This is a genomic window from Streptomyces sp. G-G2 (assembly GCF_030063135.1).
In the GTDB taxonomy this organism is placed as follows: Bacteria; Actinomycetota; Actinomycetes; order Streptomycetales; family Streptomycetaceae; genus Streptomyces.
Window position 1 is genome coordinate 1 of sequence record NZ_JASISO010000034.1, and the last position, 54289, is coordinate 54289.

57 protein-coding genes, 1 tRNA gene and 1 pseudogene (1 of these 59 cut by a window edge) are annotated in these 54289 nt (G+C 72.0%); 23 read left to right on the forward strand and 36 right to left on the reverse strand.

Annotated elements, in window-relative coordinates; all coding sequences use genetic code 11:
- Window positions 1-434 precede the first annotated feature (434 nt).
- The 4 genes from QMF80_RS24965 to QMF80_RS24980 all read left to right on the forward strand — a co-directional run bounded on the left by QMF80_RS24965 (window position 435) and on the right by QMF80_RS24980 (window position 4525).
- On the forward strand, window positions 435-1598 hold the full coding sequence (locus QMF80_RS24965) for a sensor histidine kinase (RefSeq protein WP_283457069.1): 1164 nt from the start codon (window positions 435-437) through the stop codon (window positions 1596-1598).
- Window positions 1595-2218, forward strand: a complete 624-nt coding sequence (locus QMF80_RS24970; protein WP_283456887.1) for a response regulator — start codon at window positions 1595-1597, stop codon at window positions 2216-2218. The genes QMF80_RS24965 and QMF80_RS24970 overlap by 4 nt, the downstream gene beginning before the upstream one ends.
- A gap of 230 nt (window positions 2219-2448) precedes the next feature.
- Window positions 2449-3939: a M4 family metallopeptidase gene (locus tag QMF80_RS24975; RefSeq protein WP_283456889.1), complete on the forward strand. Its 1491-nt coding sequence runs from the start codon at window positions 2449-2451 to the stop codon at window positions 3937-3939.
- Window positions 3940-4021: 82 nt separating this feature from the next.
- Complete coding sequence (locus QMF80_RS24980) at window positions 4022-4525, forward strand: hypothetical protein (RefSeq protein ID WP_283456891.1); 504 nt, start codon at window positions 4022-4024, stop codon at window positions 4523-4525.
- Window positions 4526-4552: 27 nt separating this feature from the next.
- Here QMF80_RS24980 and QMF80_RS24985 read toward each other — a convergent pair whose 3' ends face one another.
- Complete coding sequence (locus QMF80_RS24985) at window positions 4553-5212, reverse strand: pentapeptide repeat-containing protein (RefSeq protein ID WP_283456893.1); 660 nt, start codon at window positions 5210-5212, stop codon at window positions 4553-4555.
- 1014 nt (window positions 5213-6226) lie between these two features.
- Here QMF80_RS24985 and QMF80_RS24990 point away from each other — a divergent pair.
- Window positions 6227-6448, forward strand: a complete 222-nt coding sequence (locus QMF80_RS24990) for a hypothetical protein (RefSeq protein ID WP_283456894.1) — start codon at window positions 6227-6229, stop codon at window positions 6446-6448.
- A 58-nt stretch (window positions 6449-6506) separates the two neighbouring features.
- Here QMF80_RS24990 and QMF80_RS24995 read toward each other — a convergent pair whose 3' ends face one another.
- On the reverse strand, window positions 6507-6983 hold the full coding sequence (locus QMF80_RS24995) for a GNAT family N-acetyltransferase (protein WP_283456896.1): 477 nt from the start codon (window positions 6981-6983) through the stop codon (window positions 6507-6509).
- A gap of 82 nt (window positions 6984-7065) precedes the next feature.
- Between QMF80_RS24995 and QMF80_RS25000 the strand changes: the two genes are divergently transcribed.
- Window positions 7066-8463 carry an NAD(P)/FAD-dependent oxidoreductase gene (locus QMF80_RS25000; RefSeq protein WP_283456898.1) on the forward strand — a complete coding sequence of 466 codons (1398 nt, stop codon included), beginning with the start codon at window positions 7066-7068 and terminating at the stop codon, window positions 8461-8463.
- A 99-nt stretch (window positions 8464-8562) separates the two neighbouring features.
- Here QMF80_RS25000 and QMF80_RS25005 read toward each other — a convergent pair.
- Window positions 8563-8637 (reverse strand) — tRNA-Thr (locus QMF80_RS25005).
- Window positions 8638-8820: 183 nt separating this feature from the next.
- Here QMF80_RS25005 and QMF80_RS25010 point away from each other — a divergent pair.
- The 3 genes from QMF80_RS25010 (at window position 8821) to QMF80_RS25020 (ending at window position 11326) form a co-directional block, all read left to right on the forward strand.
- Window positions 8821-9909: an ABC transporter ATP-binding protein gene (locus QMF80_RS25010; protein WP_283456900.1), complete on the forward strand. Its 1089-nt coding sequence runs from the start codon at window positions 8821-8823 to the stop codon at window positions 9907-9909.
- A gap of 175 nt (window positions 9910-10084) precedes the next feature.
- Complete coding sequence (locus QMF80_RS25015) at window positions 10085-10498, forward strand: hypothetical protein (protein ID WP_283456902.1); 414 nt, start codon at window positions 10085-10087, stop codon at window positions 10496-10498.
- Between the two features lie 36 nt (window positions 10499-10534).
- Complete coding sequence (locus QMF80_RS25020; protein WP_283456904.1) at window positions 10535-11326, forward strand: nucleotidyltransferase family protein; 792 nt, start codon at window positions 10535-10537, stop codon at window positions 11324-11326.
- Window positions 11327-11382: 56 nt separating this feature from the next.
- Here the strand turns inward: QMF80_RS25020 and QMF80_RS25025 are convergent, their stop codons facing one another.
- From QMF80_RS25025 to QMF80_RS25050, 6 genes are all read right to left on the reverse strand, one after another.
- Window positions 11383-12903 (reverse strand): DoxX family protein, encoded by a 1521-nt coding sequence (locus QMF80_RS25025; protein WP_283456906.1) that lies wholly within the window; start codon window positions 12901-12903, stop codon window positions 11383-11385.
- 142 nt (window positions 12904-13045) lie between these two features.
- Window positions 13046-14002 (reverse strand): 23S rRNA (guanosine(2251)-2'-O)-methyltransferase RlmB, encoded by a 957-nt coding sequence (rlmB, locus tag QMF80_RS25030; protein ID WP_283456909.1) that lies wholly within the window; start codon window positions 14000-14002, stop codon window positions 13046-13048.
- A gap of 85 nt (window positions 14003-14087) precedes the next feature.
- Window positions 14088-15488 carry a cysteine--tRNA ligase gene (cysS, locus tag QMF80_RS25035; RefSeq protein WP_283456910.1) on the reverse strand — a complete coding sequence of 467 codons (1401 nt, stop codon included), beginning with the start codon at window positions 15486-15488 and terminating at the stop codon, window positions 14088-14090.
- Window positions 15489-15594: 106 nt separating this feature from the next.
- Window positions 15595-16107: a 2-C-methyl-D-erythritol 2,4-cyclodiphosphate synthase gene (gene ispF / locus QMF80_RS25040; RefSeq protein WP_283456912.1), complete on the reverse strand. Its 513-nt coding sequence runs from the start codon at window positions 16105-16107 to the stop codon at window positions 15595-15597.
- On the reverse strand, window positions 16097-16843 hold the full coding sequence (gene ispD / locus QMF80_RS25045) for a 2-C-methyl-D-erythritol 4-phosphate cytidylyltransferase (RefSeq protein ID WP_283456914.1): 747 nt from the start codon (window positions 16841-16843) through the stop codon (window positions 16097-16099). The genes ispF and ispD overlap by 11 nt, the downstream gene beginning before the upstream one ends.
- 345 nt (window positions 16844-17188) lie before the next feature.
- Window positions 17189-17671 carry a CarD family transcriptional regulator gene (locus tag QMF80_RS25050; RefSeq protein WP_206960214.1) on the reverse strand — a complete coding sequence of 161 codons (483 nt, stop codon included), beginning with the start codon at window positions 17669-17671 and terminating at the stop codon, window positions 17189-17191.
- A 628-nt stretch (window positions 17672-18299) separates the two neighbouring features.
- Here QMF80_RS25050 and QMF80_RS25055 point away from each other — a divergent pair.
- Window positions 18300-18983 carry a copper chaperone PCu(A)C domain-containing protein gene (locus tag QMF80_RS25055; protein ID WP_283456919.1) on the forward strand — a complete coding sequence of 228 codons (684 nt, stop codon included), beginning with the start codon at window positions 18300-18302 and terminating at the stop codon, window positions 18981-18983.
- A gap of 152 nt (window positions 18984-19135) precedes the next feature.
- Here the strand turns inward: QMF80_RS25055 and phoP are convergent, their stop codons facing one another.
- Both phoP and phoR read right to left on the reverse strand, forming a co-directional pair.
- The gene (phoP, locus tag QMF80_RS25060) at window positions 19136-19807 is read right to left on the reverse strand and encodes a two-component system response regulator PhoP (RefSeq protein ID WP_502962912.1); all 672 of its coding nucleotides are present in this window, start codon (window positions 19805-19807) and stop codon (window positions 19136-19138) included.
- Window positions 19808-19812: 5 nt separating this feature from the next.
- Window positions 19813-21051, reverse strand: coding sequence for a two-component system sensor histidine kinase PhoR (gene phoR / locus QMF80_RS25065; RefSeq protein ID WP_283456922.1), 1239 nt, complete (start codon window positions 21049-21051; stop codon window positions 19813-19815).
- 267 nt (window positions 21052-21318) lie between these two features.
- Here phoR and phoU point away from each other — a divergent pair, with 267 nt between their 5' ends.
- Complete coding sequence (gene phoU, locus QMF80_RS25070) at window positions 21319-21996, forward strand: phosphate signaling complex protein PhoU (protein ID WP_283456924.1); 678 nt, start codon at window positions 21319-21321, stop codon at window positions 21994-21996.
- A gap of 192 nt (window positions 21997-22188) precedes the next feature.
- The gene (locus QMF80_RS25075; protein WP_283456926.1) at window positions 22189-22335 is read left to right on the forward strand and encodes a hypothetical protein; all 147 of its coding nucleotides are present in this window, start codon (window positions 22189-22191) and stop codon (window positions 22333-22335) included.
- Between the two features lie 75 nt (window positions 22336-22410).
- Here the strand turns inward: QMF80_RS25075 and QMF80_RS25080 are convergent, their stop codons facing one another.
- Window positions 22411-23172 (reverse strand): phosphoglyceromutase, encoded by a 762-nt coding sequence (locus tag QMF80_RS25080; protein WP_283456928.1) that lies wholly within the window; start codon window positions 23170-23172, stop codon window positions 22411-22413.
- A gap of 162 nt (window positions 23173-23334) precedes the next feature.
- On the opposite strand from QMF80_RS25080, the gene QMF80_RS25085 reads away from it, so the two are divergent.
- Complete coding sequence (locus QMF80_RS25085; RefSeq protein WP_283456930.1) at window positions 23335-24615, forward strand: MDR family MFS transporter; 1281 nt, start codon at window positions 23335-23337, stop codon at window positions 24613-24615.
- Between the two features lie 100 nt (window positions 24616-24715).
- Here the strand turns inward: QMF80_RS25085 and QMF80_RS25090 are convergent, their stop codons facing one another.
- Entirely contained in the window at window positions 24716-25228 is a 513-nt protein-coding gene (locus tag QMF80_RS25090; RefSeq protein WP_283456932.1) for a type III secretion system chaperone family protein, read from the reverse strand.
- Window positions 25221-26591: a D-inositol-3-phosphate glycosyltransferase gene (gene mshA, locus QMF80_RS25095; RefSeq protein WP_283456934.1), complete on the reverse strand. Its 1371-nt coding sequence runs from the start codon at window positions 26589-26591 to the stop codon at window positions 25221-25223. Before mshA ends, QMF80_RS25090 begins: the two co-directional genes overlap by 8 nt.
- Window positions 26592-26830: 239 nt before the next feature.
- On the opposite strand from mshA, the gene QMF80_RS25100 reads away from it, so the two are divergent.
- From QMF80_RS25100 to QMF80_RS25110, 3 genes are all read left to right on the forward strand, one after another.
- Window positions 26831-27640, forward strand: a complete 810-nt coding sequence (locus tag QMF80_RS25100) for a class I SAM-dependent methyltransferase (RefSeq protein WP_283456936.1) — start codon at window positions 26831-26833, stop codon at window positions 27638-27640.
- Window positions 27641-27903: 263 nt separating this feature from the next.
- Window positions 27904-29007 carry a C40 family peptidase gene (locus QMF80_RS25105; protein WP_283456939.1) on the forward strand — a complete coding sequence of 368 codons (1104 nt, stop codon included), beginning with the start codon at window positions 27904-27906 and terminating at the stop codon, window positions 29005-29007.
- Window positions 29008-29532: 525 nt separating this feature from the next.
- Complete coding sequence (locus QMF80_RS25110; protein WP_283456941.1) at window positions 29533-30846, forward strand: PP2C family protein-serine/threonine phosphatase; 1314 nt, start codon at window positions 29533-29535, stop codon at window positions 30844-30846.
- Between the two features lie 129 nt (window positions 30847-30975).
- Here the strand turns inward: QMF80_RS25110 and QMF80_RS25115 are convergent, their stop codons facing one another.
- The 3 genes from QMF80_RS25115 to QMF80_RS25125 form a co-directional block, all read right to left on the reverse strand.
- A complete protein-coding gene (locus QMF80_RS25115; RefSeq protein ID WP_283456943.1) occupies window positions 30976-31314 on the reverse strand; it encodes a DUF2516 family protein in 339 nt (112 codons plus the stop codon).
- A gap of 161 nt (window positions 31315-31475) precedes the next feature.
- Window positions 31476-32057 (reverse strand): hypothetical protein, encoded by a 582-nt coding sequence (locus QMF80_RS25120; RefSeq protein WP_283456946.1) that lies wholly within the window; start codon window positions 32055-32057, stop codon window positions 31476-31478.
- Between the two features lie 60 nt (window positions 32058-32117).
- Window positions 32118-32570: a helix-turn-helix domain-containing protein gene (locus QMF80_RS25125; RefSeq protein ID WP_283456948.1), complete on the reverse strand. Its 453-nt coding sequence runs from the start codon at window positions 32568-32570 to the stop codon at window positions 32118-32120.
- A 216-nt stretch (window positions 32571-32786) separates the two neighbouring features.
- On the opposite strand from QMF80_RS25125, the gene QMF80_RS25130 reads away from it, so the two are divergent.
- Both QMF80_RS25130 and QMF80_RS25135 read left to right on the forward strand, forming a co-directional pair.
- Window positions 32787-33284, forward strand: coding sequence for a GNAT family N-acetyltransferase (locus QMF80_RS25130; RefSeq protein ID WP_283456950.1), 498 nt, complete (start codon window positions 32787-32789; stop codon window positions 33282-33284).
- 372 nt (window positions 33285-33656) lie between these two features.
- Window positions 33657-34238 (forward strand): DUF6368 family protein, encoded by a 582-nt coding sequence (locus QMF80_RS25135; RefSeq protein WP_283456953.1) that lies wholly within the window; start codon window positions 33657-33659, stop codon window positions 34236-34238.
- Window positions 34239-34267: 29 nt separating this feature from the next.
- On the opposite strand, the gene QMF80_RS25140 is transcribed toward QMF80_RS25135, so the two are convergent.
- From QMF80_RS25140 to QMF80_RS25160, 5 genes are read right to left on the reverse strand one after another with little or no spacing between them, the layout of a single operon-like run.
- Window positions 34268-35503 (reverse strand): TniQ family protein, encoded by a 1236-nt coding sequence (locus QMF80_RS25140; protein ID WP_283456955.1) that lies wholly within the window; start codon window positions 35501-35503, stop codon window positions 34268-34270.
- Window positions 35504-35513: 10 nt separating this feature from the next.
- Complete coding sequence (locus QMF80_RS25145; protein WP_283456957.1) at window positions 35514-36431, reverse strand: AAA family ATPase; 918 nt, start codon at window positions 36429-36431, stop codon at window positions 35514-35516.
- Window positions 36432-36473: 42 nt separating this feature from the next.
- Window positions 36474-36758, reverse strand: coding sequence for a hypothetical protein (locus tag QMF80_RS25150; protein WP_283456958.1), 285 nt, complete (start codon window positions 36756-36758; stop codon window positions 36474-36476).
- Between the two features lie 3 nt (window positions 36759-36761).
- Window positions 36762-38933: a transposase gene (locus tag QMF80_RS25155; protein ID WP_283456960.1), complete on the reverse strand. Its 2172-nt coding sequence runs from the start codon at window positions 38931-38933 to the stop codon at window positions 36762-36764.
- A 53-nt stretch (window positions 38934-38986) separates the two neighbouring features.
- Window positions 38987-39835, reverse strand: coding sequence for a TnsA-like heteromeric transposase endonuclease subunit (locus QMF80_RS25160; RefSeq protein WP_283456962.1), 849 nt, complete (start codon window positions 39833-39835; stop codon window positions 38987-38989).
- Between the two features lie 334 nt (window positions 39836-40169).
- Here QMF80_RS25160 and QMF80_RS25165 point away from each other — a divergent pair, with 334 nt between their 5' ends.
- A complete protein-coding gene (locus QMF80_RS25165; protein ID WP_283456964.1) occupies window positions 40170-40706 on the forward strand; it encodes a hypothetical protein in 537 nt (178 codons plus the stop codon).
- A 5-nt stretch (window positions 40707-40711) separates the two neighbouring features.
- On the opposite strand, the gene QMF80_RS25170 is transcribed toward QMF80_RS25165, so the two are convergent.
- The 3 genes and pseudogenes from QMF80_RS25170 to QMF80_RS25180 all read right to left on the reverse strand — a co-directional run bounded on the left by QMF80_RS25170 (window position 40712) and on the right by QMF80_RS25180 (window position 42715).
- A complete protein-coding gene (locus QMF80_RS25170) occupies window positions 40712-41284 on the reverse strand; it encodes a hypothetical protein (protein ID WP_283456966.1) in 573 nt (190 codons plus the stop codon).
- A gap of 49 nt (window positions 41285-41333) precedes the next feature.
- Window positions 41334-41738, reverse strand: a pseudogene (locus QMF80_RS25175) (helix-turn-helix transcriptional regulator); the annotation flags it as partial.
- 44 nt (window positions 41739-41782) lie between these two features.
- A complete protein-coding gene (locus tag QMF80_RS25180) occupies window positions 41783-42715 on the reverse strand; it encodes a sensor histidine kinase (protein ID WP_283456968.1) in 933 nt (310 codons plus the stop codon).
- A gap of 226 nt (window positions 42716-42941) precedes the next feature.
- On the opposite strand from QMF80_RS25180, the gene QMF80_RS25185 reads away from it, so the two are divergent.
- Both QMF80_RS25185 and QMF80_RS25190 read left to right on the forward strand, forming a co-directional pair.
- On the forward strand, window positions 42942-43118 hold the full coding sequence (locus QMF80_RS25185) for a hypothetical protein (RefSeq protein ID WP_283456970.1): 177 nt from the start codon (window positions 42942-42944) through the stop codon (window positions 43116-43118).
- On the forward strand, window positions 43118-43264 hold the full coding sequence (locus QMF80_RS25190) for a hypothetical protein (RefSeq protein ID WP_502962911.1): 147 nt from the start codon (window positions 43118-43120) through the stop codon (window positions 43262-43264). Before QMF80_RS25185 ends, QMF80_RS25190 begins: the two co-directional genes overlap by 1 nt.
- A 12-nt stretch (window positions 43265-43276) precedes the next feature.
- Here QMF80_RS25190 and QMF80_RS25195 read toward each other — a convergent pair whose 3' ends face one another.
- Window positions 43277-43882 carry a helix-turn-helix domain-containing protein gene (locus tag QMF80_RS25195; protein WP_283456972.1) on the reverse strand — a complete coding sequence of 202 codons (606 nt, stop codon included), beginning with the start codon at window positions 43880-43882 and terminating at the stop codon, window positions 43277-43279.
- Window positions 43883-43998: 116 nt separating this feature from the next.
- Here QMF80_RS25195 and QMF80_RS25200 point away from each other — a divergent pair, with 116 nt between their 5' ends.
- On the forward strand, window positions 43999-45483 hold the full coding sequence (locus QMF80_RS25200; RefSeq protein ID WP_283456974.1) for an MFS transporter: 1485 nt from the start codon (window positions 43999-44001) through the stop codon (window positions 45481-45483).
- 22 nt (window positions 45484-45505) lie between these two features.
- Here the strand turns inward: QMF80_RS25200 and QMF80_RS25205 are convergent, their stop codons facing one another.
- The 3 genes from QMF80_RS25205 to QMF80_RS25215 form a co-directional block, all read right to left on the reverse strand.
- Window positions 45506-46306, reverse strand: a complete 801-nt coding sequence (locus QMF80_RS25205) for a putative protein N(5)-glutamine methyltransferase (protein WP_283456976.1) — start codon at window positions 46304-46306, stop codon at window positions 45506-45508.
- A 119-nt stretch (window positions 46307-46425) separates the two neighbouring features.
- Entirely contained in the window at window positions 46426-47670 is a 1245-nt protein-coding gene (locus tag QMF80_RS25210) for a GNAT family N-acetyltransferase (RefSeq protein ID WP_283456977.1), read from the reverse strand.
- A gap of 66 nt (window positions 47671-47736) precedes the next feature.
- Window positions 47737-48354: an RsiG family protein gene (locus QMF80_RS25215; RefSeq protein WP_283456980.1), complete on the reverse strand. Its 618-nt coding sequence runs from the start codon at window positions 48352-48354 to the stop codon at window positions 47737-47739.
- Between the two features lie 133 nt (window positions 48355-48487).
- On the opposite strand from QMF80_RS25215, the gene dtd reads away from it, so the two are divergent.
- A complete protein-coding gene (dtd, locus tag QMF80_RS25220; RefSeq protein ID WP_283456982.1) occupies window positions 48488-48913 on the forward strand; it encodes a D-aminoacyl-tRNA deacylase in 426 nt (141 codons plus the stop codon).
- Between the two features lie 65 nt (window positions 48914-48978).
- Here the strand turns inward: dtd and ygfZ are convergent, their stop codons facing one another.
- The 7 genes from ygfZ to QMF80_RS25255 all read right to left on the reverse strand — a co-directional run.
- On the reverse strand, window positions 48979-49944 hold the full coding sequence (gene ygfZ / locus QMF80_RS25225) for a CAF17-like 4Fe-4S cluster assembly/insertion protein YgfZ (protein ID WP_283456984.1): 966 nt from the start codon (window positions 49942-49944) through the stop codon (window positions 48979-48981).
- Window positions 49945-49954: 10 nt separating this feature from the next.
- Window positions 49955-50392, reverse strand: coding sequence for a Fur family transcriptional regulator (locus QMF80_RS25230; protein WP_283456986.1), 438 nt, complete (start codon window positions 50390-50392; stop codon window positions 49955-49957).
- A gap of 81 nt (window positions 50393-50473) precedes the next feature.
- Complete coding sequence (locus QMF80_RS25235; RefSeq protein WP_283456987.1) at window positions 50474-51046, reverse strand: heme-binding beta-barrel domain-containing protein; 573 nt, start codon at window positions 51044-51046, stop codon at window positions 50474-50476.
- Window positions 51047-51343: 297 nt separating this feature from the next.
- Window positions 51344-52333 carry a hypothetical protein gene (locus QMF80_RS25240; RefSeq protein ID WP_283456989.1) on the reverse strand — a complete coding sequence of 330 codons (990 nt, stop codon included), beginning with the start codon at window positions 52331-52333 and terminating at the stop codon, window positions 51344-51346.
- The gene (locus QMF80_RS25245) at window positions 52330-53211 is read right to left on the reverse strand and encodes a hypothetical protein (RefSeq protein WP_283456991.1); all 882 of its coding nucleotides are present in this window, start codon (window positions 53209-53211) and stop codon (window positions 52330-52332) included. The genes QMF80_RS25240 and QMF80_RS25245 overlap by 4 nt, the downstream gene beginning before the upstream one ends.
- Window positions 53208-54050 (reverse strand): hypothetical protein, encoded by an 843-nt coding sequence (locus tag QMF80_RS25250; RefSeq protein WP_283456993.1) that lies wholly within the window; start codon window positions 54048-54050, stop codon window positions 53208-53210. Before QMF80_RS25250 ends, QMF80_RS25245 begins: the two co-directional genes overlap by 4 nt.
- 130 nt (window positions 54051-54180) lie before the next feature.
- Window positions 54181-54289 carry the 3' portion of a DUF3099 domain-containing protein gene (locus tag QMF80_RS25255; protein ID WP_283456995.1) on the reverse strand. 182 nt of this gene lie beyond the right edge of the window, so the window shows 109 of its 291 coding nt (coding positions 183-291); its start codon lies beyond the right edge, outside the window; its stop codon occupies window positions 54181-54183.

Genomic DNA, 54289 nt, shown 5'->3' on the forward strand with positions numbered 1-54289 from the left:
CCCCGCACCGGCTCCCCCCACCATCAACCAATCGGCCGATGCGAAGCCCGCCCGGGGGGGCCACGCTGATCCCCCAACCCCTCTTCCGTCCCCCCGGGCCCTCCTCCGGCCCCACCCGACCGATCCGGCCCGGGGGCCGGTATCAGCCCCGCCCCACCGGTCCGACCCAGGGGCCCCACCCAGCCCCGCCGGCGTTTGAGGCGCGGGTCCGGGGCGGAGCCCGGCAGCCTCCGGCAGGCCCTCAAACGCCGGGCAGGCTGAATCGCCCGGGCCCGGGGGCGGGCCGCCCCGCCCCGGGGGCCATCGGCCGGGCCGACCGAAATCGCCCCGCCCTCCCAGGCAGGATGGGTGGCGGACACCCCCAGGAGGAGACCCCCGTGCCCCCACCCCGGCGCCCCGCCACCGGCACCGCCACCGCCACCCTCACCACCGTCATGCACACCGCCTTCTTCCTCCTCCTCGGCTCCTCCGTGGCCCGCTTCCTGCTGCGCCACCCCGGCGAACCCCGCACCCCGTGGATCATCGCCCTGAGCATCACCCTGGCCCTGCTCTACGTCCTCGGCCCCACGACGGCCACGGCCCCCGCCCCCGCACGGACCCCCCGCCACTTCACCTGGCTCACCCTCGTCGTCGGCACCTGGGTGGTCCTCGTCGTCCTCGCCCCCAGCTTCGCCTGGTGCGCCGTCCCGCTCTTCTACACCGCCCTGCGCACCCTCCCGCCCCGCGCCGCCGTCCTCCTCGTCGCCCTCCTCACCGCCTTCGTCGTCGCCGCCCAGCTCAAGCTCAGCCCCGAGTTCGACCCGAACCTGCTCCTGGCCCCGCCCGCCGTCGCCGCCCTCGCGACCGCCGTGTTCATCCACATGGAGCGCCAGACCCAGGCCCAGCGCACCCTCGTCGACGACCTCATCCGCACCCGCCGCGAACTCGCCGCCACCGAACGCCGCGAAGGCACCCTCGCCGAACGCCAGCGCCTGTCGATGGAGATCCACGACACCCTCGCCCAGAACCTCTCCAGCCAGCAGATGCTGCTCCAGGCCGCCGAGCGGACCTGGGACACGGACCCGGGGACCGCCCGCGCGCACGTCCGTACCGCCACCGGCATCGCCGCCCGCGGTCTCGCCGAGGCCCGCCGCCTGGTCCACGACCTGGCCCCCGTCGAACTCGCCGACGGCGTCCCCCTCGCCGAGGCGCTCCGCGGCCTGGACGCCGGCCCGGAGGTCACCGTCCGCTTCCACCTCGAGGGCGCCCCCGTCCCGCTCCCGGACCGCACCCAGTCCGCGCTGCTGCGCATCGCGCAGGGCGCCCTCGCCAACGTCCGCGAGCACTCCGGCGCCCGTACCGCCGCCCTGACCCTGAGCTTCCTCGGCGACCAGGTGGTGCTGGACGTCGCGGACGACGGCCGCGGGTTCGCCACGGACCGCGCGCCCGCCGAGGACCATCCGGCCGACCGGGGTCACGGGCTGCCCGCGATGCGCGCCCGGGTGCGTCAGCTCGGCGGCACACTGACCGTCGAGTCCACCCCGGCCGAAGGCACGGTCCTGTCCGCCGCCCTCCCCCTCGCCCCCACCGCCACCACCGCACCGGAGCCGCCCCGATGACGACGATCCTTCTCTGCGACGACCACCTGGTCGTCCGGGCGGGCCTGCTCGCCCTCCTCGGCAGCGAGCCCGACATCGAGGTCGTCGGCGAGGCGGGCAGCGGCGAGGAAGCGGTGGCCCTGGCGGCCGCCCTGCGGCCCGACGTCGTCCTGATGGACCTCCAGCTCGGCGACGGCATCGACGGCATCGAGGCCACCCGCCGCATCGCCGCGCTCCCGCGCCCCCCGCACGTCCTGGTCCTGACGACGTACGACACCGACGCCGACATCACCCGTGCCATCGGCGCGGGCGCCACCGGCTACCTGCTGAAAGCCGAGCGTCCCGAGGAACTCTTCGCGGCCATCCACTCCGCCGCCCAGGGCCGCACCACCCTCTCCCCGCCGGTCGCCAGCCGGGTCATGGCCCAGATGCGCGGTACGAAACCCACCCTGACCGACCGCGAACTCGACATCCTGGGCCAGCTCGCCCGCGGCCTGGGCAACCGGGACATCGCCCGCGCCCTGTTCATCAGCGAAGCCACCGTCAAGACCCACCTGGGCCGGATCTACGACAAACTCGGCGTCGACACCCGCAGCGGAGCCGTCGCGGTGGCCAAGGAACAACGCCTCCTCCCCTCCTGACGGAAGGCCCGCCGACGCCCGACGGGAAAGCCCGCCGACGCCTGGCGGAAAGCCCCCCGGCGCCCGACGGGGAGGCCCGCCTACCGCCGGATTCAGGACAGCGGCACCCCCTCTTCGGACAACCACACCGCCACCCCCGCCACAGCCCTGTCCCACCCGCCTCCCACGCTGGCACGCTCCGCTCACGCGCGGCCCACACCCCGGCCGCCGCCGTCAGCGAAGGAGCCCGAGTGACCCATCCCGTGTCCTCCCCCCGCACCCTCGTACGCCTCGCCACCGCCACCACCGCGGTGCTCGCCGCCACCCTCGCGACCCTCACCGCACCCGCGAGCGCCACCCCGGCCCCGCTGTCCACCGCGGCGGGCGAGCGGCTCACCGTCCGCTCCAGCGTCACCGACCCCGACGGCACCACCCACACGCACTACGACCGCGCCTTCGCCGGGATCCCCGTACTGGGCGGCGACCTGATCGTCCACCAGCGCCCCGACGGCACCCGCACCACCACCGACACCACCACCGCGGCCGCCCTCGCGAACGCCGCGGCCTCCCCCACCGCGAGCAGCGCCCTCACGAACACCCCCGCCGCCCTCAGACCCGGCGCCCGCCAGATCCTCTGGGCCGCCACCGCCACCCCCGCACTCGCCTGGGACACCGTCACCCGTACTCCGCGCCCCGACGGCACCCCCAGCGAACTGCACACCGTCACCGACGCCCGTACCGGCGCCGTCCTCGGCACGTACGACACCGTCCACGCGGGCGTCGGCAACAGCCAGTACGCCGGAAGCGTCCCCCTCGGCACCACCCTCAGCGGCTCCCTCCACCAGCTCCGCGACACCGGCCGCGGCGACCAGCGCACCCTCGACGCCCTGAACCAGACCACCGGCGGAGTCCTCTTCACCGACGCCGACGACGTCTGGGGCAACGGCGGCCCCACCAGCCGCCAGACCGCCGCCGTCGACGCCCACTACGGCACCGCCGTCACCTGGGACTTCTACCGCGCCGTCTTCAACCGCAACGGCATCCGCGGCGACGGCCGCGGCGTCGTCTCCCGCGTCCACTACGGAACCAACTACGCCAACGCCTTCTGGGACGACTCCTGCGGCTGTGTGAGCTACGGCGACGGCGCACCCGGCACCGGCGCCCCGTTCACCTCGCTCGACATCGTCGGCCACGAACTCGCCCACGGCCTCACCGCCACCACCGCCGGACTGCTGTCCACCGGCGAACCCGGCGCACTCAACGAAGGCACCTCCGACATCCTCGGCACCGCCGGAGAGTTCTTCGCGGACAACGCCACCGACACTCCCGACTACTACATCGGCGAACGCGTCACCAAGACCCCGCTGCGCACGATGGACCGCCCCAGCAGCGACGGCACCTCGCGCGACTACTGGTCCCGCGACGTCGGCAGCCTCCCCGCCGACGCCGCCTCCGGCCCCGCCCGGCACTTCTTCTACCTCCTCTCCGAAGGCAGCGGCCGCAAGGTCGTCAACGGAATCACCTACGACTCCCCCACCTACGACGGCTCGAAGCTCCTCGGCATCACCCAGGACAAGGCCGTCCGCATCTGGTACCGGGCCCTGACCGTGTACATGACCTCCACCGCGAACTACTCCCGCGCCCGCGCCGCCACCCTCCAGGCCGCCACCGACCTCTACGGCGTCGCCAGCGCCGAACGCGCGGCCGTCGCCGCCACCTGGAACGCCGTCAACGTCCGCTGACCCCCACCGCGCGGCCGGAGCGGCACCCGAGCACGCCCCCCTCCGGCCGCGCACGCCCCCCACCCGTGACACCATCGGCTACGTGCTCGACATCGGCTACTCCCTCTCCCGGCGCTTCCCGGACCCCCCGCAGACCGACTACCGCTCCGCGGACGTCCACTCCCTGCGCCACGACCTGTTCTGCGGGGACGTCTACCTCGCCGACACCAACGCGGACCGGGAAGTATCCACAGCCTGGGGATGGGTGCCCGTCCTCGACTTCGCCTGGGCCCTGTGCGACATCGTCGAGCAGCTCGACCAGGACCCCCGCGGCAGCCGATCGGCCCACCGCCAGTACGCCGAACTCGACTTCACCGAATCCTCCGACCGCATGCTCTTCGAGCGCCGCTTCGGCTGGGTCGACGTCGAAGCCGACTGGATGGACCCCGAGGAAGCCCCCCTCACCTTCACCCACCGCCTGCTGCGCCGCGAAGCCCGTGACTTCCTGCACGACGTGATCGCGGACCTCACCGACATGCACGACGGGCTGGGCGACAACCCCACCATCTGGACCCTCCAGACCCGCTTCCCCCGCGTCCCCGCATAAGCCGGGCAGCGGCAGGCAGGGCGCCCCTCAGACCTCCACCCGCAGCCCCACCTGCGCGGCCAGCGCCGGAGCGAGGTCCAGCAACTGCGGCGGGCTGATCACCGCACCTCCCAGGGACTCCACCCCCCGCGCGATACCCAGCTCCGCCGCACCCCGCAGATCCACGTCCGTCATCCGGACCCCGCTGAAATCGACCCCGCGCAGCGCACAGTCCCGGAACTCCACCCGCTCCAGCACCGCCCCCGCGAAATCCGGCTCCACCAGCACGCAGCCCTCGAAGACCACGTCCTTCAACCGCGCCTCGCGCAGGTTCAGGTAATCGATCTTCCCGCCGCGCACCAGGACCCGCTCCAGCACCGCCCCGTGCAGCTGCACCCCGCCCAGCCGGGCGTCCCGCAGCTCCACGTCCCGCAGGGAAGCCCCCGCCAGATCGGTGCCGACCCCCCGCACCCCCTCCAGTACGGCGTCCATGAACCGCGCCCGCGCCAGATCGGTCTCGTCCAGCGCACAGCGACGCAGCGCACAGTCCATGAACCGGGCCCCGGTCCCCTCCTGCCCGCCCAGGTCCAGGTCCGCGAACTCCAGCCCGTCGTAATCCCCGTCCGGCTCCAGCACCCCTTCCACGAACGGCGCCAACTCGGGCAACCGCACCTCCGCCCGCCGCACAGCCTTCACTTTTCGCGCCATCCCCCCATCCTGACCCACCCCACTGACAACGCCCCCCGCGCCGGCGGCGACAACCCCCCGCGCACGACCGGAAGATCGCGGAAGACGCCGGAGGCGAGCCCCATTCGCGTGGGCCAGGGGATCGTCACGGACGTGGAGCACCGCCGCATCCTGGCCCGGCTCAGCTCTCGCAAGGGCATTCGGTGAAGAAGCCGGGCGAGCGGACCGGCAAGGGCGGCTCCCCCGAACGCCCGGTAGAGCGCACGACGCCAAGGTTCCGTCAAGAACCATCCCGAACGTGACAAGCACGAATTCGGGTGATGGATCGGGTTTCCTCGGTCTTCCCGCCTGGCGTCGGGGGTTGCCAGCGCGGAGCTTCGTCGCCCGGAGTGTCCGGACTCGCACAATGGAACGGAACCGATAGGTGGGCGGCCAGGGCACCGCGGACCTTTTCAGCAGCCAGCGCCGCTGGATGACCCTGGTCGAAATCCGCACCTTCCCCAAGATGCCTCTTGGCCGTGCTGGTGTAGATGGTGGCCAGCGCATGCTCCTCAGCGGGGTCAGCCGTGATGGCCACCAGCCTTACGAACCAGTTGTGAACAGTGTCGCCGTCCCAGACCGCCTCGATCGCCAATACGCGTCGCGGGCAAGGCCGACGTCGACAACACGGCGGATCGCCCCGGGCATGGCGTCCTGAAGCACGCGCCCGTCGATCTCGCCCTGAATCCCCGACGGCAGTCGCTCCCACCACTCCGTGCGGGCCGGTTTCCTCATCGTGCGGAGTTCACCTTTCTCCCTGTGCTGCGCGGAATGCTTGTGTCCTTGTCCAACTTCCGCGTACGGCGCGGTGTCCGCTTCGCCCCGGGTGGTCACCGGCCCGGCGGTGGCCTTACAGAACGCCGGTGGCGTGGGTTCGATCGACCCCCACCACAGGTACCCGCCCGGAGCCGCGCCCAGGGCGGGTTTGATGTCAGCGGGCGGTCCACCAAGCCGTAAGGGCTGAAACGGCAATGGCTCCACGTGCGACCAGGGAGGGTGACCGCCTGGGCATCGATCGACTTCGTTCCCGACGCGCGGGAGTTCGAGGTCTACCAGTCCGGGCCCCGGGACCTCTGGGGCGAAGTCACGGCCGCCTACGTCTGGTGGGACAGCCAGGGCCGTCCGGAATTCGAGCGGTTCGGCCTCGCCGTGAACCCCGACGGCACTCCCTGGGCCTGGCTCGACTCCCCGGAGCACCCGGTCCCCGGCGTCGGATAGGCGCGGACGCCACCCGGCCGGTACCGCGATTCCCGCGGCACCGGCCGGGGCCCGGCGGCTACTGGGCCCCGCCCAGCTCGCGCAGGGCATCGCCCGTCAGACGGTTCACGGTCCACTCGTCCAATGACACCGCTCCGACCGATCGATAGAAATCGACGGCAGACGAATTCCAGTCCAGCACCGACCACTCCAGCCGCTCGTACCCGCGCTCCACGCACAACCCCGCCAGCTCCCGCAGCAACGCCTTCCCGTACCCGCCGCCACGGTGCTGCGGACGGACGTACAAGTCCTCCAGGTAGATGCCGTGCACCCCGCGCCACGTCGAGAAGTTGAGGAACCACAGGGCGAACCCCGCCACCTCGCCCGACTCCGTCTCCGCGATGTGCGCGAACACCGCCGGACGCTCACCGAACAGGGCCTCCCGCAACTGCTCCTCGGTGGCCCGCGCCTCGTGCAAGGCCTTCTCGTAGTCGGCCAGTTCACGAACCATCGCGTGAAGGACGGGCACATCTGCAGCGGTAGCGGTACGCATCATGCCCGCAGCCTAGGGCCCGTCGGCCGTCGAACCCCGGGCCGAACCCTGGACACACATGCGGAACGCGGTGTACCACTCCCCCATGACCAGCGCGACGATCAACGGCGGCATCTCCTTCTGGTACTCCGCGGACGGCACCCCACCACCGCGCGAACCACTCACCGCCGACGCCACGGCCGACGTCGTCATCGTCGGCGGCGGCTACACCGGCCTCTGGACCGCCTACTACCTCAAGCAGGCCGCCCCCTTCCTCCGGATCACCGTCCTGGAACAGAAGTTCTGCGGCTACGGCGCCTCCGGACGCAACGGCGGCTGGCTCTACAACGGCATCGCCGGACGCGACCGCTACGCCAAGCTGCACGGCCACGAGGCCGCCGTACGCCTCCAGAAAGCCATGACCGACACCGTCACCGAGGTCATCGACACCGCCGCCAAAGAAGGCATCGACGCCGACATCCACCACGGCGGCGTCCTCGAAGTCGCCCGCACCCCCGCCCAGCTCAGCCGCCTCAAGGCCTTCCACGCCGCCGAAACCGCCTTCGGCGAAACCGACCGCGTCCTGCTCGGCGCCCGCGACACCCGCGCCCGCATCGACGTCGCCGACGCCGTCGGCGGCACCTGGAGCCCCCACGGCGCCCGCCTCCACCCCGCCAAACTCGTCACCGGCCTCGCCGACGCCTGCGAACGCCTCGGCGTGACCATCCACGAATCCACCCCGGTCACCGCCATCGCGCCCAAGCAGGCCGTCACCCCCTACGGCACCGTCCGCGCCCCCTACGTCCTGCGCTGCACCGAGGGCTTCACCGCCTCCCTCAAGGGCCAGAAGCGCTCCTGGCTCCCGATGAACTCCTCGATGATCGTCACGGCCCCGCTCCCCGCAGCCACCTGGGACTCCCTCGGCTGGGCCGACCGCGCCACCCTCGGCGACATGGCCCACGCCTACATGTACGCCCAGCGCACCGCCGACGACCGCATCGCCATCGGCGGCCGGGGCGTCCCCTACCGCTACGGCTCGCGCACCGACAACGACGGCCGCACCCAGCCCGCCACCATCGAGGCCCTCACCACCCTCCTCACGTCCTTCTTCCCCCAGCTCACCGGCACCCCCATCACCCACGCCTGGTCCGGCGTCCTCGGCGTCCCCCGCGACTGGTGCGCCTCGGTCACCCTGGACCGCAGTACGGGTCTGGGCTGGGCCGGCGGCTATGTCGGCTCGGGCGTCGCCACCGCCAACCTCGCCGCCCGCACCCTGTGCGACCTGGTCCAGCAGGACTCCGGCCAGTCCGGGCCCACCGCCCTGACCGCCCTCCCCTGGGTCAACCACCGCGTCCGCCGCTGGGAGCCGGAGCCCTTCCGCTGGCTCGGCGTCCAGGCCCTCTACGCCGCCTACCGCGAGGCCGACCGCCACGAGACGTCCACCCACGCGGCGACGACCACCCCCCTGGCCCGCCTGGCCGACCGCATCTCGGGCCGCCACTGACCACCCCGCGACATACGAAGGCGAGGGCTCCGGGTGATCACCCGGAGCCCTCGCCTTCGTACGCATTCCCTCGGCCAGCAACGTCCTGACCTGGGGCGGAGCCTCCTGTCGGATTCGAACCGACGACCTACGCATTACAAGTGCGTTGCTCTGGCCGGACTGAGCTAAGGAGGCGCCTGTGCAGTGTACCCAGGGCCGGACCCGGAGTCTGTCGGGAATATCCGCCGGTCCGTGACCCGCCAAGGGCTGACAGAACCCGGGTCCGCCCGGTAGCGTCGGGCGGAGTCCCGTAAGTGGACTAGACCTTCCTACTCGGATCGTCCGGCACGTTCCTGCCGGTAGAAGGGATTCATCACCATGGCTTCTGTCACGTTCGACAAGGCGACCCGCATCTACACCTCGGGCGACAAGCCCGCCGTCGACCAGCTCGAGCTGCACGTCGAGGACGGCGAGTTCCTCGTCCTCGTCGGCCCCTCCGGCTGCGGCAAGTCCACCTCGCTGCGCATGCTCGCCGGGCTGGAGGACGTCAACGGCGGTGCGATCCGCATCGGTGACCGCGACGTCACTCACCTGCCGCCCAAGGACCGGGACATCGCGATGGTGTTCCAGAACTACGCGCTGTACCCGCACATGTCCGTCGCCGACAACATGGGCTTCGCGCTCAAGATCGCCGGTGTGGACAAGGCCAGCATCCGCAAGAAGGTCGAAGAGGCCGCGGACATCCTGGACCTGCGCGCGTACCTCGACCGCAAGCCGAAGGCGCTCTCCGGCGGCCAGCGCCAGCGCGTCGCCATGGGCCGGGCCATCGTCCGCCAGCCGCAGGTGTTCCTCATGGACGAGCCGCTGTCGAACCTGGACGCCAAGCTCCGCGTCAGCACCCGCACGCAGATCGCCAGCCTCCAGCGCCGCCTGGGCATCACCACCGTCTACGTCACCCACGACCAGGTCGAGGCCATGACCATGGGCGACCGGGTCGCCGTGCTCAAGGACGGGCTGCTCCAGCAGGTGGACACCCCGCGCAACATGTACGACCGCCCGGCGAACCTCTTCGTCGCGGGCTTCATCGGCTCGCCCGCGATGAACCTGGTCGAGGTGCCGATCACCGACGGTGGCGTGACCTTCGGCGACAGCGTGGTCCCGATCGCCCGCGAGGCGCTCTCCGCCGCCGCGGACGCGGGTGACCGTACGGTGACGGTCGGCGTGCGTCCCGAGCACTTCGACATCGCCGCCGAGGGCGGTCTGGCCGTCACGGTCAACGTCGTCGAGGAACTGGGCGCGGACGGGTACGTCTACGGCACGGCCACGATCGACGACAAGCCGCAGGACATCGTGGTCCGGGTCAACGGCCGCCAGGTGCCGGAGAAGGGCTCGACCCTCCACGTGGTGCCGCGTACCGGTGAGGCGCACGTGTTCTCGACCTCGTCGGGCGAGCGTCTCGCCAACTGATCGGCTCGGGTCGGGTGTTGGGCGCGGTGGTCGCGCCCAACACCCATTTTCCCCGGCAGAGCGGTGCTTTTCGATCCGTGTGCGTCAACGCCCCATTCGAAAAGCCACGTCGAACCATCCCCCGACCGGGTGACTAAATGTCGCCAAACCTTCACCGAGCGCTACTCTCGCCTTCGTGACCCACTCTGCCCGCCGTATCGGCCGTTCCCTCGCCCTGGTCCTGCCCGTCGTCCTGGTCCTGTCCGGGACCCTGGCGGTCACGATGGTTCCTTGGGCCGACAGCACTCCGTCCCAGATCCTCACCGCCTCCGCCGAGAACGTGAACGCCCCCGCGAAGCCGATGTCCGCGCAGGACGTGCTGCGCGACAAGCTGTTGAGCGAGTTGCAGCAGGGGGAGGAGCCGGGCGTCGTCCTCACGCACCTCCAGAAGGAGGTGGACCGGCGGCCTTCGCTGGCGGACCACTGCGTGGGCATCGCCCGGGCGATCGGCCGTGCCGCGGTGGACGCGTACGGGCCGACGAAGGCCCAGTCGTTCGCCCGCCCCGTGTGCGACACGTCGTACGCGGCCGGTGTCGCCTCCTTCAGCTGACCCCGGCGGGCCTGGGCTCCCCCTAGGCTGCCCCGCATGACGGACGTCCCAGAAGCCAGTTCCCTTCCCCCTGTTCGGCATCTCGCGGCCGCGCACCCCGTTCCGTCCTCCCAGGCGCCGCCCACTCAGGCGGTGATCCTGGCGGGCGGCCAGGGTTCGCGGCTGCGGCCGTATACGGACGACCGGCCGAAGCCGATGGTGGAGATCCCGGGGACGGGAGTGCCGATCATCGGGCACCAGCTCGCGTGGCTGGCCGCCGAGGGGGTCACGGATGCCGTGATCTCGTGCGGGCACCTCGCGGAGGTGCTCCAGGAGTGGCTGGCGGGGACCGAACTCCCGTTGCGCGTGCGCACGGTGGTGGAGGATGAGCCGCTGGGGCGAGGTGGCGGGCTGAAGTACGCGGCGGCGCGGTTGCCGGATCCGGACGGGCCCTGGTACGCGACCAACGGGGACATCTGGACCCGGTTCTCCCTGCGGGAGATGGCGGCCTTCCACGCGGAGCGGGCGGCGACGGCGACGCTGGCGCTCGCGCGGCCGCGGATTCCATGGGGGGTGGTGGAGACCAACGAGTTCGGTCAGGTGCTGGACTTCATCGAGTCCCCGCCGTCCCCTTATCTGGTCAACGCCGGGGTGTACGTCTTCTCGGCCGGATTCGCCGCGCTGCTGCCCGACGTGGGCGATCACGAGCGTACGACGTTCCCGCGGTTGGCCCGCGAGCGCCGGCTGGCGGGCTTCCCGCTGCCCCAAGGGGCGTACTGGCGGGCCATCGACACGGCGAAGGACCTGACCGAGGCGGCACGCGAACTGGCCGCCCACAGACCCCTCTAGCGGGTCCGTGGGCGGCCAGTGGGCTGCCGGAAGGCGACCGGGGTCGGCCGGGCCGGTCAGTCGCCCAGGAGTCCGCCGACCAGGCCGGGCTTCTTCGCCGGGGTGGAGGCGCCGGAGCGGGCGCCCGTGGAGGACGAGGAGGGCTTCTGCTGAGGGCTCTGGCGGGGGGAGCTGCCGCGCTGGGGCTGGCGGGTCGCGGCGGGTGCCCCGGAGCCGCTGCCCGCGGTGGACTTGGAGGGTGCGCCGGAGCTCGTACGTCCGGGCGTGGACGCGGACGCCGATGCCTTCGCGGAGGGCTGGGCGGACTTGGTGGGCTGCTTGGCGGTGGGCTGCTGGGCCTTCGAGGGCTCGTGCGGGAGCGGGGTGCCCGGCAGGTAGTTGCTGGGGGCCTGGCCGGGTCCGGGGACGGTGACGACGGTGGAGGAGCGGACCGCGCCGCCGAGGAGGGAGCCGACGAGCAGGGTGAGTCCGCAGACGACGGTGGCCATGACGGCGCCGCGGCGCAGGACCCGGCGGCGCAGCCGCCAGATTTCGGAGCGGGGGCCGAGGGTGCGCCAGGCTTCGCCCGCGAGGCGTCCGTCGAGGGAGTAGACGGGGGCGCCCGCGATGATCAGGGGGCTCCAGGCGGCGAGGTAGATGATGTCGGGGGCGTCGTAGGCGGGGACGGTCTTCCAGCTGACGGTCATGAGCAGGGCCGCGGACAGGAGCGCTCCGAAGCAGGCGGCGAAGCGCTGCCACAGGCCGAAGACGGTGAGTACGCCGACGGCGACCTGGAGGAAGGCGACGCTGAGACCGGCGCCGACCGGGTGGGCGAGGGCGAAGTCCCGCAGGGGCTCGGCCAGCGCCCAGGGGTGCAGGGTGCGCAGCCAGGTGACCATGGAGCCGCGTTCGCCGCCGTCGAAGTAGACGGGGTCGCACAGTTTGCCCATGCCCGCGTACACGGAGATGAAGCCGAGGAAGACGCGGAGCGGGAGCAGGACGACGCCGAGGTTCATCCGGCGGCCCGGGTAGTACGAGGCCTGGCCGCGCGCGTCGGCGGCGCGCCGGGACTCGTCGGTGCCCGCGCCCGACCCGTCGTGCGGGTCTCCGTAGCCGGGCCCGTAGGGCAGGTCGCGTACGGGCGCCATCGCGCGGGTGTCGTCGGCGTCGCCGTAGCTGCGCTGACCGATGACGGTCGGCGTGGTGAGGGTGTCGTCGGCGAGGTCCTGGGCGAGGTCGATGCGCGGGATGACCTGGGTGTCGCCGCCGTCGTACTCGTCGTGGGCGCGCCCGGCTTCCCGCACGGCCTGGAGGAGGCCGCCCATGGCCGCGGCGTCGCCGGGGGCGGACTTGCCGCTCCAGACGACGGGCGCGCGGCGGCGGGTCGCTCCGGCGGCGGCGAGGGCCCCGCCGAGAGCGGGGGCGCGTCCCGGGAAGGGGGCGTTCGCGGGGGCCTTGGGACGCGCGCTCGGGCTCGGAGCGAGCCGCACACGGAAGCTGGCGTGGTTGACGATGACCTGTGCGGGGTCGCACGGCACCTTGACCATGCTCAGCGCGGGCTGTTCGTCGAACCCTGGCGTTCTGGTGTCCACACTCATCTAACCGAGTGATGAGTGTTTAGGACACTGCCTTGACAGCAGGTATGTGTCCGAGACCCGTCAAGATCCAGCCTTTTCGGGGGCCCGGGCGGGACCCGGCCGGGTGAAAGCGTTCACCCGGCCCGGTACCAAAGGGGAGTGCTCAGGCGCGGCGACGCGCGGCTTCGTAAAGAACCACACCGGCCGCGACACCCGCGTTGAGGGATTCGGCGCCGCCCGGCATCGGGATGCGGACGAGGTAGTCGCAGGTCTCGCCGACGAGGCGGCCGAGGCCCTTGCCCTCGCTGCCGATGACGATGACGACCGGGCCGCCGAGGTGTTCGAGGTCGTTGACCGTGTGGGTGCCGTCGGCGGAGAGGCCCACGACGGTGAGGCCTTCCTTCTTGTAGGCCTCCAGGGCGCGGGTCAGGTTGGTGACGCGCGAGACCGGGGTGCGGGCGGCGGTGCCGGCGGAGGACTTCCAGGCGCCCGCGGTCATGCTGGCGGCGCGACGCTCGGGGATGACCACGCCGTGCCCGCCGAAGGCGGAGACGGACCGGACGATCGCGCCGAGGTTGCGGGGGTCGGTGACGCCGTCGAGGGCGACGATGAGGGGGTCCTCGCCGTTGTCGTAGGCGGCGGCGGTCAGCTCGTCGGGCTGGGCGTACTCGTACGGCGGGACCTGGAGGACCAGGCCCTGGTGGTTGAGCCCGTTGGTCATGCGGTCCAGCTCGGGGCGCGGGGCTTCCATCAGGTTGATGTTGCCGCGCTCGGAGGCGAGCTGGAGGGCTTCGCGCACGCGCTCGTCGTTGTCGATGAACTGCTGGACGTAGAGGGTGGTGGCGGGTACGCCGTCACGCAGGGCCTCGAAGACCGGGTTGCGGCCGACGACCATCTCGCTGGTGCCCTTGGGGCCGCCGCGGCGGGGGGCGGGGCGGCGCTTGGCGGCCGCCTTGGCCATCGCGTTGCCGACGCGGTTCTTCTTGTGGCCCTTGCGCTCGCCGGCGGGCGGGGTCGGGCCCTTGCCTTCCAGGCCCTTGCGCCGCTGGCCACCGCTGCCGACCGTCGCGCCCTTCTTGTTGGACGTGCGGCGGTTCCTGCGCTGGCTGTTCCCGGCCATGACCTGTACCTGTTTCGTTTATTCAGCAGTGTGTACGTATGAAGAGTGTGCCGCCCGGAGCGCCGGGCGGCACAACGAGCTGGTCTCAGCGGGGGCCGAGGGTCCAGCGGGGGCCGCTCGGGCCGTCCTCGATGACCAGTCCGGACTGCTGGAGCTGGTCGCGGATCGCGTCCGCGGTGGCCCAGTCCTTGCGGGCCCGCGCGGATTCGCGCTGCTCCAGGACGAGGCGTACGAGGGTGTCGACGGCGCCGTGGAGGTCTTCGCCGCGGTCGGCCTCCCCGGCCCAGTAGGGGTCGAGCGGGTCGAGTCCGAGGACGCCCAGCATGGCCCGTACCTCTGACAGGCGCGCGATCGCGGCGTCCTTGTCGTCGGCGGCGAGTGCGCTGTTGCCCTGGCGGACGGTGGTGTGGATGATCGCGAGGGCCTGGGGGACGCCGAGGTCGTCGTCCATGGCTTCGGCGAAGGCCGGGGGCACCTCGGCGGCGGGTTCGACGGGCGTGCCCGCCTTCTCGATGACGCGCTGGATGAATCCCTCGATGCGGGCGAAGCCGGATTCGGCCTCGCGCAGGGATTCCTCGCTGTACTCGATCATCGAGCGGTAGTGCGGGGTGCCGAGGTAGTAGCGCAGCACGATGGGGCGCCAGACCTTGACCATCTCGGAGACGAGGACGGAGTTGCCGAGCGACTTCGACATCTTCTCGCCGGACAGGGTGACCCAGGCGTTGTGCACCCAGTACTTCGCGAACTCGTCGCCGAAGGCCTTGGCCTGCACGATCTCGTTCTCGTGGTGCGGGAAGATCAGGTCGAGCCCGCCGCCGTGGATGTCGAAGGCGCTGCCCAGGTACTTGTGGGCCATGGCGGAGCACTCCAGGTGCCAGCCGGGACGGCCGCGGCCCCAGGGGGTCTCCCAGTCGGGCTCGCCGGGCTTGGAGGCCTTCCACATGGCGAAGTCGCGGGGGTCGCGCTTGCCGGTGATGCCGCTCTCGGTGGGCTGGCGCAGGTCGTCGATGTCCTGGTTGGACAGCTCCAGGTAGCCGGGGAAGGAGCGCACGTCGAAGTAGACGCTGCCGTCCGCGACGTAGGCGTGGCCGCGCTCGATGAGGACGCGCATCATCTCGATCATCTCCGGCACGTGGCCGGTGGCGCGCGGCTCGTACGTGGGCGGGAGGCAGCCCAGCGCGGCGTAGCCGTCGTTGAAGGCGCGCTCGTTCTCGTAGCCGATGGACCACCACGGGCGGCCCTGCGCCTCCGCCTTCGCGATGATCTTGTCGTCGATGTCGGTGACGTTGCGGATGAAGGTGACGTCGAGGCCGCGGTAGGTGAACCAGCGGCGCATGAGGTCGAAGTTCAGGTACGAGCGGACGTGGCCGATGTGCGGCGCCGCCTGAACGGTGGCACCACACAGGTAGATCGAGACGCAGCCCGCGGTGAGCGGAGTGAAGTCACGGATCTGCCGGGCGCTGGTGTCGTACAGGCGAAGAGTCACGGCATCCAGGGTAGTGCGCGCGCGGCAGTGCCCCGCGACCCTTTCGGGGGCGCGGGTCGGCTTTGTTGCCGAAGCGGTGCCGTGCGGGGCGCTCGTACGGCCGTCCTCAGGCCCCGCTCGTGCGGTACACGAGCGCCGTGGCGATCGCGGCGAGGCCCTCGGCGCGGCCGGTGAGACCGAGGCCGTCGGTGGTGGTGCCGGAAACGGAGACGGGGGCTCCGGCCGCGGCGGCCAGGGTCTTCTGCGCTTCGTCGCGCCGCTTGCCGATCTTCGGGCGTACGCCGATGACCTGCACGGCGATGTTGCCGATCTCGAAGCCCTCGGCGCGGACGATCCGGGCGGCCTCGGCCAGGAGGGTGACGCCGGAGGCGCCGGACCACTCCGGGCGGGAGGTGCCGAAGTGTGCGCCGAGGTCGCCGACGCCCGCCGCGGAGAAGAGGGCGTCGCAGGCGGCGTGGGCGGCGACATCGCCGTCGGAGTGCCCGGCGAGGCCGTCCTCGCCCTCCCAGAAGAGGCCCGCGCACCACAGTTCGCGGCCGGCCTCGAAGGCGTGGACGTCGGTGCCGATGCCGGTCCGCGGGATCAGGAGCGCGGGGGCCGGGTGCGGGCTAGTAGGCATCGGTGGCCCTCCTGCGGGCGAGTACGGCCTCGGCGAGGACCAGGTCGAGGGGGCGGGTCACCTTGAAGGCCTCTTCGTGGCCGGGGATGAGTACGACGGGCACCCCGAGCTTTTCCACCATTGCGGCGTCGTCGGTGGCGCCCTCGCCCTTGACGGCGAGGCTGTCGTGGGCGCGGAGCAGGGTGGCCAGGTCGAAGCCCTGCGGGGTCTGCACGGCGCGCAGCCGGGCCCGCTCGGGGGTGGCGACGACGGGCTCGGGCTCGCCCGGCTTGCCGGGTTCGACTTCCTTGACGGTGTCGGTCAGCGGCATGGCGGGGACCACGGCGGGCGCACCGTCGCGGACGGCTTCGATGACGGCGTCGACGGTGTCCACGGGGACCAGGGGGCGGGCCGCGTCGTGGACGAGTACGGAGGTGATGGTGTCCGGGAGGGCGGCCAGGCCGGCCCGTACGGACTCCTGGCGGGTCTCCCCGCCGGGGACGACCAGGAAGTCGGTGCGCTCGGGCAGCGCGTGCTCGTCGAGGAGGTGGCGGACCTCGGCGGCGCCCTCGGGCGGGGCGACGACGACCACGAGCGAGACGGCGCGGGAGCGGGCCATGGCGCGTACGGCGTGGATCAGCATGGGGACGCCGCCCAGGGAACGCAGGGCCTTGGGGGCGCCCGGGCCCAGCCGGGTGCCGCGGCCTGCCGCGGGGATCACCGCGGCGGTGCGGTGGGGGCGCGTTTCGTCATACATCGGTGGTGGCTCCGGGTTTGTGGCTTCGGCCGACGTGGGTATGGCCAGAAGCGTGCCGGGTGCGATGCCCTCGCCCCTTCCGTGACGACCGGTCGAGCCGGCTGCCCGGACCCGGCACGCCACTGCGCCGCGCGCGGGCGCAGGAGTGGTGCGGCAGAGGTGGTTCGGCTGGGTACGGCGGGTGCGTTCGCGCGCTTGCCTGTGCGCTCGTCCGCGCGCTCGTCTGTGGGGATCTCGTCTGTGGGGATACAGACATGCCACAGCGCCCGGCGACAGTCCTCTCGGCGAGCGAGAGGGCCGTCATCGGGCGCCGCGGCACGACTGCTGTGTGGACGGTTCGTCGCGTCAGGACGCGAGAACCTCGTCGAGGAGGGCCTCGGCCTTGTCCTCGTTGGTGTTCTCGGCGAGCGCGAGCTCGCTCACCAGGATCTGGCGCGCCTTCGCGAGCATGCGCTTCTCGCCCGCGGAGAGCCCGCGCTCACGCTCACGACGCCACAGGTCACGTACGACTTCCGCGACCTTGATGACATCGCCAGAGGCGAGCTTTTCCAGATTTGCCTTGTAGCGACGGGACCAGTTCGTCGGCTCTTCGGCGAACGGTGCACGAAGCACCTCGAAGACCCGGTCCAGCCCTTCCTGGCCGACCACATCGCGGACGCCCACGAACTCCGCGTTGTCCGCAGGGACGCGAACCGTCAGGTCACCCTGGGCGACCTTGAGCACCAAGTAGGTCTTGTCCACGCCTTTGATCTGGCGAGTTTCGATAGCCTCGATCAGCGCGGCCCCGTGATGGGGATAGACCACGGTGTCGCCAACCTTGAACGTCATGTGACAGGTACCCCTTCCGTGGCTATCCAGGGTAACACGAGAACCGACTGTTATGAATGGCGTTTTCGCAGGTCAGGGCCTATCTCGGGGCTTGACAACAGCGACTCGAACGTGCTGCGGAAGGGTTCCGGAAGGGGGTATTCGCAGGTCGGAGCCGCTGCGCGGACGAGCGGAATCGACCAAGCTACACCCGAGACACGACTCGCCCGACGTGACGTACGTCCCGTTTTGACCGTTTCGGAGTGGCGAAACCGAAGTACTCCGTTCGACTGGTGGGGCGAGTCTGTAGCGGGTTCCGGCCCAATCCTGAATTGATCACGAGGGCCTGTTCGAGGGAATCCCGGAATTGATCACTCATGCGGGCGCCGCGCGATATGCCGGCCTCTGATCAACCGCGACCGGTTACACGATCGGGCCGACCGGTTCAGGGTGGCCCGCCCCCTGCGGAGGGTCGGGTGCGGGGGCGGGGCGGCGGCTCGGTAACCTAAGCCCGCTGACACACACTTAGGGCGGCTTTACCAGCGCCCGAGCGCGTGCGCGTTCCATCGTCTTCACCTGCCGCACCCGCCTCACCCGCTCCACCGCCTGACCGTCCCTCCGTCCGTACGTCCTAGGAGATGCCGCCGCCGTGAGCCGCAGCCTTCGACGCGGCGCTCTCGCCGCCTCCGCCATCGCGTTCTCGATTGCCTCGCTCGCCGCATGCGGCGCGGGCAACGACGCACAGACGCTCGCCATCACGCCGGACAACGCCTTCGTGACCAAGGGCGACATCAAGGTCCAGAACGCGCTGGTCATCACCCAGGGCGCCAAGGACGCGAAGGGCCCCGCCGTCGTCTCGGCGACGGTCTTCAACGGCGGCGCCAAGCCGCAGACCCTCGACGCCGTCACCCTTGCGGGTGCCAAGGGCAAGATCACGCTCAAGGACGCCACGGGCGCCGCGAAGGTCACCGTGCCCGCGCACGGCTCCGTCGTGCTCGGCGGCAAGGGCAACGCCACCGCCGTCATCGAGGGCGGCCGCCAGGCCGTCAAGGACGGCGACTCGCAGAAGATCGTGTTCCAGCTCAGCCAGGCCGGTGACGTCGAGCTGGCGGCCTCCGTCGTCCCCGCCACCGGCTACTACGCGGGCTTCGGCCCGACCGAGGCCCCCGCCGCGGGCCCCACGCCGTCCGTCGGCGCCTCGCCCTCCCCCTCGGGTCCCGGGGGCGCGACCACCTCGGGTTCGCCGTCCTCGACCGCCCCCGGCTCCGTCTCCGGCAGCCCGACGGCCCCGGCGGCCCCGGCGGCCTCGGCGTCGCACAGCGCGGGTCACTGACGCCCGTACGCGCACACAGCGAAGGAGGGCCTCCCCCGATCCCGGGGGGAGGCCCTCCTTCTGCGTACGGACCGGCGGCTTACCGACCGGCGTACGGACCCGCTGAGGGGCCCGCTCGCAGGCCCGCTGAGGGGCCCGTGTACGGATCCGGTTTACGGCTCGAACTTGTAGCCGAGGCCGCGCACCGTGACCAGGTACCGCGGCGCGCCCGGGTCGGGCTCGATCTTGGCGCGCAGGCGCTTGACGTGGACGTCGAGGGTCTTGGTGTCCCCCACGTAGTCCGCGCCCCACACCCGGTCGATCAGCTGCATGCGGGTCAGTACGCGGCCCGCGTTGCGCAGCAGCATCTCCAGGAGGTCGAACTCCTTGAGCGGGAGGTCGACCTTGGCACCGGCGACGGTGACCACGTGGCGGTCCACGTCCATGCGGACCGGGCCCGCCTCCAGGGCCGCCGGGGCGACCTCTTCCGGCTCGCCGCGGCGGCGCAGGACCGCGCGGATGCGGGCGACCAGTTCGCGCGAGGAGAAGGGCTTGGTCACGTAGTCGTCGGCTCCTATCTCCAGCCCGACCACCTTGTCGATCTCACTGTCCTTGGCGGTGACCATGATCACCGGCACGTTGGAGCGGCCGCGCAGCTGGCGGCAGACCTCGGTGCCGGGCAGGCCCGGGAGCATCAGGTCGAGGAGGACGAGGTCGGCGCCGTTGCGCTCGAACTCATCCAGCCCGTCGGGCCCGGTCGCGGCGATCGCGACCTCGAAGCCCTCCTTGCGGAGCATGTAGGACAGGGCGTCGCTGAAGGATTCCTCATCCTCGACGACGAGCACTCGGGTCACGGAAGGACCTCCGGGGCAGGGATGGCTGGTTCGGTCTGGAGCACGGGTCGGGCGGATGCGGGGGCGGCCGCGTCTGCGGGTACGGCGGCTTCGGGAAGCCGCAGGGTGAATGTGGAGCCCTGGCCCTCCGAGCTCCACACCGCGACCTCCCCGCCGTGCGAGGCGGCCACGTGCTTCACGATCGCGAGGCCGAGGCCGGTGCCTCCCGTGGCACGGGAGCGGGCCGGGTCCACGCGGTAGAAGCGCTCGAAGATGCGCTCACGGTCCTTTTCCGGGATGCCGATGCCCTGGTCGGTCACGGCTATCTCGATCAAGTCTCCACCCGGCGCGTTCACCCGGCGCGCGGCGATGCCGACGCGGGTGCGGGCGGGGCTGTAGTTCACGGCGTTCTCGACCAGGTTTCCGAGGGCCGCGGCGAGCTGCCCCCGGTTTCCCCAGATCCGCAGGTCAGCGGTACCGCCGACGGCCATGGTGATCTGCTTCGAGGAGGCCGTGTGGCGGCAGCGGTCGATGGCCTCGGCGACCAGGGTGTCGGCCCGGACCGGCTCGGCGTCCTCCAGCGGGTCGTCGTTCTGGACCCGGGAGAGGTCGATCAGCTCCTGGACGAGGTTGATCAGCCGGGTGGCCTCGATCTGCATGCGGCCCGCGAAGCGGGTGACCGCCTCGGGGTCGTCGGCCGCGTCCATGACGGCTTCGGACAGCAGGGAGATCGCGCCGACGGGGGTCTTCAGCTCGTGCGAGACGTTGGCGACGAAGTCACGGCGGACCGCTTCGATCCGGCGGGCCTCCGTGAGGTCCTCGACCAGCAGCAGGACCAGCCGGGAGCCGAGCGGCGCGACCCGCGCCGAGACGGCGAGGGCCTCGCCGCGGCCGGTGCCGCGGCGCGGGAGGTCCAGTTCGATCTGGCGTATCTCCCCGTCGCGGCGGGTGTCGCGGGCCATGTGGAGCATGGGCTCCACGGCGAGTTTGCCGCCGCGGACCAGGCCGAGGGCGTACGCCGCGGAGCTGGCCTTGACCACCGCGTCACCCTCGTCCAGTACGACGGCGGAGGAGCGGAGTACGGAGAGGACGGTGTCCACTCCGGGCGGGAGTACCGCATTGATGTCGGGGCGCATGGAGCTCCGGGTGGGGCGGGCTTGGTCGCGCTCGCTCCAGCGGAACGCCAGCATGGCGATCACACCGGTGCACAACCCGGCGATCGCTGCAGCTGCGGCGACCGCCGCGTTCACGTCCATGTGTCCAGGTTAAGCAGGTACGACGAGAGTTCCACAGCCGTTCGGGTGGCACCTCGAACAGTCGTCGCCCAGAGTTCACCCTGGCGACGGGGTTGATTCACTTGTGGTGCCGGAGTCGGACGCGTTTACGGCTCAACCTGTCACCGTGGGGCGAGACGCCCCGGCCCCCGGCGCCCCCGGCGCCCCTGGCCACGAGGCAGGACGGGAACGACGTAACCACGGGCCCGACGTACACACGGGGCACGACGCAAGAGAGGGACACCCACCATGCGGGACGCGTACCACGAGGAACTGGACTCGATCGGAGAAGGCCTGGTCGAGATGGCCCGGCTCGTCGGTTCCGCGATCGGCCGGGCCACCACCGCCATGCTCGACGCCGATCTCAAGCTCGCCGAGAGCGTCATCGCCGCCGACCAGAAGGTGGACGACCTCCAGCACGACCTGGAGGCCCGCGCCATCGCGCTGCTGGCCCGCCAGCAGCCCGTGGCCACCGACCTGCGCATCGTGGTGACCTCGCTGCGCATGAGCGCGGACCTGGAGCGCTCCGGCGACCTGGCCCAGCACGTGGCCAAGCTCGCCCGCCTGCGCTTCCCGGACACGGCGGTCCCGCGCGACCTGCACGCGACCATCCTGGAAATGGGTCAGCTGGCGCAGCGCCTGATGGCGAAGGCCGCCGAGGTCATCATCACGAAGGACGTCGACCTCGCGCTCCAGCTGGAGCAGGACGACGACGAGATGGACCAGCTGCACCGGACGCTGTTCCAGCACCTGATGGACGACCGCTGGAAGCACGGCATCGAGACGGCGGTCGACGTGACGCTGCTGGGCCGCTACTACGAGCGGTTCGCGGACCACGCGGTATCGGTGGCGAAGCGCGTCGTCTACCTGGTGACGGGCGAGCACGCGGACGAGCTCCAGCCGCCGACGGCGGTCGAGGGCGCCTAACCGCGCGCCTGACGGGGCGTCACGGGCGCGTCACGGGCGCGTGTCGGGGCGCTTGCCGAGGGCGGGGCGGGTGCGGGGCGGGTGCGGGCCGGCCACATGCCGGCCTTGCCCCAATGCGCCGTTGACGCGCCCGCGCGGCTGGGCATGAATGAGGCAAAGGCAGTACGACCGGTACGCCTGCGAGGAGGAACCATGTCCGATTCCCCCGTCCCCATCACGCCCGAGCAGGAGCACCAGCCGCCGGAGGCCCTGCGCCTCCCCCTGCTCGCGGCCTGCGGCTGCGGCTCGGGCTGCGGCTGCGGCTGCCAGTCCGGCGCCCCGTGCCAGTGCGGCGGCTGACCCGACGCCAGTCACGACACGGGCCCCCTGCCCGCCGGAAACCGGCGGGCAGGGGGCCCGTTTCGCGGCTCGGGGCTACTTCTTCTTGCCCTGGTTCTTGACGGCTTCGATCGCGGCCGCGGCGGCGTCCGGGTCGAGGTAGGTGCCGCCCGGGTTCAGGGGCTTGAACTCCGCGTCCAGTTCGTAGGCGAGCGGGATGCCGGTCGGGATGTTCAGGCCCGCGATGTCCGCGTCGGAGACGCCGTCGAGGTGCTTGACGAGCGCGCGCAGGGAGTTGCCGTGGGCGGCGACCAGGACGGTGCGGCCGGTCAGCAGGTCCGGGACGATCGCGTCGTACCAGTACGGCAGCATGCGGACGACGACGTCCTTCAGGCACTCCGTACGGGGGCGCAGCTCCGGCGGGATGGAGGCGTAGCGCGGGTCCCCGGACTGCGAGAACTCGGTGCCGTCCTCAAGGGCGGGCGGCGGGGTGTCGTACGAGCGGCGCCACAGCATGAACTGCTCCTCGCCGAACTCGGCGAGGGTCTGGGCCTTGTCCTTGCCCTGGAGGGCGCCGTAGTGGCGCTCGTTCAGGCGCCAGGAGCGGTGGACCGGGATCCAGTGGCGGTCGGCTGCCTCGAGCGCCATCTGCGCGGTGCGGATCGCGCGCTTCTGGAGCGAGGTGTGCACGACGTCGGGGAGCAGGCCGGCGTCCTTGAGCAGCTCACCGCCGCGGACCGCCTCCTTCTCGCCCTTCTCGTTGAGATTGACGTCCACCCAGCCGGTGAACAGGTTCTTCGCGTTCCACTCGCTCTCGCCGTGACGGAGGAGGATCAGCTTGTACGGTGCGTCGGCCATGCGTACGAGCCTAATGGACGCCGAATGTCCCGCGCGCGTCGGCGGCGCCCCGCGGGGGACGGTCCCCAATTGACGTGCCGCGTCAATCGAGTGGCGTCCGAGCGCCTCCAGTCGTAACGTGCGGTTCGCAGCCGCACCACTTACATCGCCAGGGGGATCCGTATGTCCGTTGACAGGATGAGGGGGGCCGCGCGCGCCAGCGTGTCGGGTCTGCCGCGCGAGTTCTGGTGGCTGTGGACCAGCACCCTGGTGAACCGGCTCGGGGCTTTCGTCGCCACATTCATGACCTTGTACCTGACGCTGGAGCGGGGCTACTCGGCGTCGTTCGCGGGGCTCGTGGTGGCGTTGCACGGGCTCGGCGGGGTGGTGTCCTCGCTGGTCGCCGGGGTGATGACGGACCGGCTGGGGCGGCGGCCGACGCTGATGGCCGCCCAGGTCTCGACGGCCTTCTCGGTCGCCCTGCTCGGCTTCATGCAGCACCCGGCGGCGATCGCGGCCGTGGCCCTGCTCGTCGGCATGACCTCGAACGCCTCCCGCCCGGCGGTGCAGGCGATGATGGCCGACATCGTGAAGCCCGAGGACCGGGTGCGGGCCTTCGCGCTGAACTACTGGGCGATCAACCTCGGGTTCGCGGTGTCGGCGACGGCCGCCGGTTTCATCGCCGAGTACAGCTACCTCGTGGGCTTCCTCGGCGAGGCCGCCCTGACCCTGGCCTGTGCGGTGCTCGTCTACGTCAAGCTGCCCGAATCGCGGCCGGACCAGGGCGCGGACGGGGCGGCGGGGGGCGGCGAGCCGGAGATCGGGATGGGGACCGTACTGCGTGACAGGCGCTTCATGGGGGTCGTCGGGCTGTCGTTCCTCATCTCGCTGATCTTCATGCAGGGCTCGTTCGGGCTGCCGCTGTCGATGGGCGCGGCGGGTTTCGCGCCGGGTGAGTACGGGATGGTGATCGCCCTCAACGGGGTGCTGATCGTGCTGCTGCAGATCCCGGTGACCCGGCTGATCGAGCACCGTGATCCGCAGAAGCTGCTGGTGGCCTCGGCGTTGCTGGCCGGGTACGGGTTCGGGATGACCGCGTTCGGCGGTTCGCTCGGGGTGATCGCGCTGACCGTCTGCGTCTGGACGGTGGCCGAGATCATCAACTCGCCCACCCAGATGGGTCTGGTGGCCCGGCTGTCCCCGACCCACGGCCGCGGCCGCTACCAGGGCATGTACACGATGTCGTGGGCGGTTGCCTCGCTGATCGCGCCGCTGTCGGCGGGCTTCGTCATCGACGAGTTCGGCGCGGGCTGGCTGTGGGGGGCGATGGCGGTGCTGGGTTCGCTGGCGGGCCTCGGTTACTGGCTGCTGATGCGGAACCTGCCGCAGGCGCCCGCGCCCGAGGTTCCTGAGGTCGTGGTGGCGCCCGGGGTGGCGGCGCCGGAGGTCACTCCGGCCGCGTAGGAACGTACGGCGCGCACGGCTCGTACAGCCCGCACGGCCCCTACGGCGCGCACGCCCGCACGGGCCGTGCACGCCGTACGGCCCGAACCGCCCGCACCGGCTACTCCGTCGGGCCCCGCGGCCCCGGGCGATCCGTCAGGTGCTTGAAGGCGTCGAGGTTGCGGGTGGACTCGCCTCGCGAGACCCGCCACGCGTACTCCTTGCGGATGGCGCTCGCGAAGCCCAGCTCCAGCAGGGTGTTGAACGCGCCGTCGGCGCCTTCGAGCACCGCCCCGAGTACGCGGTCCAGCTCCTGCGGGGTCACCACGGCGAGCGGCAGCCGCGCCGTCAGGTAGACGTCGCCGAGGCGGTCGACGGCGTAGGCCATCCCGTAGAGCTTGAGGTTGCGCTCCAGCAGCCAGCGGTGCACGGCCGGTTCGTTCTCGTCGGGGTGGCGGATGACGAACGCGTTCACCGACAGGGAGTGCTTGCCCACTTTGAGGGAGCAGGTGGTCGACAGCTTGCGGGTGCCGGGCAGCGTGACGACGTACGAGCCCGGCCCGGGGTTCTCCCACTCCAGTCCGGCGTCGTCCAGCGTGCTCTCGATGATGTCGGTCGCGGCGGTCTCAGCCATGGTGGGAGCGTACGCGACGCCGATGATCATGCATCGCCGCCGTGTACACGTCGGCGGTGCCGCTCGCGGCCGTGTCCCAGCCGAAGAACCGCGCGTGGCGGGCCGCCTCGTGCCCCATCCGGTCGGTCAGGGCCGGGTCGTCGACGAAGCGGCGCAGTTCGCGCGCGTAGTCGACGGGGTCGTGACCGGGTACGAGGATGCCGGTGACCCCGTCGTTGACGGCGACCGGGAGGCCGCCGACGGCGGCGGCGAGGACCGGGGTGCCGGTGGCCTGGGCCTCCAGGGCGACCAGTCCGAAGGACTCGTTGTAGGAGGGCATGACCAGGACGGACGCGGCCCGGAACCAGTCGGCGAGCTGGTCCTGGCGGACCGGCGGGTGGAAGTGGACCAGGTCGGTGATCCCGAGGCGGGCGGCGAGCTTCTGCAGGCCCTCGGGCTTGGCGAGGCCGCTGCCGCTGGGGCCGCCGACGACGGGCACGACGAGCCTGCGGCGCATGGTGGGGTCGCGGTCGACCAGCTCGGCGACGGCGCGCAGCAGGATGTCGGGGGCCTTGAGGGGCTGGATGCGGCCCGCGAAGAGCGGGATGACGGCGTCCTGCGGCAGCCCGAGGCGGGCGCGGGCGGCGGCGCGGCCGTCGCCGACGGTGAAGCGGTCGAGGTTCACCCCGGGGTGTACGACGGCCACCTTGCCGGGGTCGGCCTCGTAGTGGCGGACCAGCTCGTCGGCCTCCTCGGCGGTGTTGGCGATGAGGCGGTCGGCGGCGGCCACGATCTGGGTCTCGCCGATGACGCGGGCGGCGGGCTCGGGGGTGTCGCCCTCGGCGAGCGCGGCGTTCTTGACCTTGGCCATGGTGTGCATGGCGTGGACGAGGGGGACGCCCCAGCGTTCGGCGGCGAGCCAGCCGACGTGGCCGGAGAGCCAGTAGTGGGAGTGGACGAGGTCGTAGTAGCCGGGGCGGTGCCCGGCCCAGGCCTGCATGACGCCGTGGGTGAAGGCGCAGAGCTGGGCGGGCAGCTCCTCCTTGGCTAGGCCCTCGTAGGGGCCCGCGTCCACGTGGCGCACGAGTACGCCCGGGGTCAGCTCGACGACGGGGGGCAGCCCGCCGGTGGTGGCCCGGGTGAAGATCTCGACCTCTATGTTGATCGCGGCGAGGCGCTTGGCCAGCTCGACGATGTAGACGTTCATCCCGCCCGCGTCGCCCGTGCCGGGCTGGTGCAGCGGCGAGGTGTGCACGCTGAGCATGGCGACCCGGCGCGGTTTGCGGTGGCCGCCCACGGCGGGCAGGCGCAGCCGGGGCGCGTCGTGGCGGGTGCTGCGGGCGGCGGCGAGCCTGCCGCCGAGCCGGGACACGTACTGACTCAAGGAGCAGTCCTCTCGCTCGGGCTCGTACGGCACACGTTCCATGGTCGGGCATTTCCGCGCTCGGGCACCTCGGTGCGCTCGGGCCTCGGTGCGCTCGGGCATGGCGGTACGGGGCGCGGTGCGCGCCCTGCACGGGGTGCAACCCGATCGCCCCTGCCCCGCATTCCGGGGAGCGGCGAAAAATCCTGGCGGTTTACCGGATTTTTATCGAGCGAGCGCCCTCGGCTTACCCTCGGCTCATGGCCGCCCGTACTCCCCCTCCCCCCAGCCGCCCCGTGGGCTCGGTCACGCGGGGGACCACCCACCCGAACCGGCTCCGCCGGATGGACCGCTGGATCGCGGCCACGCACGGGGCCGCCCTGGGGCGGGCGCGGGCTCCGGTGGCGGTGGACCTGGGATACGGGGCCGCGCCGTGGACGGCGGTCGAGCTGCTGGCCCGGCTGCGGCCGGTGGCGCCGCGGGTGCGGGTGGTCGGGATCGAGATCGAACCGGCCCGGGTCGCGGGCGCGAAGCCGTACGAGCGCGAGGGGCTGAGCTTTCGCCGCGGTGGTTTCGAGGTGCCGCTGGACGGCGGCGAGCGGCCCGCGCTGATCCGGGCGGCGAACGTGCTGCGCCAGTACGACGAGGAACAGGTCGAGGCGGTGTGGCGGCGGCTGTGCGGGCGGCTGGCGCCGGGCGGGCTGCTGGTCGAGGGGACGTGTGACGAGATCGGGCGGCGGCACGTGTGGGTGGCGCTGGGGCCGGAGGGGGCGCGCACGGTGACCTTCGCGACCCGGCTGGGCTCCCTGGAGCGCCCCTCGGACCTGGCGGAGCGGCTGCCGAAGGCGCTGATCCACCGCAATGTGCCGGGGGAGGCGGTGCACGCGTTCCTGCGGGACTTCGACCGGGCGTGGGCGGCGGCGGCCCCGTACGCCTCGCTGGGCGCGCGGCAGCGGTGGATCCGTACGGCGCGGGCGCTGGCGGTGGACTGGCCCCTGACGGACGGGCCGAGACGGTGGCGGCAGGGGGAACTGACGGTGCGGTGGGAGGCCCTGCGCCCATTGGGGTGAGACGCGCCAGGTGGGGAACCGGGGGCGGGGGCGGCCCGTTGAGTGCTCGGAGGGTGTCGTGGGGGCGGGTCGGGCGTGGGGTGGAGGGTGTTGGAATTCGCCGAGTCGTGGCACCATCCCGAAGGCAGTGAAAAGTTACTGATGAATAGTCAGATGTGACTACGGATGTGAATGCGGATGCGGTAGCCGCGATCCGCCGCATCCCGTCGCACCTGACGGGCCGGACCCGACTCGGGATCCGGCGCGGGTGCCTGGGGGGGACCATGAGACGACACCGTGGCGCGTCCGCGCTCACTCTGCTCTGCGCGATGGCGATACTGACGGCCCCGGGCCTGGCGGGCACGGCGTACGCCGCCCCGAGCGCCCCCTCGTTCCCCTCTTCCCCTTCTTCTCCGGCTTCCCCCGGCGCTCCGGTGGCTCCCGAGCCGGGGGGCAAGTCGCTGGAGCAGGTGCACCAGGAGATAGAGGGGCTGTACCGGCAGGCGGGCACCGCCACGGACGCGTACAACCTCGCGGTGGGCGAGGCCAAGGCCCAGTCGGACAAGATCGTCGAGCTGGCGAAGCAGGTCGTGGCCGGGCAGGAGCGGATCGCCTCGCTCAAGAACCGCGCGGGCGCCGCCGCCCGGGCCCAGTACCGCTCGGGCGGACTGCCGCCGGGTGCGCAGCTGGCCCTGAGCGACAGCCCCAGCATGTTCCTGAACAGCGCCGACCGGCTGCGCCAGGCCGAGAAGGCCACCGCGGGCACGCTCTCGGAACTGGCGCGCGTCCAGGCCGACTTGCAGCAGTACGCGGCGGACGCGAGCGCGCACTGGCAGACCCTGGAGGCCAACCGGGTCAAGCAGGAGACCGCGAAGAAGGAGATCGAGCAGAAGATCAAGGCCGCGGAGGAGCTGGAGAACAAGCTCCAGGCCGAGGAGAAGGCCCGGCTGATCCAGCTGGAGCAGGAGGCGCAGTACAAGGCGCAGACGGCCTGGCTGTCGGCGGGCGCGCTCAAGGAGCTCCAGGGCACGGCGTCGGAGGCGGGGAAGAAGGCGGTCCGGTTCGCCACCGCCCAGATCGGCAAGGCGTACGGGTGGGGTGACGAGGGCCCGAACACGTACGACTGCTCGGGGCTGACCTCGCAGGCGTGGCTGGCGGCGGGCAAGCCGATCCCGCGGACCTCGCAGGAGCAGCTGCGGCTGCTGCCGAAGGTGGCCGTGAAGGACATGCGGCCGGGTGACCTGATCATCTACTTCGACGACGCGAGCCATGTCGCGATGTACATCGGCGACGGCGCGATGGTCCACGCCCCGCGTCCGGGCCGCAACATCACCATCGCGGGCGCGGGCTCCATGCCGATCAAGGCGGTCGTCCGCCCGGACGCGTAGCGGGGCGGGGGTAGTTCCGGCGGGCCGGGGGCCGGGGGCCTCCCGCGCCCCTTACGGAGCCGGGCCGGGGGCCGCCGGGCTTGGCGGGGCAGCGGAGTCCGGAGCGCCCGGTGCGGGCCGGTTCGCCCTCCGGGGGCGCCTCAATCGCCGGCGAGGCTCGGTGTGCCCGCCCAGGACCGGTCAGTCAGGCCCCCTCCCCCTTGCCAGCACCTCAGCATGCCCGGCACCCCGAAGCTGCCCGGCATTTCAGCCGGCCCGGCGCTTGAGGGCCCGCCGGAGGCGCACCCGGCCGAAGGCACCGCCAGCCCAGGCACCCCCAGCCGGAGGCGCCCCGGCACGCGCCGCGGTGCGGGCCGCAGGCCGCCGGGCGGACCGTGACGTTGGTCATCCCAGGACGGGCCATCCACTGCGATAACGGCATATGCCGGAGGCGGCCGGCGGCCACACCATTCACGCGCCGGGCGCGGACCGCTAGGGTCGGGGCGCACGAGCGCACCCTCGGGGGGAGGGAAGGAACCGGAGACGATGCCCGCATCCGTACCGCGGCAGAGGGACACCCCGCCCGCGGAGAGCGGTCAGGGCCGCCTGCCCGCCCCGCACGCCGCCGTACCGCCACAACCGGGCGGAGGCACGGCGTCATCCGCCACGCCCGCCACGACTCCGCAGGCGCTGACCCTGCTGGTCATCCAGGACGACCCCGCGGGCGGTCTCACCGTCCCCGAGATCCTCGACGCCGACGGCCACCGCATCCGGATCCGCACCGCCCGCAACCTCACCGAGGCGACGCGGCTGCTCACCCACGACGTGCACTGCATCCTGCTCGACCTGTCCCTCCCGGGCAGCGGCGGCGGGGACAACGAGCTGACCACCCTGCACCAGGTGCTCCGCATGGCCCCGCGCCACGCCGTCCTCGTGCTGACCGCCGAGGCCGACGCCGAGCGCGCCGCCGAGGCGGTGCGGGTCGGCGCCCAGGACTTCCTCTTCCGCAGCGAACTGGACGGACGCCTGTTGAGCCGCGCCATCCGGTACGCGGTGGAACGAAAACGCGCCGACATCGCCCAGTACAAGCTGGCCGAGTCCCGGCTGCGCGCCCAGGAGAACGCCCGGCTGGAGCGCGGGCTGCTGCCCCACCCCCTGCTGGAGGGCTCCGACCTGCGCTTCGCCGCCCGCTACCACGCGGGCCGCAGCCGGGCCCTGCTCGGCGGGGACTTCTACGACACCGTCCGCACCCCCGACGGCACGGTCCACGCGATGATCGGCGACGTCTGCGGCCACGGCCCCGACGAGGCCGCCCTCGGTGTGGAGCTGCGCATCGCCTGGCGCGCGCTGACCCTGGCGGGCCTGTGCGGGGACGACCTGCTCGCGACGCTCCAGGAGGTCCTGGAGGTGGAACGTCCCTGCGAGGAGATCTTCGCGACGCTCTGCACCGTGGACATCTCCCCGGACGGCCGCCGCGCGGGCCTGTGCCTGGCGGGTCATCCCGCCCCGCTCATATCCCGGCCGGGCCGCCCCGCGCGGCTCCTGCCCTACGAGGACAGCGGCCCGGCACTGGGACTGCTGCCCCGGGCCCGCTGGCCCCGCCGCCAGGTCGACCTGGGCGGCACCTGGAGCCTGATGCTCTACACCGACGGTCTGATCGAAGGCCGGATCGGCGCCGGGCGCGAACGCCTCGGCCAGGACGGCATGATCGAGATGATCAACCGCCACCTCGACGCGGGCCTGCGCGGCGAGCGGCTGCTGGAAGCGGCCGTGAGCGAGGCCCGCCGCCTCAACGGGGGCGAACTCACCGACGATGTGGCCGTCGTCCTCCTGGACCGCCTGGACCGCGCGACCGGCTGACCCGCGGGTCGACCGGGCGGCCGACCCGCTGACCCGCTGACCTACGGACCTACGGACCTACGGACCTGCTGACCTGCTGACCTGCTGACCGCTAGTCGGTCTGCGGGGCGGCCGACCGGCCGACTGCCGCTATCGCCCGCCGTTGTACGGCCCGTACGGACCGTCGCTGCTGCTGCCGCCGCTGCGCCGCCCGCCGCCCGAGACCGCCTTGAGGGCCGGCCGTACGTCGACGAAGAAGACGATGCTGGCGACCAGCCCGGCGATCTGCAGGAACAGCATCCCGAGCAGGAAGTCCACCAGGACGGTCACCCCCAGGAGCACCAGCCAGAAGGTCTTGGTCTGCTTGCCCGCGGCCCGGTACGCGTCCTCACGGGCCAGCAGCGCCAGGACGAACGCCCCGACGGCGAGCAGCAGCATGGCGTACCCCAGCAGAGGGAGCACCCCATTGTCGAAACCCTGCATCAACATCGACTCGACCGCCTTCTCGCGCGTGCTTGCGTCGGACCGCCCCCGCTCCCACGCTACCGGCTGGGCGATCCCGTGGAAGGTCAACGGACCGGGCACCCGCAAAGGTGCCCGGTCCGCCGACTGTCCGTTTCCCGATGTCCGGGCCGTTCGGCCCGGGTGACTCAGCTGGCGTCGTCGGACGCGGTGGCGGCGGCCTTCTTGGCCGTGTTCTTGCGCACCGTGGTCCGCTTCGCGGCGGGCTTCTCCTCGGCGGCGGCCTCGGGGGCCGTCTCGGGAGCGGCCTGCGCGGCGGGCGCCGGGACGGGAGCGGGGGCCTCGACCTCCGCGGCGATGTCGACGATCTCGTCGGCGACCTCCCCGCGCCATGCGCGTACGGCCTGCTCGCCGTGCTCGGCGACCTTGTCGTACGTCTCCTTGGCACGCACCGCGTACTCCGCCGCGACGCCCACCCCGCGCAGCGCCAGGTCCTGCGCGCTCTCGCCGAGCTTCTTCGGGTCCAGGGCGCCGAACACCTCGGCGACCTTCGCCGTCACCGCTTCCTGGGCCTCGCGGGCCTTCTCCTGCACGACCTTCGGGTCGGTGTTCTTCACGGCCTCGATCCGCGCCGGGGCCTCGGCCCGCAGCTGCTCGATGAGCCCGGGCACCTTGCGGGCCTGCTGGACGGCGAGGTCGGCGGTACCGGCGGCGAAGTAGAGCGGCGTCGGGTCGGTGAGGGTCTTCTTCAGGTCATCGGCGATGGCCATGTGCGGGTCCTCCCGGATCACAGGTCGGTCAGTTCGTCTGGTTCGTGGTTCGTGGTTCGTCTAGCTCGGCTGGCTCGGCTGGCTCGGCTGGCTCGGCTGGCTCGGCTGGGGCATCGTGTCGCCGTCGGCAGCGCTGCGGGCACCGTCAGGGGAACTGCCGGCGTCATCGAGCACGTTCTCCTTGCGGAACGACTCGTAGATCTGGAGCAGCACCTGCTTCTGCCGCTCGTTGATCGACGGGTCGGCGAGGATGACGGCGCGCGTCTCCACCTCGTCCCGGTCCCGTTCCTCAAGGATCCCGGCCTGCACGTACAGCGTCTCGGCGGAGATCCGCAGTGCCTTGGCGAGCTGCTGGAGGATGTCCGCGCTCGGCTTGCGCAGCCCGCGCTCGATCTGGCTGAGGTACGGGTTGGACACCCCCGCCGCCTCGGCCAGCTGCCGCAGCGAGAGCTGCGCCTGCCTCCGCTGATCACGAAGGTAGCCGCCGAGATTGCCGACGTTGAGCGATGCCATGCCCCGATCCTGCCGCACCTTGCTAGCTATTGCAAGCAGTTGCTTGCAATAGCTCCCATGGCGGGACCGCAGCCGAAGTGTGACTCGCAGCGATAACTGTCACTTCGCAGAGGTTTCTGTCACCAGCCGTCCGTAGCCGCCGAGCTTGTTGAGCCGGGACCCGATGGTTGGAACCTGGCCACGAGAGTTGGAACTGGCGGATGGCAGAATGCGGGCATGCGCTCTGACGTCACGCTTCGGCCGCTCGATGAGGATCTGCTGCGAGAGCTATTGGAGGCTGCCGTGGCCGATGCGGATCCCCGTGAGGTGATGCCGCCGGTGGCTGGACCCGCCGGATGGACAGCCGAGCGTCGTATCGCCTTCTTGGCGTTTCATCGGTCGAGGTCGCTGGCAGTCGTGCCGGTGGAGACCACCTATGCCATCGTCGTGGGGAAGACAGTGGTGGGAGCTGCACGACTGTGTCCGATGGAGGAGGCGAAGCACGCGGTCGAAGCCGGGGTGTGGATCGGACGTTCCCACCGTGGCAACGGCGTCGGCGGTGCAGTGCTTGGGCACCTCCTAGCCCTCGGACGCGCTGACGGATTCGATTCGCTGTTCGTGAGCACCAAGCCGGATAACACGGCCGTCCACCGACTTCTCGCAGCACGTGGCGTCGACCTCGTCCGTGAAGGCGACACCGTACAGGCATGGGTAGATCTCACTGCTGTCAAGTAGTAGTGATCGGGGCTTGTTTCAGCACCCGTCGGCCTTCGCCGTCCGGCTCATGCCGCCCAGGAAATCGTCTACCCCCACTGCGGCCTCAGGATCGCCGGAAACTGGTGCCAACAAGACTGACAACTCGCCGCTGGTTGCAAGAAGCGTGACCATCTGGTGCCAATAAGCGTGTCCCACGTCCCCGAGATGGCCAGTTCACCGCGCCCTACGGTTCCAACTATCGTGTCTCGGCTCACTTGTTGGAACCGGAGTACTCCAGCACTGAAATCAATCTGGGCTTGGGGTGTGGCCCAAAATGATCAGATGTCTGCCGCCACGGCCTGGTAGAACCGGGTCCGAGTGGCAGTTGGGCCACGAGGCTCTGGGGGCGTTATGTCGGGACCGGCAGTTGGACTGTGGCTATTCGAACCATGCGGGTTCGCGGACATCCTGGCCGATGTGGTCCCGTGGTTGGAGACCTTCTGCGAGCCGGTGGAGGCCAAGGCCAGCGGTGACGCGGATTTCTGGGTGCGAGACGGTTCGACCCTGGGCCTGCAGGCCTTCGACCCGGCCGGCGTCGGCGTGTTCTTCCTGTCGGAGGACGAGGAGATGCCTGCCGAGGACGAGGACTACTCGGCTTTCTCGCGACCACCAGTGCAGGGGCTGATAGCCGGTGCCGGCTGCTCGGGGCCGGTGAACCACGTGCTGCTCGGCCACCTGACGCTCGCTCTCGCCCGCCGTCTCGATGCGCTGGTCGATTTCGACGGCCTCCTGAGTGGTCACCGCACCGCGGGAGACGACACGAGCGACGAGGCAGTCCTGGCCCGGGCGAGAGCACTGGCGTCAGATCTCCCGGGGAGGCTGGCGGAGGTCTCCTATGACACCGGCGGTGGGGGCCGGTGGTTTCGACATGTCGGGGACGTGGAGTTCCTGGAAGCCTGGCTGCAACATCCCGACTTCCACTTGATCAAGTAGCGCTTCAGCCTCGATCATCGCGTCCGGGCTCACGGTGCCGGTCGCCACTCGCGGTCGCGCGCTGTCGCGTACTGGTGGATGCCCTCGATCGTGATGGGAGTCCTGTGGGTGAGGAGAAATCGCAGCGGTGGGGAGTTCCTCGGAAAGTTGCGCATCCTGTCGCCCGTGGTCTTCATGGGCCCTTGGACTTCCTGTAGGTGCGCATGGACCGGGGCGAGCGCCGTCAAGGCGCCGCTGTCGGTCCCCTTCAAGATCCGGTGGGCGATGGCGGTCGCCGCGACGTAGGCCCTGGCGTCGACAGATGGGCTGGCCAGCGCGTGGAAGTGGTGGAACTTGCCGGATCCCCCTTTCAGGCGGTCCCTGCGCTCTTCCCTCTCCAGGGCATCTTGCTCAAGGATTTCGTCGTGTTCGGCGCTGAGGGCGAGGTTCCGGGCTGCCGGCCAGGTCAGGGTGATCAGGCCAGCGACGGTGTGCAGGTCGATGAAGTACTGATTGCTGTCGATCATCCACCCGACGCTGCCCACTTCTCGGGGGCCGTCGGGGCAAAGCAATCCCATCAGGTCCTGCTGCAGTGCGAGTGCTGTCTTCAGGAAGTCCTCGCTGCAGGCAGGTGCCGGGGCTTGGTCGTGGCGGGCGCCGCAGATGGGGGCGTTGAGGCGCTCCGGTCGCCCTTCGGTGACGACACGGCATTGGTTGGGGTGAAGATCCTCGTTCTTGATCCTGGGGATGAGTGAGAAGCCCTGAACCTCCATGCCGAGGTGACCGCACTTGACACAGTTGTGGCGGAGAAGGCAGCGGTGGGCGGGGCAGGCGAAGACTGGAGGGAGCCGCCAGAGGCGTTTCCAGCTGCCTCCGTGAGCGCGCTCGATGTCGGAGTCGCCAGCCAGGCAGCTGGGGCAGAACCGTGACCAGCGCCGGAACACGTCATGGTTGCCGTGGAGGATCCGTCCCCGGGGCCGGCGTATCAGCGTTGCATCGAGCGGTCCGTAGCGGGCGCCGAACGGGGCGAGGAAGAGGTTGGCGACCTCGTCCTCACCGAGTCGGGTGGTGCGTGCGAACTCAGCTGATTGCTCCGGTGTTGGAAGATACTGCTGGCTGATGGAGAGATGTTCGGTCAGCCCGGTCCGGTGGTTGCTCAGCCCGGTGTGACGGACGATCGTTCCGGGGCTGACGTTGTTGTGGTGGGCCAGGCGGAGAAGAAGGCCGACGAGGCTTTCATCCGGGAGCGGGGCGAGGCTGCGGGGCAGAGGCCGGAGCGGAGGCATGGGGCAGCCGTCACTTTCCCGCGGCCTTGTTGTCGAAGACGGTGTTGCGGGGTTTCTGGCGGGGCTTCGGAGCGGGCTTGGCGGGGACGGCGGGGATCTCGCCGGCCTGCGGGTCTCGGTCGAGAAGGTTGCCGAGGTTGATGGTGATCTCGTCGAGGAGCGGGATGGTCAGCTCCTCCTGGCCGGTCTCCATGGCGCGGGTGCAGCCGTCCTGGACGAGTCGCCGCAGCAGACCGACGATGCCCCCGGTGCGGCGGAAGAGGTATTCGGGCATGTCGCCGTCGGTGAGCATGCCGTCCCGGGCACCGAGGAGGCGGAGTTGTTCCTCGGTGCCGGCCAGGTGCTCGATCCAGGCGTTGATCTCCTGAGGAGTGTCGTAGGTGAACGGGTCGAGGTCGACCAGGTCAAAGCGGCGTTCGGTCTGGGTGGCGGCCTGGTCGCTGCGGCCATGCCGGGCGCCGGGCAGAGTCCACTGGCCCGTGCGGGGGTCGGGCCGTCCTTCGCGCAGGAGGCCCGAGCCGGGGATGTCGACGCCGATGAGGATGACGGTGGCGTTGAAGGACATCAGGTCGCGGATGAGGTCGAGGGTGTCCTGGTCGTCCTCACGGTGCATCTTCAATCGGGTGATGTCGTCCAGGATCAGCACGGTGGTGTTGTGGTCGTGCAGGGAGGCACGGACGCCGCGGATCAGGCCGCGGAGGGTCTTGGCGTAGGGGGCGCCGTAGAAGTCGAGGATCGCCTCGCAGAGCCCCTTCGGGGTGGCCTTGACCGGGGTCTGGCAGTAGGCGACGGGGACGAACAGGTCCCGGGTCCCCTCGATCGCGTTGGGGTTGAGCTGCTGGTGGAGGTCGCGCCAGAAGTCTTCGAAGGCCGCTGCGGCCTCGCAGGCCGTCTCGGTCTTGCCCTGGTAGCCGCCCCCGCTGATCATCAGGCCGTCGCGGGTGCCGGGGGTGAAGTTCAGAGCGTTGTTCTAGATGCGGGATCTCATCAGCGTGGTGACCCGGCGGCTCATCGGGGTCTCCTGCAGACCGAGGTTGACGTGCGAGGCAGTGCGGTGCAGATCGTGCAGGGCTCGGCGGCGAGTCGGCAGGGCCCCGTATTGGTCCGGGCTCAGCCTGGGAGCCGGGATGAAGGCGCTGCGGGTCGTGCGCCAGCGCTGCCATCCCTCGAAGCTGAGCCGGTCCGGTGGCGGTCCGGCCCGCAGGAACGAGACGATGCCCGCCTCCCCATCACCGCTCGTGGCGCGGTCGTCCATGGCTCACGCTCCCTCGTCCGGCGGGTCGGGCTGGGGGTGGTCGGTGTCGTCCTCGGGCAGCAGGAACAGGTTGCCGGTGCGGTAACTCGTCCCCAGCCGAGCTGGTTTGGTGGGACGTCTTGTCACCGCCTCCTCGCGGCGGTGCCGACGCTCGGCATCGAGGCCGGAGACGGCTTGCTCGACGCGCTGCGGCATGGGGGTCACCGGTGAGACGGGGGCCGGGGCAGCGGCCCGGTCCTCGGCGGCGGCCCGGGCCTGGGTCTCGTCCCGGGCGTGGTTGATGCGTTCGGAGCGGGTGGTGGCCGTCTTCCAGCTGCTGACCGGGGCCCGGGCGGCGAGGATCTCCAGCAGCAGGGGCAGCAGTTCGGCATCCGTGCGGGGCCGCATGTCTGCCTCGCGTGCGGCGGCCAGTAGCTCGGAGACCCGTCGGTCGCCGAACGCGGGGACCGTGCCGACCGGGGGCAGTCCGGTCCAGCGCAATTCGTGCCAGTCGTGGGTGAGGGGGTCCTGGAAGAACACGGTGCGGCGGTCGCGCGGTTCGCGGTGGACGCACCAGCGGCCCTTGAACCTCCCGCCCCGGGCCGAGCGCTCGTTCAGGTAGGGCTCAAGCGCGTCGCCGTAATACCAAAGGCCCTTGATCTTCACTCCGCGCTCCCGCAGCACGGAGATGGGGTGGGACGGCAGCAGCTCGTAGTAGAGGTCCGGCTGCGGCAGCCGCAGCCCCAGGCCGGTCTGCTCAAAGGATGCCGCGAACAGGGTGTTGGGGCTGTGGTTGCCGCCGACGTCCCAGGCCGGGGCGTACTCGCCCAGGTGCCTCCGCTGCCAGATGCCCACGATCCAGGTGGCGACGAGGTGTTCCATCTCCTCCAGTGTCAGCACCTCCTCGTCCTCGGGGGCGGCCCCGCGGTCGGCGGCATCGACGCCCGTGTAGCCGGGCAGGTGCTCGAACAGCAGCGTCCTGATCGCGCCGAAGGCCCGCTCGACGGCGTGCTTGTCCGGAGGCCGCAGGGCCCGGGCCGGAAGGATGTTGCAGCCCAGCCTCCGCTCGACCTCCACCAGGTGGTGGTTGCGATAGACAGACCCGTGGTCGGTGGTGACTGTCTCCGGGCTGAAGAACGGCAGCCCGGCCACCGGATGGCCGGCGAACTCGGCCACCAGCGCGGACGGCAGCCCCGGATACGGCCACTCCATCTCCGGCCCCCACTCCGGCCGCATCGGAAGTGGCAGCATCACGTCCCTCAGCAGCATCGCCGCGTCCACCGCGGTGTCCGACACCAGTGTGAGCCGGAAAGCGCAGAGCGAGTGGGTGAACACATCCAGCGCGAGGGTCAGGTGGGCCCTGACCGGCTCGCCGAAGACACCTTCGCGGACCATCACCGGCAGCACCGTGGTGTCCAGCGCGACCACCTGCCCGGGACGGTCGACCAGCACATGCCCGGACCGTACCGGCAGATCAGCCGCCCCCAGATTGCGAGGCCGTGACCCACTGGGGCCAAACCACTCGTGCCAGACCTGCCGCAGCGTGTTGTAGGACGGGACGTGCAGGTCGGGCCCGTAGGTCTCGCGTACGTACTGATGGATCAGGCGGGTGCGGGTGGCCATCCCGACCCGGGACCGGCCCTGCAGTTCGGCGTGGACCGCGAAGATCGCCTCCCGGATCTCCGGGCCGATGCTCGGGCGGCGCCCGCCCGGCCGCAGCCACCGGTCATCGGCGCATCCGATCAGCCCGGACCGCTCACGGCCCCGCTCCCAGCGGATCAGCGTGCGGTAACCGACCCGGTCCAGTCCCAGCAGCCGGGCCTCCTGCCGGTCCATCGCCCCCAGCTCGGCGACCTTGGCCCACCGCCGCTCGGTCAGCGTGGTGACGGCCGGGTCGTAACACGGCCTCGGTTCCCCCGGCCCGGGATCCTCCGGATTCCCACTGCGGAACCCGGTGCCCACCTCCAGCAGGTGGGCCATCCGCAGCCGGACCAACTCCAGCCTCCCCGGCGGAAGATCAGCCACGGACGCGGACTGCCGCCCGCGGTCCGGGCCGTCGGCCGCTGTGCGCGAGGACGGCCGACAAGCCGGATGGTTGACGAGGAACCGGAAGGTCAGCTGCTGCCGGGCCCCCGCCGGATCGACTACCACGACCCGCCCCAGATGGGGCTCGTGCCGCTCGACAGTCCACTCCACCCCGTCCAGGACAAGCCCGGCCCCCGGAGCGAGATCAAGCACCAGAGGAGGACTCACAGGGCCCCACCTGCCGGCTCGACCAGCGAGCGGTCACTCAGCGGGACAGAAAGATCGATACCGAGCGAACGGTGCCAGAGCTGGTGCAGCAGCTCCGCCCGAGCCAGCGCCGGAACCGTGGAAGCGGCCGCAAGTTCCCCGAACGACACCCGGGCCTGGGCCCGTTCCAAGAGATCCGCCCGCAGCCCGAGCGGATCGGGCAGCGGGCGGCGCTGGCAGGACAAAGCGTCCAGCCCGGTGAAGACGTGCCGCCTCCAGCCTGCGGCCACTACGTATTCCCAGCCGCAGGCCAGCGCCATCTCAAAGGCGGCGGCGAACGACTCGACGTCCTTCGCGCGCACCCGGTCGAGCGGGCGGACATCGATCAGACACACCCCGGCCCGGGACAGCACCAGGAAGTCAGGAACATGGACACGCGGCCCGCCGCCGGTCCGGAACTGCAGCTTCAAGGGCTGCGGGACCACCTCCCGCACCTGGCCGGCGAAGTCCAGCGCGAGCAGGACCTTCGCTTCCTCCAGACTCTCGAAGCCGTGATGCCTCCCTGTGCTGACCACGTACTGAAGCCCGGGCCGGTGGCGCTGCCGCCGATGCCACGAAAACCAGCGAACCGGCCCGACCCCGGGAAGCTGAACCTGGGCAAGGTCCCGGACCGGCACGATCAGTTCGCCGCCTCCGAGGTTCAAGGTGACAGCCCAGCGACGAGTCCAGCCATCCGAGAGATCCAGATCCTGACGTCCAGAGGCAACCGACGCCCGTACGAGCAAGTCGTCCCAGCGGCAGCGGTGTGACCACACCGCCCCCGCCTCAGGGTCTGCCGCAGGCAGCAGTCCGTCCTCGTCGGCCATGCCTTCAAGCAAACGCCCGCCCACGGCGCCCGCACCAGCACGCTTCGAAATTGGTGACAACCCGACTGCGAACACGAACCTTGTGACAACTAGCCCGAGCAACTGGTGACAACTACCGCTGCGAACTCGACCGAGAGGACCAGGTCAGATCCCCCGCTCGGTGACAGTTATCGCTGCGAGTCACACGAAGGGGCCCGCCGTCACCTCCTCCTCCAGGGGCAGCGCGGGCTCATACCGGCGGATGATCGCGGCGAGCCCGTGGGGGGATGTGTGGCGCCGTGCGCGGGGCGAGGCTCTGAGGTGACGCGCACGCTCTCAGGGGGTTGCTGTGAACATGTCCACCACGCTGCCGACCGCCGTCGCCACCGCTCCGCCGTCCGTACCGCGCTGGGTGGACCGGGCGGCGCACGCCGTGCCGCTGGTCGTCCTGCCGTCGGGGCTGTGGCGGATGGCCATGGCCGTCGGCATCCCGGTCGGCTTCAGCGGTCAGCTGGCCGCGGACTGGCGTCCCGGCTGGGAAACCTCCTCCTACATCACCCTGCTGACCCTCTTCACCGAGGCACTCGCACTCCTGACACTCGGCCTGGTCAGGCCCTGGGGCGAGAAGGTGCCGCGCTGGGTCCCGCTCCTCGCCGACCGGCGCGTTCCGCCCTGGGCAGCGGCCGCTCCGGCGTTGCTGGGCGCCCTCGCGGTCACCGCGGTGACGCTGCTGATGTTCCGGGGCGGCTGGCCGGCCTCCGCGGGCGGCCCGGAGGGCCCGGAGGGCGGCGCCGCCTGGATCATGAACGCCTGTTACGTCCCGATGCTGCTGTGGGGCCCGCTCCTGGCCACCGTCGCGATCGCCTACGCCCTGCGGCGCCGGAACACCTGACCCCGTCACACCGCTCGGGCGCGGTTCCGGGTGCGGCCGACGGTCCAGGCCGTCAGGGCCGTCAGGACGGCCGCTCCCACCGCGTAGACCGGGAGCCACAGGGTCGTGGTCGTGGACAGGCAGTCGGCGGCGGCCACATGGCTCTGCGCCGCCTGGGCGCGGGCCAGGGCGGGACCGGCGCGGTCGACCAGGTCCGCCAGGGCCGCCTCCGTCCGGATGCTCTCGTACGTGCCCAGCGCCCCGCAGCGGCCGCGGGTGCCCGGCATCGGGAACAGCCACGCCCAGCGCTGGAGCATGGGGGCCACCGTGATCGCCACGCACAGGCCGACGACCAGGGAGTACGCCGTCAGGTTCCGCGCGTACGCGGCGCCGAGGCCGGGGGCGCGGGTCGGCAGCCGGTAGAACGAGAAGATCACCGCGAGCAGTGTGAGCCCGATGTACGTGGAGAACCACTGCCAGGAGCCCTGCGCGAGGAAGGCCGTCAGCACCGCGGCGAGTGCGAGGCCGATGACCCCCGGCTGGCCGGGGTTGTCGAGACCCGCGCCGGTGGGCACCGGTTTCCGGGCGGCGGGCGCCATGCCGGACCGGCCCCGAAGCCCGGCCCGGTTGGCGGGCGCCGCCCCGGCGTCAGCCGGGGACGCCGGGGAAACCCCGGACGACCAGTCCGGACTCGTAGGCGATCACCACCGCGTGGGTACGGTTCTGCGCGCCGAGCTTGGTCAGTACGTTCCCCACATGGGTCTTCACCGTCTCCAGGCTGACCCTGAGCGACTGCCCGATCTCCGGATTGGACAGGCCGATGGCCATCAGCCGCAGCTCCACCTCCTCCTCCCGCCCGGTCAGCGCCGCCCCCGGGAACGCCCGGGCGGAGCCCAGCGGGCGGGCCGCGACCATCCGGCGCAGGGCCGCCGGGAAGAGGATCGCCTCCCCCGCCCCCACCACCCGCACCGCCTCCGCGATCTGCCGGACCGGGAGCCGCTTGAGCACGAAGCCGCCGGCTCCCGCGCCGAGCGCGGCGGTGACGTAGTCGTCGTCCGCGATCAGGAGCGTGACGGCCGCGCCCGGCCCGGAGCCGCTCACGCCGACGCCCGTACGGGCAGCCGGACCGCGAGCCGCCAGTGCAGCGGCCCGTCCGGGCCCGCCTCGATCTCGCCGTGCAGCAGCCGTACGCGCTCGGCCAGCCCCGGCAGGCCGTGCCCGGATGTCGGGAAGCCGTCCCCGCGCGGCCCGGCCCCGGTCCGGTTGACCACGCTCAGCGCCAGGCCGTCCGGTTCGACCGCCACCCGGACCTCGACCGGGCCGCCCGCCCCGTGCCGCAGCGCTTTGGTCAGCCCCTCCTGGAGGATCCGGTACGCCGCCCGGGACAGGGTCCCCCGTACGTGCGCCACGTCGTCCGGCGGTTCCGCCTCCACCACCGCTCCCGCGTGCCGCACCCGCTCCAGCAGCTCGGGCAGGTCGGCCAGGGTCCGGGTCGGCGCCGCCTCCGCCTTCCCCTCGCGCAGCGCGCCCAGCACGTAGTCCAGGTCCTCCAGCGCCGCCCGCGCCGACTCCTCTATGCCCCGCAGCGCTGCCCGCGCCGCGACCGGGTCGGTGGCGAGCACCTCGCCCGCCACCGCCGCCTGGATCGTGGCCGCCGTCAGGGTGTGCCCGATCGAGTCGTGCAACTCGCGCGCGAGCCGGTTGCGTTCGGCGAGCGCCCGCTCCCGCTCGGCCGCCAGCGCGAGCCGCTCGGCCGCCGACGGCCCCAACAGGCGGGGCGCCAGCCATCGCAGCGCGCCCGTCACCACCGCGCACACGGCCGCCGCCAGTAGGAGGCAGCAGAAGGCCACCGCCCAGCTCTGCCATCCGCCCTCCACCCGCACGGTCCGCCCGAACAGGTTCAGCCCCGCCTCCGAGCGCGGCCAGCCCCCGGGAAGGGCCAGCCCCGCGAGGCACAGCACCGCGCCCAGCGCCCCCGTCCACCCCAGCGCCACGTGCAGCAGCAGCCAGAGCGGGGTGCGCCAGCGCACCCGTGTAGGTGGAGCCGCGCAGCAGCGGCCGAAGTCCCTTGATCATGATCGGTCAGTATGGCCGCGCCACTCACCGAAGGCCTCCCCCGATGGAGGGAGCGCGTTCTCCCGCCTTGCCGCGATGTGCGCCCGCGCCCCCGGGAACGAGGATCGCCGTGACCCATTGACCGGTCGACCGGTCGGCCCGCTGACCGGCGATCATCTGGTGCGAGCGAGGACGAACCCCATGGCGCGACGTACCCGAACAGCAGCCCTCGCCGCCGTCGGCGCCGCTGCGGCGTTGCTGTCGGCGCTGACCCCCGCGACGGCCGCCGCCGCGGCCAAGGACCCGCTGGGCCCATACGGGCGCCAGCAGCTCCGCCCGGCGGCCAGGCCACGCACCGGGCCCCGCGCGGCTCACTGATGGTCACCGTCGCCGGGGGCGAGGGGCACGGGGTGTACGGCATCGGCTCCTGCGCGGACGAGAGCGCCACGGCCCACCGGACCACGGGCACGCTCCCGGCCGAGGACCTGACCCGCGGGGCGGACGGCTCCCGGCGGGAGCGCTGACGGGACGGGACGTCAGGGAGCGGGCTTCGCGCGGACGTGCATGCGCTCGCCCTGACGGCCGAAGAGGCTGAGGAGTTCGACGGGGTGGCCGTCCGCGCTGGTGAACCAGTGCGGCAGCCGGGTGTCGAACTCGGCGACCTCCCCCGGGCCGAGGATCAGGTCGCGGTCGGCCAGCACCAGCCGCAGCCTGCCGTTCAGGACGTACAGCCATTCGTAGCCCTCGTGCGTGCGCGGTTCCGGCTCGGCGCCCCGGTCCACGATGATCATCTTGTACGCCTGGAGGGGCCCCGGGGTCCGGGACAGCGCCACGGACGTACCACCGTGCGGCAGCGGGCGCGGGGTCAGCCGGACCCTCGGATCCCCCACTTCCGGGGCTCCCACCAGGTCGTCCAGCGGCACCTGGTACGCGTCGGCGAGCGGCAGCAGCAGTTCCAGGCTCGGGCGGCGCTGACCCGACTCCAGCCGGGAGAGCGTGCTCTTGGAGATCCCGGTCGTCTCGGCGAGCACGGCCAGGGTGAAGCCGCGCTGGGCGCGCAGCCGTTTCAGCCGGGGGCCGACCTCGTCGAGCACCGCCCGGTGCCGTGCCGTCGTCGTACCCGTCGCGTCTCGCTCGTCCATGGGGGCATTCCACTCCCCCGTCCCGGAATCAGCAACAGAAGTTGTCGCCGGCGGCGCCCGGGCACACGCTCCGGGCACCGCTCCCGGTCAGGGAGCCCCGGAGACCGGAGTCCACGGTGACGAACCGAAGCAACCCGCACGACACGACGGCCCCACCGGCGCCCCCCGTCCGCCGGGTGCTCGCCGCCCTCTCCCTGTCCATGCTGCTGTCCTCCCTCGGCACCAGCATCGCCAACGTCGGACTGCCGACCCTGGCCCGGGCGTTCGACGCCTCCTTCCAGCAGGTCCAGTGGGTCGTCCTCGCCTATCTGCTCGCCATCACCACCCTGGTCGTCGGCGCCGGGCGGCTCGGCGACATCGCCGGGCGCCGCAGACTGCTCCTCGCCGGGATCCTCGTGTTCACGGCGGCCTCGGTGCTGTGCGGGCTCGCGCCCTCGCTCCCACTGCTGATCGCGGCCCGGGCGGCGCAGGGGCTCGGGGCGGCCGTCATGATGGCGCTCACCCTGGCCTTCGTGGGCGGGACGGTCCCCAAGGAACGGACCGGCCGCGCCATGGGCCTGCTCGGCACCATGTCCGCCGTGGGCACCGCCCTCGGCCCCCCGCTCGGCGGCGTCCTGATCGCCGGGCCCGGCTGGCGGGCGGTCTTCCTGGTGACCGCGCCGATCGGGATCCTGGCCTTCCTCCTCGCCCGTCGCCACCTGCCCGCCGACCGGCGGGAACCGGGCGCCGCCCGGGCCCGCTTCGACCACCTCGGCACCCTGCTGCTCGCGCTGACCCTCGCCGCCTACGCCCTCGCCATGACCCTGGGGCGCGGCGACTTCGGCCCCCTCAACCTGGCACTGCTGGCCGCCGCCGCCCTCGGGGTCGCCCTCTTCGTCCGCGTCGAGGCGGGCGCGGCCTCACCGCTGGTACGGCTCTCCGCCTTCCGCGACCGGGCCCTGAGCGCGAGCCTCGCCATGAGCGCTCTCGTCTCGACGGTGATGATGGCGACGCTGGTGGTCGGCCCGTTCTACCTCTCCCGCGGCCTCGGGCTCGGCGCGGCCCAGACCGGACTGGCCCTGGCGGCCGGCCCGTTCGTCGCCGCGCTGACCGGCGTACCGGCCGGACGCCTCGTGGACCGCTTCGGCGCGCCCCGCACCACCGCCGCGGGCCTGCTCACCATGGCGGCCGGTGCCTGCGCCCTGACCGTGATGCCGACGGCGCCGGGCGCGGCCGGTTACGTCGCCCCGCTCGTCGTCGTCACCATCGGCTACGCGGTGTTCCAGACGGCCAACAACACCGCCGTCATGGCCGGGGTCGGCCCGGACCGCCGGGGCGTCACCTCGGGCATGCTCAACCTCTCGCGCAACCTCGGGCTCGTCACGGGCGCCTCCGTCATGGGCGCCGTGTTCGCCTTCGCGTCGGCCGCCGCCGACATCACCACGGCGCGCCCCGAGGCCGTCGCCACCGGCATGCGGGTCACCTTCGCCGTCGCGGCGGCCCTGATCGCCGTAGCGTTCGGCATCGCCCGCGTGCTCGCCCGTACGCAGGCCCGAACGCAGGCCCGCACGCCCGGCGCCGCCCCCGCGGACCCGGCCCCCCGCACCGGCACCCGCGCGTAGCCCCCGCAGCCGCACCCGCCCGCTACGGCGCGGCCGTCCCGATCACCACGGTCGCGTCGAGTTCCTCCGAGGTCAGCACGCGGACCTCGGCGAACCCCGCCGCCGTCAGCGCCCCGGCGGTCAGCGGCGCCTGCCGCCCGCTGGTCTCGATCAGCAGCCGCCCGCCCGGCGCGAGCCACGCGGGCGCGCCCGCCGCCACCCGGCGCTGGATGGCGACACCGTCCGCGCCGCCGTCCAGGGCGGCCGGCGGCTCGTGGTCGCGGGCCTCGGGCGGCAGCAGCCCGATCTCGCCGGTGGGGACGTAGGGGGCGTTCGCGACCAGCACGTCGACCCGGCCCCGCAGCCCGGCGGGCAACGCGTCGTACAGGTCGCCGGTGTGCACCCGGCCCCCGTACGGCGCCACGTTGAGCGCGGCGTACCTGGTGGCCACCGGGTCGATGTCGGTGGCGTACAGCTCAACACCCGCGCCCCGCCCGGCCAGTTCCGCGGCGACGGCCGCGCCGACCGCGCCCGCCCCGCAGCACAGGTCCAGCACCACCGACCCGGGCCCGGCCTGCGCCGCCGCCTCGGCGACCAGGAACTCACTGCGGCGGCGCGGGACGAAGACCCCCTCGCCCACCACCATCCGCAGCCCCCGGAACTCCGCCCGGCCCACCACGTGTTCCAGCGGGTGCCCGATCACCCGGCGCTCCACCATCGCCTCCAGGTCGGCCCCTTCGGCAGCCGCCGCCAGCAGTAGCGACGCCTCTTCCTCCGCGAACACGCAGCCTGCCGCGCGCAGGGTCGTGACCAGTTCTTCCTCGGCCGTGGGCAGCGATGGCAAGTGGCTCAGTCCTCCAAGACGGTGACATCGAGTTTCTCCGGGCGGACCGCGTCGGCGCGTTGCTCCGGCGCCCGCGCGAGCGCCGGTGTGAGCGCCGGTGTGAGCGCCGGTGTGACAGCTCAGAAGACGTCCGGACACCAGGGCCGCCGCGCGGTGCGGAAGACCGCGTCCGCCCGTGCCACCGCCCCCGGCCGCAGCTCCTCGATCAGGCCGAGCTCCGCCAGCCGCACCGCCGACTCGTCGCCGAGGTAGAGCGAGCCCAGCCGGGACACGTCCAGCCGCAGGTCCGCCGGCTCCCCGGTCGGTGCGCAGACCCGGGCCCCCGCGTCCAGCCGGTAGCGGCCCCGGGCCGGGCCGTCCGGGTCCATGACCTCCAGGACCAGGGTCCCCGGCACGTCGTACGTCCGCGCCTGGAGCGCCCGTACGACGTCCAGGACCCGCACCCACAGGAAGTCGGCGCTGGTCAGGGTCCGGGCGGCGCGCGGGTCGGGCAGCAGCAGCGGGGCGAGGTCGTCGGGGGCCCGGCGGCCGGTGCGCACCTTCATCACCCAGTCGATGGAGCACAGGTAGTGCCACAGCGCCCGCTGCGCCGCCGGGGTGACCGCGATCAGGTCCGTGACCTGGACCGTGTTCAGCGGAATCTTCGCGTCGGTCCAGTGGTCGTCGGCCTGGTAGCCGACCAGGCCCTCCACCTCGCCCGCCGCGGAGCGGTACACGGCGAAGAACCGGGGCGTGTAGGGGTGGGCCGAACGCTCTTCGACGCCGGTGGCCAGGTTCCACCAGCGCGCGTCCCGGTCGACGGCCCCCGGGGTCACGGCCCGCAGCCGCTCGTGCAGCGCGGGTCCCACCCGCCGCGTCTCCGCGGCGTCCACCAGGTCGATCCGGCCGCCGTCCTCGGGGGCCGACCAGCGCGGGTCGATCCCGGTGCGCGGTACGTCGATCTCCCATTCCGAGATGCCCGCGGCGGGCCCGTAGCCGTAGCGCCCGTAGATCGGGTACTCGGCGGCGATCAGCGTCGAGAGGACGTCGCCGCGCGCGTGGGCGGCGGCCAGTTCGGCGCGCATCATGCGGCTGAGCAGACCGCGGCGCCGGTGCGTGGGCGAGACCGTGACGTTGGAGACCGCGCTGGCCGCGACCCGGGCGCCGCCCGGCACGGTCAGTTCCTGCGCGAACGAGCGGAAGGTGCCCACGCAGCGGCCGGTGTCCGCGTCGAAGGCACCCTGGGTGCGGGAGAAGTCGGTGGTGGCGAGGCGCCGGGCGACGTCCGACTCGGTCACCCTCGCGGCCGTCAGGAAGCCGGTCAGTACGGCGTTCAGCCACTGCGGGAACTCGGATTCGGTGATGGTCCGGACGTCAGCGCTCATGACGGGCCACGCTAATGGCGCTCCGGCCGCCCAGTCGCCTCATTTTCCCGCGGGCGGCGGCGACGCTCACACCAACAGGTCGTCCACCTGGGCCTCGCCCTCCCGGTAGCGCCGGGTGATCTCCGCGCTGCAGTCGTCCGCGGTGCGCTGCAACTGCCTGCGGCGGCGGGAGACCTGCTGCTCGTAGCCGACCAGTTTGCCCATGCCGTCGTGCAGTTCACCGTCCGTACGCGCGTCCAGGTCCGACAGCTCCACATCGGCCAGCATCTCCGCCGCCAGCAGCCGGTACTCCTCGCTCTGCGGGGTGCCGAGCGTGAGGTGGCGGGCGGAGGCGCTGCGGCTGGAGGGGGCGTCGGCGAGGATCTCGGATAGCCGGTCCACGACGGGGGACTCGGGGTCGGTCCGGCGGGCCAGTTCGGCGCGCAGGATGTCGATGCGGCCCTGCAGGAGTCTGCGGACGTAACTCAGGTCGGCCTCGTCGCGCTGCGCGTCCCGGCGCTGGGCGCGCAGCTCGGGCAGGCCGAGCGCGGTGGCGGCCTGCCGCGGGGCGCCCCCGCCGGGGCCCGTACCGGCAGCGCCGGTGCCCGTACCGGTGCGCTGCGCGGGCGGCCGGACCGTCCCGGCGGCGGCCGAGGTGGGTGTAGTGGCTGAGGTAGCTGAGGTATCGGTGCCAGAAATATTCATGTGAACGTGTCCGTCCCCTCGACCGGTGCATGGCAGCACCGCCTGCGAGCATCGTGCCACTCTCCGTGGTGCGGATGCAGGTCCACTCCACCCGATCGGCCCCGGACGGGTGCACGCCTGGTACACAGGTGGTATGCGAGCAGTGGTGCAGAGGGTGGACGGCGCGAGCGTCGTCGTGGCGGGCGAGACGGTCGGCGAGATCGTCGGCGAGGGACTGTGCGTGCTCGTGGGGGTGACCCACGACGACACTCCGCAGAAGGCGGAGCTGCTGGCGCGCAAGCTGTGGTCCGTAAGGATCCTGGAGGCCGAGAAGTCCTGCAGCGACGTGAACGCGCCGCTGCTGGTGATCTCCCAGTTCACGCTCTACGGCGACGCCCGCAAGGGCCGCCGCCCCACGTGGAACGCGTCCGCGCCCGGCCCGGTCGCGGAGCCGCTGGTGGCCGAGGTCGTCGCGCAACTGCGGGCGCTGGGGGCGACGGTGGAGACGGGCCGGTTCGGAGCGGACATGCGCGTCTCGCTCACGAACAACGGCCCGTTCACCGTCGTCATCGACATCTGAGACGTCCCGGGCGCCCTACGGCGCCCGGCGTTACGGCGCCCGGGCGCCCGGCGTTACGGTCTGCCTTACGGCGCTACGACGGTCTCCTGCGCGGCGGCGATCGTGCCCGCCAGCAGTTCCGCGTCCACCGGAACGTTCCTCTTCACCAGCCCGAGGGCGATCGGCCCCAGCTCGTGGTGGCGCACCGAGGTGGTGACGAAGCCGAGCTGGCGGCCCTCCGCGCCGTCGGCGGCCAGCCGCAGGGGCGTGCCGTGCGGCGGCAGCAGCACGTCGGAGCCGTCCAGGTGCAGGAAGACCAGGCGGCGCGGCGGCTTCCCCAGGTTGTGGACGCGGGCGACCGTCTCCTGCCCCCGGTAGCAGCCCTTCTGCAGGTGGACGGCGGTGCCGATCCAGCCCAGCTCGTGCGGGATCGTGCGGTGGTCGGTCTCGGCGCCGAGCCGCGGCCGGTGCGCCTCGACGCGCAGCGCCTCGTAGGCGAGGAGTCCGGCGGCCGGGCCGTGGGCCGCGGCGAAGCCCTCCAGGTCCGCGCGCGGGAGGAAGACGTCCCGCCCGTACGCGGTCTCCCGGACGCCGAGGCCCTCGGGCACCTCGGCGACGGAGCCCGCCGGGAGGTGGACCACCGCGAAGTCGGCGGTGCGGTCGGCGGCTTCGACGCGGTAGAAGAACTTCATCGACTCCAGGTAGCCGAGCAGCGCCTCCTGGGTGCCGGGCTCGACGTGCGCCCACACCGTCTCGCCGTCGTCGACGAGGTAGAGGGCGTGCTCGATGTGCCCGTTGGCGGAGAGGATCAGCGCCTCGGTGGCCTGGCCGGGCCGCAGTTCGGTGAGGTGCTGGGTGAGCAGCAGGTGCAGCCAGGACAGGCGCTCGGGGCCGGTGACGGTGATGACACCGCGGTGCGAGAGGTCGACGAAGCCGCGGCCGTCGGCGAGGGCGCGCTGTTCGCCGTACAGCTCTCCGTAGTGGGCGGCTACGCCCTCGTCACGGCCTTCTGCCGCCACCGCGCCGGGAAGATTGAGCAAAGGGCTGGTCATGGCCCCAAGCCTACGACTGTGCGGACGCGGCCTTGGCGGCGCAGTCGCGGCAGCGCCCGAAGATCGCGAAGTGCTTCATGTCGGTCTCGAAGCCGAAGTCGGCGCGCAGCTTCGCGGTGAACTCGGCGGCGACGTCCACATCGGCCTCGATGACCTCGGTGCAGTCCCGGCACACCAGGTGGATGTGGTGGTGCCGGTCGGCGAGGTGATAGGTCGGGGCGCCGTGCCCGAGGTGGGCGTGCGAGACCAGGCCCAGCTCCTCCAGCAGCTCCAGGGTCCGGTAGACGGTGGAGATGTTGACTCCGGAGGCGGTCTTGCGGACCTGTACGAGCAGCTCGTCGGGGGTCGCGTGTTCGAGGGCGTCCACCGCTTCCAGCACGAGCTGGCGCTGCGGGGTCAGGCGGTATCCGCGCTGCCGCAGGTCGGTCTTCCAGTCGGTGCTCACCACGGGCCCAGTGTAGGCGCGGAAAAGGGGATCGCGGCGGGTGCGCGATCCCCTTTCACGGTGCGTAGCGGTTCCCGTACGGGCTCAGCGGAAGAAGGCGATGCCGTCGTCCGGCATGTCCGGGAGGTTGCGCGCCATCTCGGCGACCTCCTCGGGCGTGACGACCTTCTTGAGCTGGGCCGACATGTACGGGCGCAGCTGGACGTCGGGGGTGGTCTTCTCGCCGACCCACATCAGGTCGCCCTTGACGTAGCCGTAGAGCCGCTTGCCGCCGCTGTGCGGGCGGGCGGCCGCGGTACGCGCCACCGCGTCGGTGATCAGGTCGATCTGGGGCTTCTGGTTGGCGAGGTCGCCGTACCAGATCTCCACGACGCCCTGGTCGCGGACCATGACGACCTCGACCTTGCGCTGCTTGTCGATGCGCCAGTAGCCCGACTCGGACTCCAGCGGGCGGACCTTCTTGCCGTCGGCGTCGAGGATCCAGGTGTGCGAGGTGTACTCCAGGAAGTCCCGGCCGTCGTGGCTGAAGACGACCTCCTGGCCGAAGTTGCACTTCTCTTCACCGGGGTAGTCGAAGACGCCCGCGCCCTCCCAAGTACCGAGGAGGAAGGCGATGGGCAGGAGGTCCGGGTTCAGGTCGGACGGGATCTGGATCATGAGGCTGCTCAGGCGATCTGTGGGAGGAGGGGTTCCGGGTGCCGGGCCGGACCGGGCTGGGACCGAGCGGACCGAGCGGTCAGCGCTGGCCCTGGTACAGCTTCTTCACGGCCAGACCACTGAAGGCGAGAACGCCGACGCAGACCAGGACCAGCAGGGAGGTGAAGATTGCCTCAAGCACGGGGTGCTCCTCGGAGGGGTTCGGTGGGCGGTACGGGCCGGGGCCCAAGCCTACTGGCCCGGGCCCCGGCCCACTCTGCGAGGTAGGCCGTACCGGCCCGGGCCGCCGGGCGCGCACTACTCCAGGAGCTGGTCCTGGAGGATCACCGTCTGGTGGAAGGGGACGTCGGAGACGGCGCCCCCGCGGGTCTGGAGGACGACGCCGAGGACGTCGCCGGACTGGACGCAGCCGATCTTGGTCTGCTGCGGACCGTAGGGCTTCTCCTCGGCGAAGGTGGTGACGATGGCGTGTTCCATCCGGCCCTGCGTGGACTGGCCGTACTGCGCCGTGGTCCAGGCGGAGTCCAGGTCGAAGGAGTCCGCGCCGCCCAGCGCCACGTCGGCCTTGCAGCCTTCGAAGGTGCCCGTGAAGCCCGCCGAGTGGAAGCGCAGCAGGTAGACGTGGGTCATGGTGCCGTCGGGCATGCTCCAGCCGCGGCCCGCGATCTGGCGCAGCCCGGCGTCCTCCCGCAGACCGGTGCGCAGCCGCTCACGGAACTTCTCCGAGTACTCCGCCAGGAACCGGTCCTGGGAGACCATGCCGTCCTTGTCCGCGCCCAGGCTCCCGTCGGGCTCGGAGCCCGCCGGGGCGGGCAGCAGGAGCTGGCTCAACGCCGCGTAGTGCGTGCCTTCGGTGTTGTCCGGGGCGAAGGGCAGCGGGGCGCCCGCGGGCAGCACCGGCTTCGCGAGCGCGGGGTAGGCCCAGCGGCCGTCGTCCTTGGTTGCCAGGCCCGGGACGTCGGTGCGCTCGGGCCTGATCACGACGTACGCCGTCAGCACGGCGGCGATCGCGAAGACCAGCGTGGCGGCGGTCCAGCGCAGGGCGGCGAACAGCACGCGGTGGTCCCGGGGAGCGGTCGGGGGCGCCTGGGTCCCCGAGAGGTCCGGCGCGGCGAACGGGTTCGCGGGTTCGGCCGCCGACGCGGTGTCCGGCGAAGACGGCGGAGCGGCCTCGGGCGCGGGCTCGGGCGCGGGCTCGGGCGCGGGCTCGGGCGCGGTCGGAACAGCGGTCCCTCCCGATGGCGCTTCGGGGGCCGGGAGGGTCTCGGTGGCGGTCTTGTCGGTCACACGGACTCCCCGGGGGACTTCACGCGGTCGAGCTGCTTGCGGAACAGCTTGACCTCTTCGTCGGCGTTGAACGGCGGGACGCCGTAGGCGTGGAAACTGATCAGGAAGTCGCCCTGGGACGCGACGCAGACGACCGACTCCAGGGGGTTCCTCTTGTCTCCCTTGTCGTTCTTCTCTTCCTCGCCGACTGCCCGCAGCGCGCACTTGGCCTCGGGGTACCCCTCGACCTTGGGCGCCTTGCGGTCGTCACCGAGGAACTCGACCAGCTTCTTGGTGAAGTCACCGAGCTGCTCGACCGCCTGCGGGTCCGCCTGGGTGATCTGGATCTCGACCACCCGGTCCCCGTTGCCGCTGCGCAGGCTGCGGCCCGCCTGGCCCTTGAGCTTGAGCTGGTCGACCAGCTTGTCGCTCTCCGCGCGCCGGGACGCGGGCAGGTTGCGGTTGTTCTCCTTCATCAGCTGGGCGGCCTTGGCGCCCGGCACGGTGAAGAAGTCGCTGTGCCCGTCCAGGTCGGGGCCGGGCAGGTAGCCCTCGGGCACCGGCAGCATCCGGTCGCCGAGGGCGCCCAGCGACACCACGGGCCGGGTGGGCGAAGCGGTGGCCGGGGCCGGTTCCACGGCCTGCCAGTACACGGTGGGGGTGGTGCGGTCCGCGTCGGCGATCCAGCCCTTCGCCCACACGCCGAAGCTCCCGACGACCGCGAGGGCCAGGACGGCGCCGATGGCGGCCGCGGCCTTGCGGTTGACCGCGCGCGGAGGCTTGGCGGTGGCGAGCAGCTCGTTCGGGGAGGCGGCGGACGGCACGCCGTCCCCCTCGGGCACGTCCAGCGAGATCTCGGAGAGGGCCGGTCCCGGGGCCGGGGTCTGCGGCGCGGTCACAGCTGCTCCACCTGTCGCTTGGCGAGGTCGGCGATGTCCTTCTCGGAGATCGAACCGGTGTTGTCGAGGTACTCGAGGTACATGACGATGTCGCCCACCCGGGCGATCGACCGGGCCTCGTAGAGGGGCATGTACCCGTCCTTCTGGTGGGGCTGGGAGTACACCCAGGCGCGCCCGGTGCCCTTGAGGCCGTCCGCGAGCGGCACGCCCTGGTTGCCCGCCCCCTCCTTCGGGTCCGGCATGTAGCCGGACTGCCCCCGCGCGAAGCTCTCCGCGCCCGGGCGGTCGCGGAACTGCAGCAAGGTGATCGTGACGGTGGTCCGGTCACCCGCGTACCAGTGGCCGACCGCGACCCGGCGGACGCCGTCGTCGTTGACCGCGGAGAAGCCGCGGCCGGGGTCGTCGAACCAGGAGGCCGCCCATTCGCCGACGGACTCGTACTGCCGGGAGACCTCCTTAGCGCCCTTCGGCGCCTCCAGCAGCAGCTTCGTCAGATCGTCGTCCGTCGTGTCCCAGCGGTTCGCGTTGACCGACCGGTACGTCGTGGAGTCGTCCGCCGTGACCGGCTTCGGGGTCGCCAGCTCCTGCTGGGCCAGCGGGGCCAGGGGCGACGGCGGGCGGTGGTACTGGACCCCGTAGCCGGTGGCCGCTCCGGCGATGACGCCGAGCACGGCCGCGGCCGCGATCAGGAGCGTCGTACGGCCGCGGCGCCGACGGCGCGGGCCCGGGTCACTGAGCGTAGCGTCCGGGGCGTTTGCGGCCAGAAATTCCGAGCTGTCCGGATCCGGGGCGTTCTCGCCCTCTTTCCTCAGCTCGGGGATGGTCTGTGCGTGTTCCAAGAGAGCGTCCCCCCACAGGACTATGGCCACAGGTTGCGTTACCTGTGCACAGGGAGGACTTCTACCTCAGGGGTGGAGTTGCACGCACTGTTATTACGGTTGGGTCGCGGGAACCGGTCGACCGCCCGGCTCATCCACCCGGCGGGTCCTCACGCGGGTCCTCACGGCGCTGCCGCTTGCCGTCCAGTTCGTCCCACCACTCGTCGGACTTCGCGTCCCCCGAGGGGTCGTCCCACCAG

What these genes read in the sequence shown, in the direction of transcription:
- QMF80_RS25075 (WP_283456926.1), top strand. Translation starts at nt 22,189, where the DNA reads ATGTCCGATTCCCCCGTCCCCATCACGCCCGAGCAGGAGCACCAGCCG.
- QMF80_RS25130 (WP_283456950.1), top strand. Translation starts at nt 32,787, where the DNA reads ATGCGCTCTGACGTCACGCTTCGGCCGCTCGATGAGGATCTGCTGCGA.
- rlmB (WP_283456909.1), bottom strand. Translation starts at nt 14,002, where the DNA reads ATGGCCGGGAACAGCCAGCGCAGGAACCGCCGCACGTCCAACAAGAAG.
- ispF (WP_283456912.1), bottom strand. Translation starts at nt 16,107, where the DNA reads ATGCCTACTAGCCCGCACCCGGCCCCCGCGCTCCTGATCCCGCGGACC.
- QMF80_RS25020 (WP_283456904.1), top strand. Translation starts at nt 10,535, where the DNA reads ATGACGGACGTCCCAGAAGCCAGTTCCCTTCCCCCTGTTCGGCATCTC.
- phoU (WP_283456924.1), top strand. Translation starts at nt 21,319, where the DNA reads ATGCGGGACGCGTACCACGAGGAACTGGACTCGATCGGAGAAGGCCTG.
- QMF80_RS25165 (WP_283456964.1), top strand. Translation starts at nt 40,170, where the DNA reads ATGTCCACCACGCTGCCGACCGCCGTCGCCACCGCTCCGCCGTCCGTA.
- QMF80_RS25125 (WP_283456948.1), bottom strand. Translation starts at nt 32,570, where the DNA reads ATGGCATCGCTCAACGTCGGCAATCTCGGCGGCTACCTTCGTGATCAG.
- QMF80_RS25085 (WP_283456930.1), top strand. Translation starts at nt 23,335, where the DNA reads ATGTCCGTTGACAGGATGAGGGGGGCCGCGCGCGCCAGCGTGTCGGGT.
- QMF80_RS25120 (WP_283456946.1), bottom strand. Translation starts at nt 32,057, where the DNA reads ATGGCCATCGCCGATGACCTGAAGAAGACCCTCACCGACCCGACGCCG.
- phoR (WP_283456922.1), bottom strand. Translation starts at nt 21,051, where the DNA reads ATGGACGTGAACGCGGCGGTCGCCGCAGCTGCAGCGATCGCCGGGTTG.
- QMF80_RS25105 (WP_283456939.1), top strand. Translation starts at nt 27,904, where the DNA reads ATGAGACGACACCGTGGCGCGTCCGCGCTCACTCTGCTCTGCGCGATG.
- QMF80_RS25170 (WP_283456966.1), bottom strand. Translation starts at nt 41,284, where the DNA reads ATGGCGCCCGCCGCCCGGAAACCGGTGCCCACCGGCGCGGGTCTCGAC.
- ygfZ (WP_283456984.1), bottom strand. Translation starts at nt 49,944, where the DNA reads ATGACCAGCCCTTTGCTCAATCTTCCCGGCGCGGTGGCGGCAGAAGGC.
- QMF80_RS25000 (WP_283456898.1), top strand. Translation starts at nt 7,066, where the DNA reads ATGACCAGCGCGACGATCAACGGCGGCATCTCCTTCTGGTACTCCGCG.
- QMF80_RS24995 (WP_283456896.1), bottom strand. Translation starts at nt 6,983, where the DNA reads ATGATGCGTACCGCTACCGCTGCAGATGTGCCCGTCCTTCACGCGATG.
- QMF80_RS25235 (WP_283456987.1), bottom strand. Translation starts at nt 51,046, where the DNA reads ATGATCCAGATCCCGTCCGACCTGAACCCGGACCTCCTGCCCATCGCC.
- QMF80_RS25080 (WP_283456928.1), bottom strand. Translation starts at nt 23,172, where the DNA reads ATGGCCGACGCACCGTACAAGCTGATCCTCCTCCGTCACGGCGAGAGC.
- QMF80_RS25190 (WP_502962911.1), top strand. Translation starts at nt 43,118, where the DNA reads ATGGTCACCGTCGCCGGGGGCGAGGGGCACGGGGTGTACGGCATCGGC.
- QMF80_RS25185 (WP_283456970.1), top strand. Translation starts at nt 42,942, where the DNA reads ATGGCGCGACGTACCCGAACAGCAGCCCTCGCCGCCGTCGGCGCCGCT.
- QMF80_RS25115 (WP_283456943.1), bottom strand. Translation starts at nt 31,314, where the DNA reads ATGTTGATGCAGGGTTTCGACAATGGGGTGCTCCCTCTGCTGGGGTAC.
- QMF80_RS24985 (WP_283456893.1), bottom strand. Translation starts at nt 5,212, where the DNA reads ATGGCGCGAAAAGTGAAGGCTGTGCGGCGGGCGGAGGTGCGGTTGCCC.
- ispD (WP_283456914.1), bottom strand. Translation starts at nt 16,843, where the DNA reads ATGTATGACGAAACGCGCCCCCACCGCACCGCCGCGGTGATCCCCGCG.
- QMF80_RS25090 (WP_283456932.1), bottom strand. Translation starts at nt 25,228, where the DNA reads ATGGCTGAGACCGCCGCGACCGACATCATCGAGAGCACGCTGGACGAC.
- QMF80_RS25140 (WP_283456955.1), bottom strand. Translation starts at nt 35,503, where the DNA reads ATGCCTCCGCTCCGGCCTCTGCCCCGCAGCCTCGCCCCGCTCCCGGAT.
- dtd (WP_283456982.1), top strand. Translation starts at nt 48,488, where the DNA reads ATGCGAGCAGTGGTGCAGAGGGTGGACGGCGCGAGCGTCGTCGTGGCG.
- QMF80_RS25135 (WP_283456953.1), top strand. Translation starts at nt 33,657, where the DNA reads ATGTCGGGACCGGCAGTTGGACTGTGGCTATTCGAACCATGCGGGTTC.
- QMF80_RS25100 (WP_283456936.1), top strand. Translation starts at nt 26,831, where the DNA reads ATGGCCGCCCGTACTCCCCCTCCCCCCAGCCGCCCCGTGGGCTCGGTC.
- QMF80_RS25160 (WP_283456962.1), bottom strand. Translation starts at nt 39,835, where the DNA reads ATGGCCGACGAGGACGGACTGCTGCCTGCGGCAGACCCTGAGGCGGGG.
- QMF80_RS25050 (WP_206960214.1), bottom strand. Translation starts at nt 17,671, where the DNA reads ATGACGTTCAAGGTTGGCGACACCGTGGTCTATCCCCATCACGGGGCC.
- QMF80_RS25010 (WP_283456900.1), top strand. Translation starts at nt 8,821, where the DNA reads ATGGCTTCTGTCACGTTCGACAAGGCGACCCGCATCTACACCTCGGGC.
- QMF80_RS25025 (WP_283456906.1), bottom strand. Translation starts at nt 12,903, where the DNA reads ATGAGTGTGGACACCAGAACGCCAGGGTTCGACGAACAGCCCGCGCTG.
- QMF80_RS25150 (WP_283456958.1), bottom strand. Translation starts at nt 36,758, where the DNA reads ATGGACGACCGCGCCACGAGCGGTGATGGGGAGGCGGGCATCGTCTCG.
- QMF80_RS25210 (WP_283456977.1), bottom strand. Translation starts at nt 47,670, where the DNA reads ATGAGCGCTGACGTCCGGACCATCACCGAATCCGAGTTCCCGCAGTGG.
- QMF80_RS24965 (WP_283457069.1), top strand. Translation starts at nt 435, where the DNA reads ATGCACACCGCCTTCTTCCTCCTCCTCGGCTCCTCCGTGGCCCGCTTC.
- QMF80_RS25110 (WP_283456941.1), top strand. Translation starts at nt 29,533, where the DNA reads ATGCCCGCATCCGTACCGCGGCAGAGGGACACCCCGCCCGCGGAGAGC.
- QMF80_RS24970 (WP_283456887.1), top strand. Translation starts at nt 1,595, where the DNA reads ATGACGACGATCCTTCTCTGCGACGACCACCTGGTCGTCCGGGCGGGC.
- QMF80_RS25145 (WP_283456957.1), bottom strand. Translation starts at nt 36,431, where the DNA reads ATGATCAGCGGGGGCGGCTACCAGGGCAAGACCGAGACGGCCTGCGAG.
- QMF80_RS25195 (WP_283456972.1), bottom strand. Translation starts at nt 43,882, where the DNA reads ATGGACGAGCGAGACGCGACGGGTACGACGACGGCACGGCACCGGGCG.
- QMF80_RS25215 (WP_283456980.1), bottom strand. Translation starts at nt 48,354, where the DNA reads ATGAATATTTCTGGCACCGATACCTCAGCTACCTCAGCCACTACACCC.